The 57,671-nt window shown below is 57.2% G+C and carries 47 protein-coding genes, 1 pseudogene and 2 riboswitches (2 of these 50 only partly in view); of the genes and pseudogenes, 11 read left to right on the top strand and 37 right to left on the bottom strand.

Annotation, left to right across the window (positions count from 1 at the left end; translation table 11 throughout):
- Positions 1 to 1,937, bottom strand: the 5' portion of a protein-coding gene (gene metE / locus G482_RS17135; RefSeq protein ID WP_051258726.1) for a 5-methyltetrahydropteroyltriglutamate--homocysteine S-methyltransferase. The gene continues 460 nt to the left of window position 1, outside the view; only the first 1,937 of its 2,397 coding nucleotides appear in the window; the start codon lies at positions 1,935 to 1,937; the stop codon falls past the left edge of the window.
- A 110-nt stretch (positions 1,938 to 2,047) separates the two neighbouring features.
- Here metE and G482_RS0103585 point away from each other — a divergent pair, with 110 nt between their 5' ends.
- Positions 2,048 to 2,968 carry a LysR family transcriptional regulator gene (locus tag G482_RS0103585; protein WP_028448883.1) on the top strand — a complete coding sequence of 307 codons (921 nt, stop codon included), beginning with the start codon at positions 2,048 to 2,050 and terminating at the stop codon, positions 2,966 to 2,968.
- Positions 2,969 to 3,112: 144 nt separating this feature from the next.
- Here G482_RS0103585 and G482_RS20255 read toward each other — a convergent pair whose 3' ends face one another.
- From G482_RS20255 to G482_RS0103565, 4 genes are all read right to left on the bottom strand, one after another.
- The gene (locus tag G482_RS20255; protein ID WP_156129025.1) at positions 3,113 to 3,283 is read right to left on the bottom strand and encodes a hypothetical protein; all 171 of its coding nucleotides are present in this window, start codon (positions 3,281 to 3,283) and stop codon (positions 3,113 to 3,115) included.
- 60 nt (positions 3,284 to 3,343) lie between these two features.
- Positions 3,344 to 4,015 (bottom strand): DUF502 domain-containing protein, encoded by a 672-nt coding sequence (locus G482_RS0103575; RefSeq protein ID WP_028448882.1) that lies wholly within the window; start codon positions 4,013 to 4,015, stop codon positions 3,344 to 3,346.
- A gap of 72 nt (positions 4,016 to 4,087) precedes the next feature.
- Complete coding sequence (locus G482_RS0103570) at positions 4,088 to 4,705, bottom strand: CDP-alcohol phosphatidyltransferase family protein (RefSeq protein ID WP_028448881.1); 618 nt, start codon at positions 4,703 to 4,705, stop codon at positions 4,088 to 4,090.
- A 36-nt stretch (positions 4,706 to 4,741) separates the two neighbouring features.
- A complete protein-coding gene (locus G482_RS0103565; protein ID WP_028448880.1) occupies positions 4,742 to 5,281 on the bottom strand; it encodes a gamma carbonic anhydrase family protein in 540 nt (179 codons plus the stop codon).
- A gap of 93 nt (positions 5,282 to 5,374) precedes the next feature.
- Here G482_RS0103565 and G482_RS0103560 point away from each other — a divergent pair, with 93 nt between their 5' ends.
- Positions 5,375 to 7,447, top strand: a complete 2,073-nt coding sequence (locus tag G482_RS0103560) for a M3 family metallopeptidase (protein ID WP_028448879.1) — start codon at positions 5,375 to 5,377, stop codon at positions 7,445 to 7,447.
- A 77-nt stretch (positions 7,448 to 7,524) separates the two neighbouring features.
- On the opposite strand, the gene G482_RS0103555 is transcribed toward G482_RS0103560, so the two are convergent.
- From G482_RS0103555 to G482_RS0103525, 7 genes are all read right to left on the bottom strand, one after another.
- A complete protein-coding gene (locus tag G482_RS0103555; protein WP_028448878.1) occupies positions 7,525 to 8,379 on the bottom strand; it encodes an HDOD domain-containing protein in 855 nt (284 codons plus the stop codon).
- Positions 8,380 to 8,572: 193 nt separating this feature from the next.
- Entirely contained in the window at positions 8,573 to 9,163 is a 591-nt protein-coding gene (locus G482_RS0103550; protein ID WP_028448877.1) for an IMPACT family protein, read from the bottom strand.
- Positions 9,164 to 9,273: 110 nt separating this feature from the next.
- Entirely contained in the window at positions 9,274 to 9,468 is a 195-nt protein-coding gene (locus G482_RS0103545) for a hypothetical protein (protein ID WP_028448876.1), read from the bottom strand.
- Positions 9,469 to 9,780: 312 nt separating this feature from the next.
- Positions 9,781 to 12,645 carry an aminomethyl-transferring glycine dehydrogenase gene (gcvP, locus tag G482_RS0103540; protein ID WP_028448875.1) on the bottom strand — a complete coding sequence of 955 codons (2,865 nt, stop codon included), beginning with the start codon at positions 12,643 to 12,645 and terminating at the stop codon, positions 9,781 to 9,783.
- Between the two features lie 223 nt (positions 12,646 to 12,868).
- Positions 12,869 to 13,255: a glycine cleavage system protein GcvH gene (gene gcvH / locus G482_RS0103535; protein WP_028448874.1), complete on the bottom strand. Its 387-nt coding sequence runs from the start codon at positions 13,253 to 13,255 to the stop codon at positions 12,869 to 12,871.
- 112 nt (positions 13,256 to 13,367) lie between these two features.
- Positions 13,368 to 14,474, bottom strand: coding sequence for a glycine cleavage system aminomethyltransferase GcvT (gcvT, locus tag G482_RS0103530; protein WP_028448873.1), 1,107 nt, complete (start codon positions 14,472 to 14,474; stop codon positions 13,368 to 13,370).
- Positions 14,475 to 14,528: 54 nt separating this feature from the next.
- A riboswitch (glycine riboswitch) is annotated at positions 14,529 to 14,645 on the bottom strand.
- Between the two features lie 11 nt (positions 14,646 to 14,656).
- A riboswitch (glycine riboswitch) is annotated at positions 14,657 to 14,754 on the bottom strand.
- Positions 14,755 to 14,837: 83 nt separating this feature from the next.
- Positions 14,838 to 15,296 carry a GNAT family N-acetyltransferase gene (locus G482_RS0103525; RefSeq protein ID WP_028448872.1) on the bottom strand — a complete coding sequence of 153 codons (459 nt, stop codon included), beginning with the start codon at positions 15,294 to 15,296 and terminating at the stop codon, positions 14,838 to 14,840.
- An 84-nt stretch (positions 15,297 to 15,380) separates the two neighbouring features.
- Between G482_RS0103525 and G482_RS0103520 the strand changes: the two genes are divergently transcribed.
- Together G482_RS0103520 and G482_RS0103515 are read left to right on the top strand one after the other, a co-directional pair.
- Complete coding sequence (locus tag G482_RS0103520) at positions 15,381 to 16,238, top strand: hypothetical protein (RefSeq protein ID WP_028448871.1); 858 nt, start codon at positions 15,381 to 15,383, stop codon at positions 16,236 to 16,238.
- Positions 16,239 to 16,309: 71 nt separating this feature from the next.
- Positions 16,310 to 17,434, top strand: coding sequence for a response regulator (locus G482_RS0103515; RefSeq protein WP_034618670.1), 1,125 nt, complete (start codon positions 16,310 to 16,312; stop codon positions 17,432 to 17,434).
- Positions 17,435 to 17,508: 74 nt separating this feature from the next.
- Here the strand turns inward: G482_RS0103515 and G482_RS0103510 are convergent, their stop codons facing one another.
- From G482_RS0103510 to G482_RS17125, 6 genes are all read right to left on the bottom strand, one after another.
- Positions 17,509 to 18,804, bottom strand: a complete 1,296-nt coding sequence (locus G482_RS0103510; protein WP_084414442.1) for a DUF445 domain-containing protein — start codon at positions 18,802 to 18,804, stop codon at positions 17,509 to 17,511.
- Between the two features lie 266 nt (positions 18,805 to 19,070).
- Complete coding sequence (gene dbpA, locus G482_RS0103505; RefSeq protein ID WP_028448868.1) at positions 19,071 to 20,465, bottom strand: ATP-dependent RNA helicase DbpA; 1,395 nt, start codon at positions 20,463 to 20,465, stop codon at positions 19,071 to 19,073.
- A gap of 129 nt (positions 20,466 to 20,594) precedes the next feature.
- Positions 20,595 to 20,939, bottom strand: a complete 345-nt coding sequence (locus G482_RS0103500; protein WP_211227554.1) for an AzlD domain-containing protein — start codon at positions 20,937 to 20,939, stop codon at positions 20,595 to 20,597.
- The gene (locus tag G482_RS17130) at positions 20,939 to 21,682 is read right to left on the bottom strand and encodes an AzlC family ABC transporter permease (protein ID WP_245575234.1); all 744 of its coding nucleotides are present in this window, start codon (positions 21,680 to 21,682) and stop codon (positions 20,939 to 20,941) included. Before G482_RS17130 ends, G482_RS0103500 begins: the two co-directional genes overlap by 1 nt.
- Positions 21,683 to 21,748: 66 nt before the next feature.
- Positions 21,749 to 22,747, bottom strand: a complete 999-nt coding sequence (locus G482_RS0103490; RefSeq protein WP_028448866.1) for a nucleoid-associated protein — start codon at positions 22,745 to 22,747, stop codon at positions 21,749 to 21,751.
- 179 nt (positions 22,748 to 22,926) lie between these two features.
- Entirely contained in the window at positions 22,927 to 23,430 is a 504-nt protein-coding gene (locus G482_RS17125) for a hypothetical protein (protein ID WP_051258685.1), read from the bottom strand.
- Between G482_RS17125 and G482_RS17120 the strand changes: the two genes are divergently transcribed.
- Positions 23,413 to 24,030, top strand: coding sequence for an acyl carrier protein phosphodiesterase (locus G482_RS17120; RefSeq protein WP_051258684.1), 618 nt, complete (start codon positions 23,413 to 23,415; stop codon positions 24,028 to 24,030). The genes G482_RS17125 and G482_RS17120 overlap by 18 nt on opposite strands.
- Here the strand turns inward: G482_RS17120 and G482_RS0103475 are convergent.
- The 6 genes from G482_RS0103475 to G482_RS0103450 form a co-directional block, all read right to left on the bottom strand.
- Entirely contained in the window at positions 23,994 to 24,923 is a 930-nt protein-coding gene (locus G482_RS0103475; RefSeq protein ID WP_028448865.1) for a GGDEF domain-containing response regulator, read from the bottom strand. The two genes, G482_RS17120 and G482_RS0103475, sit on opposite strands and share 37 nt — an antisense overlap.
- A 3-nt stretch (positions 24,924 to 24,926) precedes the next feature.
- The gene (locus tag G482_RS0103470; RefSeq protein ID WP_034618669.1) at positions 24,927 to 26,453 is read right to left on the bottom strand and encodes an HD domain-containing phosphohydrolase; all 1,527 of its coding nucleotides are present in this window, start codon (positions 26,451 to 26,453) and stop codon (positions 24,927 to 24,929) included.
- An 82-nt stretch (positions 26,454 to 26,535) separates the two neighbouring features.
- Positions 26,536 to 26,979 carry a GNAT family N-acetyltransferase gene (locus G482_RS19385; RefSeq protein WP_051258683.1) on the bottom strand — a complete coding sequence of 148 codons (444 nt, stop codon included), beginning with the start codon at positions 26,977 to 26,979 and terminating at the stop codon, positions 26,536 to 26,538.
- Positions 26,979 to 28,451, bottom strand: coding sequence for a metalloprotease TldD (gene tldD, locus G482_RS0103460; protein WP_373277554.1), 1,473 nt, complete (start codon positions 28,449 to 28,451; stop codon positions 26,979 to 26,981). Before tldD ends, G482_RS19385 begins: the two co-directional genes overlap by 1 nt.
- A 55-nt stretch (positions 28,452 to 28,506) precedes the next feature.
- Positions 28,507 to 29,331: a carbon-nitrogen hydrolase family protein gene (locus tag G482_RS0103455; RefSeq protein ID WP_028448862.1), complete on the bottom strand. Its 825-nt coding sequence runs from the start codon at positions 29,329 to 29,331 to the stop codon at positions 28,507 to 28,509.
- A 30-nt stretch (positions 29,332 to 29,361) separates the two neighbouring features.
- Positions 29,362 to 33,291, bottom strand: coding sequence for a YhdP family protein (locus G482_RS0103450; RefSeq protein ID WP_028448861.1), 3,930 nt, complete (start codon positions 33,289 to 33,291; stop codon positions 29,362 to 29,364).
- 109 nt (positions 33,292 to 33,400) lie between these two features.
- On the opposite strand from G482_RS0103450, the gene glnE reads away from it, so the two are divergent.
- Positions 33,401 to 36,130 carry a bifunctional [glutamate--ammonia ligase]-adenylyl-L-tyrosine phosphorylase/[glutamate--ammonia-ligase] adenylyltransferase gene (glnE, locus tag G482_RS0103445; RefSeq protein ID WP_084414440.1) on the top strand — a complete coding sequence of 910 codons (2,730 nt, stop codon included), beginning with the start codon at positions 33,401 to 33,403 and terminating at the stop codon, positions 36,128 to 36,130.
- Between the two features lie 69 nt (positions 36,131 to 36,199).
- Here glnE and G482_RS0103440 read toward each other — a convergent pair whose 3' ends face one another.
- Positions 36,200 to 36,688 carry a hypothetical protein gene (locus tag G482_RS0103440; protein ID WP_028448859.1) on the bottom strand — a complete coding sequence of 163 codons (489 nt, stop codon included), beginning with the start codon at positions 36,686 to 36,688 and terminating at the stop codon, positions 36,200 to 36,202.
- A 101-nt stretch (positions 36,689 to 36,789) separates the two neighbouring features.
- Between G482_RS0103440 and G482_RS17110 the strand changes: the two genes are divergently transcribed.
- A complete protein-coding gene (locus G482_RS17110; RefSeq protein ID WP_084414439.1) occupies positions 36,790 to 37,608 on the top strand; it encodes a pseudouridine synthase in 819 nt (272 codons plus the stop codon).
- Between the two features lie 78 nt (positions 37,609 to 37,686).
- On the opposite strand, the gene G482_RS0103430 is transcribed toward G482_RS17110, so the two are convergent.
- From G482_RS0103430 to G482_RS0103405, 6 genes are all read right to left on the bottom strand, one after another.
- Positions 37,687 to 38,775, bottom strand: coding sequence for an ABC transporter ATP-binding protein (locus tag G482_RS0103430; RefSeq protein ID WP_028448858.1), 1,089 nt, complete (start codon positions 38,773 to 38,775; stop codon positions 37,687 to 37,689).
- Positions 38,776 to 38,860: 85 nt separating this feature from the next.
- Positions 38,861 to 39,715, bottom strand: coding sequence for a carbohydrate ABC transporter permease (locus G482_RS0103425; RefSeq protein ID WP_028448857.1), 855 nt, complete (start codon positions 39,713 to 39,715; stop codon positions 38,861 to 38,863).
- Positions 39,708 to 40,601: a carbohydrate ABC transporter permease gene (locus G482_RS0103420; protein ID WP_028448856.1), complete on the bottom strand. Its 894-nt coding sequence runs from the start codon at positions 40,599 to 40,601 to the stop codon at positions 39,708 to 39,710. Before G482_RS0103420 ends, G482_RS0103425 begins: the two co-directional genes overlap by 8 nt.
- Positions 40,602 to 40,713: 112 nt before the next feature.
- Positions 40,714 to 41,958, bottom strand: a complete 1,245-nt coding sequence (locus tag G482_RS0103415) for an ABC transporter substrate-binding protein (protein ID WP_028448855.1) — start codon at positions 41,956 to 41,958, stop codon at positions 40,714 to 40,716.
- A gap of 283 nt (positions 41,959 to 42,241) precedes the next feature.
- A complete protein-coding gene (locus tag G482_RS0103410) occupies positions 42,242 to 42,868 on the bottom strand; it encodes a response regulator transcription factor (RefSeq protein ID WP_028448854.1) in 627 nt (208 codons plus the stop codon).
- A gap of 3 nt (positions 42,869 to 42,871) precedes the next feature.
- Positions 42,872 to 45,184, bottom strand: coding sequence for a PAS domain-containing sensor histidine kinase (locus G482_RS0103405; RefSeq protein WP_028448853.1), 2,313 nt, complete (start codon positions 45,182 to 45,184; stop codon positions 42,872 to 42,874).
- A gap of 383 nt (positions 45,185 to 45,567) precedes the next feature.
- Here G482_RS0103405 and trhO point away from each other — a divergent pair, with 383 nt between their 5' ends.
- Positions 45,568 to 46,557, top strand: a complete 990-nt coding sequence (gene trhO / locus G482_RS0103400) for an oxygen-dependent tRNA uridine(34) hydroxylase TrhO (RefSeq protein ID WP_028448852.1) — start codon at positions 45,568 to 45,570, stop codon at positions 46,555 to 46,557.
- A gap of 62 nt (positions 46,558 to 46,619) precedes the next feature.
- Here the strand turns inward: trhO and G482_RS0103395 are convergent, their stop codons facing one another.
- A complete protein-coding gene (locus G482_RS0103395) occupies positions 46,620 to 48,248 on the bottom strand; it encodes a methyl-accepting chemotaxis protein (protein WP_028448851.1) in 1,629 nt (542 codons plus the stop codon).
- A gap of 135 nt (positions 48,249 to 48,383) precedes the next feature.
- On the opposite strand from G482_RS0103395, the gene G482_RS19990 reads away from it, so the two are divergent.
- Positions 48,384 to 48,557, top strand: coding sequence for a DUF1289 domain-containing protein (locus G482_RS19990; RefSeq protein ID WP_081986590.1), 174 nt, complete (start codon positions 48,384 to 48,386; stop codon positions 48,555 to 48,557).
- A 124-nt stretch (positions 48,558 to 48,681) separates the two neighbouring features.
- Here the strand turns inward: G482_RS19990 and G482_RS0103385 are convergent, their stop codons facing one another.
- The 3 genes and pseudogenes from G482_RS0103385 to G482_RS0103375 all read right to left on the bottom strand — a co-directional run bounded on the left by G482_RS0103385 (position 48,682) and on the right by G482_RS0103375 (position 54,378).
- The gene (locus G482_RS0103385) at positions 48,682 to 50,061 is read right to left on the bottom strand and encodes an efflux transporter outer membrane subunit (protein WP_028448850.1); all 1,380 of its coding nucleotides are present in this window, start codon (positions 50,059 to 50,061) and stop codon (positions 48,682 to 48,684) included.
- A pseudogene (locus G482_RS17100) lies at positions 50,061 to 53,140 on the bottom strand (efflux RND transporter permease subunit). Before G482_RS17100 ends, G482_RS0103385 begins: the two are co-directional and overlap by 1 nt.
- A gap of 68 nt (positions 53,141 to 53,208) precedes the next feature.
- Positions 53,209 to 54,378 carry an efflux RND transporter periplasmic adaptor subunit gene (locus G482_RS0103375; protein WP_028448849.1) on the bottom strand — a complete coding sequence of 390 codons (1,170 nt, stop codon included), beginning with the start codon at positions 54,376 to 54,378 and terminating at the stop codon, positions 53,209 to 53,211.
- 169 nt (positions 54,379 to 54,547) lie between these two features.
- Here G482_RS0103375 and G482_RS0103370 point away from each other — a divergent pair, with 169 nt between their 5' ends.
- Entirely contained in the window at positions 54,548 to 55,180 is a 633-nt protein-coding gene (locus G482_RS0103370) for a TetR/AcrR family transcriptional regulator (RefSeq protein WP_084414437.1), read from the top strand.
- Between the two features lie 58 nt (positions 55,181 to 55,238).
- Here the strand turns inward: G482_RS0103370 and ettA are convergent, their stop codons facing one another.
- The gene (gene ettA / locus G482_RS0103365) at positions 55,239 to 56,906 is read right to left on the bottom strand and encodes an energy-dependent translational throttle protein EttA (RefSeq protein WP_028448847.1); all 1,668 of its coding nucleotides are present in this window, start codon (positions 56,904 to 56,906) and stop codon (positions 55,239 to 55,241) included.
- 129 nt (positions 56,907 to 57,035) lie between these two features.
- Positions 57,036 to 57,377 (bottom strand): hypothetical protein, encoded by a 342-nt coding sequence (locus tag G482_RS0103360; protein ID WP_028448846.1) that lies wholly within the window; start codon positions 57,375 to 57,377, stop codon positions 57,036 to 57,038.
- A 188-nt stretch (positions 57,378 to 57,565) separates the two neighbouring features.
- Between G482_RS0103360 and G482_RS0103355 the strand changes: the two genes are divergently transcribed.
- Positions 57,566 to 57,671, top strand: the 5' portion of a protein-coding gene (locus G482_RS0103355; RefSeq protein WP_028448845.1) for a flagellin N-terminal helical domain-containing protein. It continues 698 nt past the right edge of the window; only the first 106 of its 804 coding nucleotides appear in the window; it begins with the start codon at positions 57,566 to 57,568; its stop codon lies beyond the right edge, outside the window.

Raw genomic sequence — 57,671 nt, 5'->3', positions numbered from 1 at the left:
GCCGAAATACGGAAAGCCCGCCCGGCCCAAGCCAGATAGTCAGCCCAATCGCGCTGATGCAGCGGCAAGCCTTCACGGAAAGCCGGCTCATCAATCTGGATAATCCCAATCCCGGCGTTTTCCAGATCTTGCACCTCATCCCGAATCGCCAGCGCGATTTGCGCGCAGGTAGTGGCCCGTGGCTGATCATCGCGCACAAACGACCATTGCAAGATCGTCACCGGCCCGGTGAGCATGCCTTTCATCGGCTGTTGGGTCAGGCTTTGCGCATAGCTGGACCACGCCACGGTCATCGGCTGTGGCCGTGACACATCGCCAAAAATGATCGGCGGTTTCACGCAGCGGCTACCGTAACTTTGCACCCAGCCAAAGCGGGTAAAGGCAAAGCCCGCCAGCTGTTCGCCAAAATACTCCACCATATCGTTACGCTCGGCTTCGCCATGCACCGGTACGTCCAGCCCCAGCTCGGCCTGTTTGGCCACCACCAGGCGAATTTCATCGCGCATCGCGGCTTCATAATCAGCGGCCGCCAACTCGCCGCGTTTAAACGCGGCCCGCGCCGCCCGGATGGCCGTGGTTTGCGGGAAAGAGCCAATCGTGGTGGTGGGCAACAGCGGCAAATTAAAGCGCGCCCGCTGCGCTTGCTGCCGCACCGCAAACGGCGCCGCGCGCTGATCAATCTCGGCCGGCAAACTGGCCAAGCGCTCGCTCACCGACGGATTATGGATGCGTGGCGATTGCCGGCGCGCCGCTTGCGCCGCCGCATTCGCTTCCAGCGCTGCCCGCACTGCGGGCTGATTAATGCCGCCATTAAGCGCTGTTTGTAGTACCTGCAGTTCGTGCAGCTTTTGCCGCGCAAAAGCCAGCCACGATTTAAGCTCAGCATCTAAGTCGTCTTCTTGTGCCAGATCCACCGGCACATGCAAGAGCGAGCAGCTCGGCGCCAGCCATAAACGCGCGCCCAGCTGCGCCTGTAGTGGAGTCAGCCAAGCCAGCGTGGCGGCCAGATCATTCGCCCAGATATTACGGCCATCAATCACCCCCAGCGACAGCGCCTTATCTTGCGGCCAATTGGCGGCAAAAGTCTGGATTTGTGCTGGCGCACGCACCCCATCCAGATGCAGTGCCGCGATCGGTAGTTGCGCCAACAGCGCCTGATGCGCACTCACATCGGCAAAATACGTCGCCAGCACAATCGCCAGCCCTTGCCCGGCCAAGGCCTGATAGGTAGGGGCAAACGCGGCCAGCCAGCTTGCCGGTAGATCCAGCCCCAAGATCGGCTCATCCAACTGAATTTGCTTCACGCCCAAACTCGCCAGCCGATTTAGCACCCGGGTATAGCCCTCAACGCAGCGCGCTAGAAGGTCTAGCTTGTCATACCCCTCTTGCTTGCATTTAGACAACCATAAGAAGGTCAGCGGGCCGGGCAACACGGCCTTCACCGCGTGGCCCTGCGTCAGCGCGTCTTCCACTTCATGGAAAAACCAATCCACCCCACCGGCAAAGGCCGTGCTGCTGCTGAGTTCAGGTACCAGATAGTGGTAATTGGTATCGAAATACTTGGTCATCTCCAGCGCAAACTGGTCGGTATTGCCGCGCGCCAGTTCAAAATACTGGCTAAGGGTCAGCGTTTTGGCATTAAAACCAAAGCGCGCCGGCAAGGCGCCGAGCAAGGCGGCGGTATTTAAAATCTGGTCGTACCAGGCAAAATCGCCCACGGTCACCCAGTTCAGGCCCGCCTCGGCCTGCCAGCGCCAGTGCTGGCGGCGCAGCTGCTGCCCCACCTGTGTCAGCTCAGCTTCGCTGCTCTCGCCGCGCCAGAAACGCTCCAACGCAAATTTCAGCTCGCGCTGCGCGCCTATCCGTGGAAAACCCAGAATATGGCTGCTAACGGCATTTGGGGTGGCGCTGGCATTTGATGTATTAGTATTGCTCATCACTTTTTCCTGATTAATGAATGTGATTTGCATACTACGCCGCCGCACGCTATGATTACAGCTCATTATTTTTGTATTAAGTATGAATTTAGCTAATCAATGGAGCCGCCATGCAATCGCTGCTGGAGTTACGCCATCTGAAAACCATTCTGGCGATTGCCGAAGCCGGCAGCCTCACCCGTGCGGCCGAGCGCCTACATCTGACCCAATCGGCGCTGTCGCATCAGGTGCGCCTGCTAGAAGATCACTACGGCTTGCCCCTGTTTACCCGCAAATCCAGCCCGCTCAAACTCACGGCGGCGGGCGAAAAACTGGCACAACTGGCCACCCATGTTTTGCCGCAGGTCGCCAGCACCGAGCGCGATATTGCCCGCCTGCGCGAAGGCCAGGCCGGCCAGCTGCGTATCGCGGTGGAATGCCACACTTGTTTTGATTGGCTGATGCCCGCCATGGATCAGTTTCGCCAGCATTGGCCCGAGGTCGAGCTCGATATCGTCTCGGGCTTTCATGCCGACCCGGTGCAGCTTTTGTTTGAAGATCGCGCCGATCTGGCGATTGTGTCGGAAGTGGAAAGCCAGCCGGAACTCGCGCATTTGCCGCTGTTTAGCTACGACATGGTGGCGCTGCTGGCCAATGATCACCCGCTGGTGCACAAGCCCTATTTAGAGGCCGCCGACTTTGCCGAGGAAACACTGATCACCTATCCGGTGCCGGATGAAATGCTGGATTTGCTGCGCAAAGTACTCAAACCCGCTGGCATCAATCCCAAACGCCGCCCCACTGAGCTGACGGTAGCGATGCTGCAGCTAGTGGCCAGCCGGCGCGGCGTGGCGGCTTTACCGCGCTGGAGTGTGCAGGGCTATCTGGAGCGCGGCTATGTGCAGGCCAAGCCGATTACGGCACAAGGCCTCACCAGCGAGCTCTATGCCGTATTGCATAGTGAACGCGCCAGCGCGGCCTATCTGACGGATTTTGTCGATACCATGCGCACGGTGAGCGTGCAGAATCTACCTGATGTAGTGCTGCTGTGAACTCTGTTGAGGGTAACGGCGGCCAGCCCGGCCATTTCAGCCACCAACAGTAGTTAAGACCCAGCACCAAAAACAAAGCCCCGCAATGCGGGGCTTTGTTTTAAGCTAGGGTGGCCAGCGCGCGAGAGCGGCTAGGCCTTAGGCTTATGATTTGATCAGAATCTCGTTGTAACGCACAGTCACCGCCGCTTCGAGCTCTTCACCGCTTGGCATCCGGCGCTGGCTCACCAGCAGGTTTTGCAACACTTTTTCCGCTTCGCGCAGCAAATAGCGCTTGCGTTGACGGGTGCTCAGACGTTTCATTTTGGCGTTCATGCACATACTCCTGATGGAAAATCCTGGCCATTATACGCCGGCTGGCGCTGGCCGCGGCGCTTAGCCGACGATAACCGGTGCGCCGCTGGGCATTTTGCTCAAATTGGGCGGCGGGGTAATACCCATCGAGACATAAATACTGGTGAGTTTATCTACCCCGATATTGGCCGGACGGATCCAGTCTTTGGGCACATACAAGAGCCCACCACCAATCGGCACCGGCGCCGTCGGCACCAGCACCACCTGATACACGCGCCCTTCGATCTCCACCGGATCGGGGTTGGGCATCAGCGCCAGCACGGCCACGCCATCGCCACCAAACAGACACCACACCGGGCTCATGGCGGCGATATCGGCATCTTGCTTTTGATCCAAAAGCCCAACAAAACGATCGGCCAGATTATACAAACTGCCAATCACCGGAATCCGCCGCACCGTGCGATCCACCAGCGCGGCCAGCGGCTTTTTAAGCCGCGACTGCACCACAATCCCCAGGCAATAAATCGCCATCAGCAGCAAACAGGTGCCAGTGAGGTATTGCAGTACCGGGTTTTTGACAAAACTCTGGCCAAAATAGGCAAATAACTGACCCACCAGACTTTTCGGCCCGATATAGGTATTGAGCAGATTAATCGCCCAGGCCAGCAGCGAAATCGTCACGGCGAGCGGCAACAAAGCCAAGAGACCCGCCAGCCAGGTGCCCAGCACGCTTTGCATACTACGTTTGATCAAACCACACTCCTTTGGGGTATTGGGCTAGACGAATTGAAACAATTAGCCTCGCGCACTATACCAGCCAGGGTATTACAGTTTTGGGATTTTAATCCGGCTAATCATCAGCGAGCCGGATGCGGCAAACAGCAGCGTGAGCCAATGCAGGTGAAAGCCAAACAGCGTGATCGAGCCCAGCCATAAATTCGGCCCCAGCGCGCCTTGCGTAGCCACCCAGGTAAGCACTAACACCAGCACCAGCGAGGTGGGAATGGGCGTGCCTTCAAAGTATTTCACCTTGTCGCCACCTTCCGACAAAGCCTCGGCGGTGACATTGTAACGCGCCAGCCGTGACACCCCGCAAGCCACAAAAAACACCAAAATCACCCGGTCATACAGCCCCTGCATGCCGCAGGCATAGCCCATCACCGCCGGCGCCACGCCGAAGGAAATCACATCGGCCAGCGAATCGAGCTCGCGTCCCAGGGCCGAAGATTTTTGCCGCCAGCGGGCAATGCGCCCATCCAGCACATCAAACACGAGGGCGCAAATCAGCAGCGCAGTGGCGAAATACACATGCAGCACATCGCCCAGCTGCAAATACGACATCACCGCAAACAGCGCGCCGGTGCCGCAAATGGCATTGCCGAGGGTAAACCAGTCGGCAAGATGGAATTCGCGAATCATCGCGAAAGGTTTGGGTTTATTCATGTTCTTTCCAGAGCCAGCCTCGCGGTCAGCCACACTTCAGGCGGCAACCGCAGCGCGGTATTTGGCCATCAGCTTCACATAGTGCGCGGCCGAATAATTAAAATGCGCCAGCTCTTCTTCAGTGAGCGCGCGGACTTCCTTGGCCGGGCGGCCCATATACAGATAGCCGGATTTGAGCACCTTGCCCGGCGGCACCAGTGAGCCTGCGCCAATCATCACGCGATCTTCGATCACCACCCGATCAAGTACGATGGTGCCCATGCCGATCAGGCATTCATTGCCAATGGTGCAGCCATGCAGCATCACGCCATGACCAATGGTCACGCGTTCGCCAATGATCAGCGGCGCACCTTCCGGGTCATCCGGGCGTTTGTGCGTCACATGCAGCACGCTGCAATCTTGCACATTGCTATCACGGCCGATGCGAATATGGTTGACATCGCCGCGCACCACCGCGCCCGGCCACACCGAAACGTTGTCGCCCAATACAGTGTCGCCAATCACGCTGGCCTGTGGGTGCACCCAGGCGCCAGCGCCCAGTTGCGGAGTGATGCCATCAAAAGTTTCGACTGCCATGGTTTATCCTTTAGCCGGGCCGGCGCGCTTGAATTGCCGTCGCCACACCCCATCTACTGAGCATTAATGTCAGCATTCTACCTGAGCGACCCCATGACGACGAATACCGCTGCGCAAGCCACCGCCAATCCGCTGCTGGATTTTACTACCCTCCCCCGGTATGACGCCATCAAGCCCGAGCATGTTACGCCTGCGCTGGATACCCTACTGGAAAATGCCAGCGCAGCCATCAAGGCGGCCGAGGCCATTACCGAGCCCAGCTGGGATGCGCTAGCGGTACTGGAAGAACCTCTGGAGCAGTTGGGCCGCGCCTGGGGCGTGGTGGGGCATCTGGAATCGGTGGTAAATACCCCTGAGCTACGCGAGGCCTACAACAGCAATATTCCGCGCATTGCCAATTTCTTTACCGAGCTGGGGCAAAATGAACAGCTATTTGCGCTGTATAAAGGCGTAAAGGCGCGTGAATACCAGACCTTAAACCCAACCCGGCAAGTGGTCATCGATGACGCCATTCGCGGCTTTGTGCTGTCGGGGGCTGAATTACCAGCGGCGCAAAAACAGCGCTTTAAAGAAATCGAAGAAAAGCTCTCTGAGCTCACCACCCGCTTCTCGCAAAATGTGCTGGATGCTACCGATGACTTTGCGCTCTACCTCAGCCGCGAAGAGCTGGCCGGCCTGCCCGATGACAATCTGGCCGCCGCCGCCCAGCAAGCCCACGCCGATGGGTATGAAGGCCAGTACAAAATCACCCTCAAGGCGCCCAGCTATATTCCGGTGATGCAGTATGTGCAAAACCGCGCTCTGCGCGAGCAACTGTACAAAGCCTACGTCACCCGCGCGGCCGAATTTGGCAAGCCCGAATGGGATAATGGTGTGCTGATTCCGGAAATCCTGGCGCTGCGCCAAGAAAGCGCCCAGCTTTTGGGCCACGCCAATTTTGGCGAAACCTCGCTGATCACCAAAATGGCCGATAGCCCCGAGCAAGTACTGGGTTTCCTGCGCGACCTGGGCGAGCGCGCCAAACCGTATATGCTGGCCGATCGCGCCGAGCTGGAAGCCTTTGCCAAGGCCGAATTTGGTATTGAAAAGCTCGAAGCGTGGGATGTTGCTTTGGTATCCGAGCGCCTGCGCGAGCAGAAATACTCGTTTAGCGAGCAGGAAGTGAAGCAATACTTCACCGAGCCAACGGTGCTGGAAGGCTTGTTCAGCCTAATTTCACGCTTGTATGGCCTGCAATTTGTGCCGGCTGAGGCTGCGGTGTGGCATCCGGATGTACGCTACTACGAGCTGAAAAACACTGATGGCTCATTAGTCGGTGGGTTGTATATGGATCTGCACGCCCGCGAAGGCAAACAAGGCGGCGCGTGGATGAATGATGTGCGCGGCCGCAAATTGCGCGCCGATGGCAGCGTGCAAACGCCGGTGGCCCTGATCGTGTGTAATTTCGCCAGCGGCGTAGATGGTAAAGACGCGATGCTGCCGCACGATGATGTGATTACCCTTTTCCACGAAATGGGCCACGCACTGCACCACTTGCTGACTGAAGTGGATGAGCTGGAAGTATCGGGCATTAGCGGCGTGGAGTGGGATGCGGTCGAGCTACCGAGCCAGTTTATGGAGAATTTCTGCTGGGAATGGCAGGTATTGCCAGCGCTCACCCGCCATATCGAGACGTCTGAAGCATTACCCCGTGCCCTATTCGATAAAATGCTGGCGGCGAAAAACTTCCACAGTGGCTCGGGCCTGCAGCGCCAGCTGTATTTCTCGATTTTTGATATGGCCCTGCATCAGCAAACGGCGGGGATTTCGGCTGGGGATTTAAGCGCCTTTGCGCAGCAAGTGCAGCAGGAACTGGCGCTGCCTTTGCCACCGGAATACAACCGCTTCCCGCAATCGTTTAGCCATATTTTTGCCGGTGGCTATGCCGCAGGGTATTACAGCTATAAATGGGCCGAAGTGCTCAGCGCCGATGCTTATGCTGCCTTTGAAGAAGCCGCGGCCAGCAGTGGTGGCAGTGTGGTCGACCCGGCCGTTGGCGCACGCTTCCGCCGTGAGATTCTGGCGGTGGGCGGCTCACGTCCGGCGGCCGATTCATTCGCGGCTTTTCGCGGTCGCGCACCAAGCATTGATGCCCTGCTGCGCCACAATGGCTTGGTAGGCGCGTAAAGCCCAGCCTGCCAGCTGTTTCGCTGCTCATACAGCAAAAAGCCCCGCCAAGCGGGGCTTTTTTTATATTCTGCAGCTTAGGCTGAGAGCAGTTTTTGCTGCAGCTCTTCCTGAAACGCATCCAGATCAGTCTCGGTCATGCCCAAGTGCGCCAGCGCCGCAGCAAAATGCCCGTCACCCACTTCCTGATCGGCCTCGGCGTAGTAATCCAGCAAGAGCCGCTCGGTAATCTGCACGATGGCGATCAAGGTCAGCGCCCCTGCGGGCAGTGTGCTTTCCGGCAATTTGTACAGTTCGGGCTCATGGTGGTAGCGGATCGCTTTGCCGATTAAGGCTGGCAGCCCCCAATTGCGAATGAGCAAAGCCCCCACCACCGGGTGCGTACAGGGGAAATAATCGGTTTCGGCATCAATCTGCAGTTGCTTGACCTCACGACAATTGATCAGCACCTGCGGGTATTCTGAATAGCGCTGCGCCATCAAAGGCTGGCCGACGTCATGAAACAGCGCATACAGATAGGCGGCATCTAGCGCTACCCCACTGTGCTGCCGCGCCAATAAGCCTGCAGCCTGAGCGAGTAATACCGTGCGCGTCCAGAAAGCTTCGGTATAGGGGTTGCCCAGCTGCATGGTGGCTTTCAGCGCCGCCGTCATCACAATGCAGTGAATGTTGCGTGTGCCTAAGCGCTCCAAAGCCGACAAGACATTGCTGGTGGGTTTGCTGGCGGAAAACAGCGGTGAATTGGCCATTTTCAACACCTTGGCCAAGAGCCCGGCATCGGCGGCAATCAGCCGTGCTAACTTGCGTAAATCGGGATCATCGCGCTGGGCTTCCAGCATGGCTTCTTGCACCACGGCCGAGCAGGAAGGAATATCGACCGAGGCTAAAACTTGCTCGATATCTTCAGGGGAAAGTTCATGAGGGTGGCCCATCTGGCACTCCGGCAGGCACACCGGGCAAAGCCGGCAACACTCCACTATAGAAGCACTTCCCCCTGCTTTGCCAAGCCAAATCCAACCCCAAGCCAACAATCGGGCTACATCAGCTGTCAGCTCTTGCAGTGTCCGACCAGTGGTCAGTCAGCGGCAATAATATTTGCCAGCCAAAGACAGACGCTGCCCAAGTTTACTCCGCGCGCAACCAGCCCAGCTGGCCGTGGCAACTCTCGTTCAGCTGGGCCACCAGTGCTACCTCGTTACTGGCCACGATACTGAAGCAAAATTCCACCAAACTGCCGTGCTGCACCTCCATACTGGCAGGGGTATAAGCCGCTAACACTCGACGTACATGGCCTTCCAATGCATACGGCACAGTGCAGCGCAGGCTACACATTTTTTGCTGCGCCACTTTTTCGGCCAGCAGCAGCGCCTGCGCCACCGAATCGGTGTAAGCTCGCACAAGGCCACCGGCGCCCAGTTTAACGCCACCAAAATAGCGCACCACCGTGGCCAGCACGCCTTCTAGCTCTTGATGGCGTAATACTTCCAGCATGGGCCGGCCGGCCGTGCCCGAGGGCTCGCCATCATCCACTGCTGCCGACTGCCCGCCGGCCAGCAAGGCCCAGCACACATGCGCGGCATCAGGATGTTCGGCCTTTAATTGGGCCACAATCGCCTGCGCCGCGGCACGGTCAGCCACCGGCTGCACCGCAGCCAGAAAGCGGCTTTTTTTGATCACCAGTTCATAGTGGGCGGGCTGAGCCAGCGTGTAGGGCATGCAAAAACCTAAAGGGCTAATTCTAAGGGGCAAAAGAAAACACCCCTTGCGGGGCGTTCGGGATCATACCTTGGGCGGTGAAACCGCCGCAATTGCAGTGTTCAGTTCGGTTACCAGGGGCGTGGGCGAGGCTGACGATTAGCCGCGCGCTGCTCTTCAGCTTCGGCAACGGTTAATAAGCGTAGCGCCAACTCGGGCTCGCGTGGCATTGCCGCCATGCTGTGCAGCGCAGACCATTCAGCTTCGCCGCTGGCCGGGCATTCGCGTTCCCAGCTGCCTGCAGACATATCCAGAACATTTAACATGATGTGGCCCTCCCGATCATTACTGTATTGAAGACCCTTACAACTTGATCCTTACAATCAGAATATCGGCCTGCCAGGGGCAAATTTCAATCCCTTTATACTGTTTTGCGCAAAAAAAAGCTGAACGGTCACTCCGCGCCGTTCAGCGTCTTGGTCCAGTGACACTGCTCGCCGCACCAATCGGCGCTGAACATGCCAATCACCCAACAGTGCCTGTAGCACTATATGCCCAACGGCAATCGACTGGCCGTCGGTATTTATGCGCAAAAAAAGGGAAGCAGATCGCTTCCCTTTTGATAGTGACGCGGGGGCTTAGCTGTAATTATCCATGCTCGGGCAAGAACAAATCAGGTTACGGTCGCCGTACACGTCATCAATCCGGTTCACCGATGGCCAGAACTTGTTATCCAGCACGTACGGCAATGGGAAGAACGCCGTGTCGCGGCTGTAGGCGCGGTTCCACTCGCCGCTGATATCACCTTTGCTGTGCGGTGCGTTTTTCAGCGGATTGTCTTCCAGCGTCCACTCGCCCGCTTCCACTTTGGCGATTTCATTGCGAATCGACACCATCGCCGCGATAAAGCGGTCGAGTTCAGGTTTAGCTTCTGATTCAGTTGGCTCAATCATCAGCGTACCGGACACTGGGAAGCTCATCGTCGGCGCGTGGAAACCATAGTCCATCAGGCGTTTAGCGATATCGACTTCGGTAATGCCGCTCGCGGCTTTCAACGGACGAATGTCGATAATACACTCGTGCGCCACGCGACCATTGGCACCGCTGTACAGCACTGGATAATGCGCGCCGAGTTTCTTCGCTACGTAGTTAGCATTCAGCAAGGCGATTTCAGTCGCACGTTTCATGCCCGCTGCGCCCATCATCGTGATATACATCCACGAAATCGGCAGAATTGACGCCGAGCCAAATTGCGCAGCAGAAACCGCACCTTGGCCTTGCGCTACGCTCGCGTCACCCACGGTGATTGGCGCCACGGCGTGGTTAGCCATAAACGGAGCCAAGTGCGCCGCCAAGCCGATTGGGCCCATACCTGGGCCGCCGCCGCCGTGTGGGATGCAGAAGGTTTTGTGCAGATTCATGTGGCTTACATCCGCGCCGATGTCGGCCGGACGCGTTAAGCCCACTTGCGCGTTCAAGTTCGCGCCGTCCATATACACCTGACCACCAAACTGATGCACCGTTGCGCAAATTTCTTTCACTGCCGCTTCAAATACACCGTGCGTCGATGGGTAAGTCAGCATCAGCGCCGCGAGGTTGTCTTTGTGCAACTCAGCTTTGGCCTTCAAATCGGCAACATCGACGTTACCGCTTTCGTCGCAATCAACCACCACCACCTGCATATTCATCATCTGCGCAGTCGCGGGGTTGGTGCCGTGCGCTGATTTTGGAATCAGGCAGATATTGCGATGCGCATCGCCACGGCTCTCATGGTAACGGCTAATCGCCAGCAAACCAGCGTATTCGCCCTGCGCGCCAGAGTTAGGCTGCATACAAATCGCAGCAAAACCCGTGATGGCCTTCAATTGATCCGCCAAGGTATCAACCAAGATTTGGTAGCCTTGCGTTTGCTCGGCTGGCGCGAACGGGTGGATATTGCCAAACTCGGGCCAAGTCACCGGAATCATTTCGCTGGTGGCGTTCAATTTCATCGTGCAGCTGCCCAATGAAATCATTGAGTGATTCAGCGCCAAGTCACGGTTTTCAAGGCGTTTCAGGTAACGCAGCATTTCGTGTTCGGTGTGATAGCTATTGAACACCGGATGCGTCAGGTAGGACGAAGTACGAACTAATTCAGCCGGAATCGCATCGCTGGCTGCAGCGTCGAGCACAGCCAGATCTATATCCTTACCGGTAAAGAGTTTCAGCAAAGTGGCCAGATCGTCAGCCGACGCCGCTTCATGGAAAGCCACGCCCAATACGCTGTCAGAGACTTGGCGCAGGTTATAGCCCGCATCTTGCGCAGCTTGGTAAACCGCAGCAGCGTTACTTAATTCAACTTGTACTGTATCAAAGAAGGCGCTGTGCACCACTTTGCCGCCATTCTGAATCACACCCGCAGCAAACAGCGCCGCCAAGCGATGTACGCGTTGCGCGATGCGTTTTACGCCCGCTGGGCCGTGGTATACGGCGTACATGCCGGCCATATTGGCGAGCAAGACTTGCGAGGTACAAATATTCGAGTTGGCTTTTTCACGCCGGATATGTTGCTCGCGCGTTTGCAGCGCCATTCTTAAAGCTGTCTTCCCTTTGGCGTCGATCGACACACCAATAATGCGACCCGGTGCCGAGCGTTTCATCTCGTCTTTAAACGCGAAATACGCCGCGTGTGGGCCACCAAAGCCCATCGGCACGCCAAAGCGTTGCGTGTTACCCACCGCCACGTCGGCACCCAATTCTGCTGGCGACTTCAATACCGCCAAGGACAGTAAATCGGCTGCCACAATCGCTACGCCGCCTTTGGCTTTCAGCGCTGCAATCGGGCCAGACAAATCAGTCACCACACCATCAGCGCCCGGATATTGGAACAACGCGCCGAAGTAATCACCATTACCCACATCGCTAGCTGCGCCAACCACAACTTCAAAACCGAAGTATTTCGCGCGAGTGCGCACCACGTCTAGCGTCTGAGGCAATACCTGTGCATCCACAAAGAACACATCAGTCTTGGCTTTCGATACGCGACGCGCCATCGCCATCGCTTCAGCCGCCGCAGTCGCTTCGTCGAGCAAGGAAGCGTTCGCCAATTCCAAACCAGTAAAGTCGATCACCATTTGCTGGTAGTTCAGCAAGGCTTCCAAGCGGCCTTGCGCAATTTCAGCTTGGTAAGGCGTGTACGCGGTGTACCAGCCTGGGTTTTCGAGCACATTGCGCAAAATCACGCCCGGCGTCAGATTGGGGTAGTAGCCCAAGCCGATGAAGGATTTTTTGATGATGTTTTTGCTGGCGATGGCTTTGAGTTTGGCCAGCGCTTCGTGCTCGGGCATTGCATCAGGCAGGTTCAGCGCTTGGTTAAAACGGATATCAGCCGGAATCGTTTGGCCAACCAGATCATCCAATGATGTTGCGCCGATTTCGGAGAGCATCGCAGCTTGGTCGGCGCTGTTGGGGCCGATGTGGCGAGCGACAAATTCATCGCGATTAAACAAAGTAGAAAGCGTCATGAGGTACCTTCAGGGTCAAGGCGTAGCAAAGCGCAGCTATTAAGCCGCGCTTTGCGATAAATTATTCTTTTAAATCAGTGCAATACAAGCTAAAACACAAACTCGAGCGAGAAGCCCAATGGCAAGGCAAGTTATCCGCGAAAAACCGGAATTGACATCAGGTCAATGAGGATTTTGAGCGGGTGGCTTAACGCCGCCAGCGGGGTTCGCAGCAGGATTTGTTTTAGGCGCCGATTTCTTTGCTGTATTGCTCTGCCGTCAGCAAGCCTTCCAGATCCGCCACATTGGCTGGCTTCACGCGGAAGAACCACGCCGCGCCGTATGGATCGCTGTTGGCCAGCTCAGGTGCAGCTTCCAGCTCGACATTCACTTCCAGCACTTCGCCGGCGATTGGTGCGTAAACATCTGAAGCGGCTTTTACCGATTCCACCACGCCTGCGGTAGCGTCGGCGTCCAGTTGCGCGCCCACGGCCGGCAGCTCAACAAACACCACATCGCCCAGCAACTCCTGAGCGTGGTCGGTAATGCCGATGGTGACGGTGCCATCGGCTTCCAAGCGCAGCCATTCGTGGCTGTTTACGTATTTCAGTTCTGTAGGTACCTTGTTCATGACGCAATCCTCTATGGGTATATGATTAGAAGTTATATTTTAATTAGCCCGCAGGGCAATACCCTGCGGTGTATAGCGAATACAGTGGCCAATTGGCCTTGCCCGTGCCAGCTTAGGCAAAGACCTTTTTGCCGTTGCGCACAAACGGCATTTTCACCACGCGCACATCGGTCAAAGTGCCGCGCAAATCCACCTGCGCACTGTCGCCAGTGGCGGCGGGTACGCGAGCAATGGCCACCGAATGCTTGAGCGTGGGCGAGAAAGTACCGCTGGTAATTACGCCTTCGCCAATGCCAGCGACCACCACTTTCTGGCCTTCGCGCAATACGCCACGGCCTTCGAGCACGAGGCCCACTTGTTTCATGGCAACGCCTGCCGCGCGTTCAGCTTCCAGCGCAGCGCGGCCAATGAAGTTGCGATCCGCCGGTTCCCACGAAATCGTCCAGCCCATGCCGGCTTGCAGTGGCGTAATGGTTTCATCCATGTCATGGCCGTACAAATTCATGCCCGCTTCCAGACGAAGCGTATCGCGTGCGCCCAAGCCGATGGGCGCCACGCCCGCGCCGAGCAGCGCTTTCCAGAATAGTGGCGCTTCATCCGCTGGCAACATGATTTCCAGCCCGTCTTCCCCCGTATATCCAGTGCGAGCGATAAACCAGCCCTCTTCAACCGAGCCAAACGGGAAACCCTGGAATACTTTCAGGCCTTTAATCGTGCTTTCCCACTCTTCGTGCAGCACTTTGCAGGCTTTTTCGATGGCGTTTGGGCCTTGGACGGCGATCATGGCCAGCTCGCGGCGAACGGTCAGCACTACATCGCGGCCTTCAGCTTGCTTTAGCATCCAGGCGATGTCTTTATCGGCCGTACCAGCGTTCACCACCATGCGGTAGCCATAATAGGTGCGGTAAACGATCAGATCGTCGATAACGGTGCCTGCGGGCGTGAGCATGCCCGAATACAGCGCTTTGCCGTCAAAAGCGAGCTTTTCCACGTCGTTGGCGATCAGGGTGCGCAGCCAGTCTTTGGCCTCAGTACCGGTAATGTCGAGCACGCACATGTGCGAGACGTCAAACATGCCGGCGTCGGTGCGAACGATTTCGTGTTCTTTAAGTTGCGAGCCGTAGTGGATCGGCATCGCCCAGCCGGCGAAATCAACAATCTTTGCGCCAGCGGCCAGATGGGATTCGTAGAGCGGCGTGGTCTTGGGGGTTGCGGTCATCGTGGACTCCATAGGGTATACCCTCATAGGCCGCTACTTTATTAATGTAGCGGGCAACACCCCTCTGTCCTGTCACCTGAGATTTTCCGGTCAGCACTGCTGGCCGTTGAGCCCTTCGGTGGTTGCCGCGGGCATCGACCATGCCGGGCAACACTCTCCAGAGTATTTGAGCTCAGCTGAGCTCGGTGCAAGCAGTCCTTCTACCTGAGCGATTCGCGGGTGCCATTGCGCCTTCGGTGGTATTTGTTTACAGACAAATACACTCTCCTGCTTAACGGGCTGGATTATCGGGGGAAGTAGCAGGCTTGGCAAGCCGCAAACGCGAAAAATCGGCCACAACAAGATAAGCGCAAAGCGCGGTAGCTAGCCCTGCAATGGCATCGTAAGCTGCTTGGTCAAAATGGCCTGATTTTCTTCCTGAAAACCGATTTTCCGGTAGAAGTGATAGGCCGGCACGGCGCGAGCCGTGTTGAGAAAAGTCCAACCATAACCCTGCGCCAGCAAGCGCTGCTCATATTCAGCAAATAATCGCTGACCTAAGCCCTGCCCTTGCAACTGGCCAGCAATGCAAAACTCTTTAATAAAAAAATGCCAGCCCTCAATCCAGCACTCGCCCCAGCCAAAGGCCAGGCCTACCGGCTCATCATCGGCCCGCATACCCAAGCCATAAAAACGTGGGAACTGGCTAAACGCAGCAAAGCGCTCTAGCACGGCCTCAATCTGCCAACCATCACACCACGGCGCGGCATTAAACACCCGCAAATACAGCTCGGCATACGGCGCCAGATTGGTGGAATTTAAGTCTTCAAACTTTAGTTGCATCGCCCCTCATTTGCCGGCACCGGGCTTTAGCGCCACAATGCCCTACTTACACAAACCCACAGTGTATCGAAACCTAGGCTAAAAATGCTGCCGATCACGCTACGCCGCCCACTCAAGCTATGGCCACACTTACGGCCAGCCCTGCTCCCCGCCCTGTTGGTCGGGCTACTTGGCCTCGCGCTGCTTTGGCATGGGCCGATACAGCAATTGCCCGATTATCATCATTTTGCCGATCGGCGTAGCTGGCTGGGCCTACCCAATGCCGCCGATGTACTCTCCAACCTTGGCTTTGCGCTGGTTGCGCTTTGGGGCGGCTGGCGACTGAGCCGCGCCAATCCGGCCCACCCGGCCTTGCGGGCTTATGCACTGTTTTTTCTGGCGCTGCTGCTCACCGCCGTGGGTTCGGGTTGGTATCACCTGGCCCCAGACAACACCCGGCTGGTGTTTGATCGCATCCCGATTGCACTGGCCTGCGTGGCCCTGCTCGCCGCGATCTGGCAAGACCAATACGGGCGAGCTGGGCGCGGTGGGCTGCAAACGCTGGCCTGCTTGCTACTGGCGCTACTGGCCTACCTGAGCGTGTGGTGGTGGCAAAGCACCGATGTACCGCTGCTGGCGCCAGCCGCCGGCGCACTGTTAGCGCCAACACCAGCCCAGCCGGCGGGGCTGGGCGATCTGCGACCGTATTTGCTGCTGCAGATTTTGCCGCTCATCCTCATCCCGCTTGTGCAGTGGCAGGCCGGTAGCCCCGCCCGCCAGCGCCGCGCGTTTGCCTTGGCCATCGCGCTGTATGTCGCGGCCAAGGCGGCAGAGCTACAAGATCATCAGCTCTTTCACCAGCTGCAATGGCTTAGCGGCCATACGCTCAAACACTTGCTCGCTAGTCTCGCGGCGCTGGTGATTTGCTGGCAAATGCCGCTGGCCGAGCCGCGGCAAAATTAGCCGCATTTGGGCAGTAAAACTCATTCTCCTTTTGCTATGCTGCAAACAGCTTAGCCCTAAGGATGCCCCGCATGAGTGTGAGCCCGGCCAAGAAAGTACTGATTGTTGATGATGATGCGATCCAGCGAGTCTTGCTGAGCAATCTACTCAACCCCCACTATCAAGTATTTGCGGCGCCCGATGGCCGTGCCGGCTTAGCGCTGGCCAATGCTGAATTGCCTGCCGCGGTGATCTCTGATGTGTGCATGCCCGAGCTGGGCGGGTATGAGCTCTGCCAGCAACTAAGTAGCAGCGCCGCCACCGCGCATATTCCGGTGCTGCTGATTTCTGCCGAAGAAAACATGACCGAGCTACTGCGCGTTTATGATGCCGGCGGGCAGGGTTTTATCACCAAACCGATCCACCCCGGAGAGCTACTGACTCAACTGGCGCATATTTTACAGCTGGCCGAGCAACGGGCCGCGCTCGAACAGCAACTCAACTACGCCACCAGCGCAGCTTTTACAGCCATGAGCAGCATGAGCGAAACCGGTACGCTGATGCAGGCGGTTACGGGTTTACCCGGTAAGCATAACGAGCAAGAAGTATTGAGCCATTTATTGGCCATGCTGGCCGAATTTGGCCTGAGTGGTGTCGTGGCCATTCACACCGCACACAGCCAGCTGTGCCAAAATCAGGCTGGCGAAGCCAGCCCGGTTGAGAAAGCCATCTTGCAGCAAATGCGCAGTATGGAACGCATTATGCAGTTTAAGCAGCGGCTATCGATTCACTTCCCCAATGTCAGCCTCTTGGTCACTAATTTGCCGATCAATGAGCCCGATCGCGCCGGCCGCTTGCGGGATCACCTGGCCATCATGCTCGAAGCGGCGCAGTGCAAGCTCGATGCATTTAGTATGAAGATGGATGTGGAAGAACAAGGCAAACTCATCGCCACCGCCCGCGAGCTAGTGCAAACTCTTTATCAAATTCAGCAGCAACAACGCTGCAGCAGTGAAGAAAAAGTCGCCGTGATCAGCCATAGCCTGATGGAACTTGAGCATTCACTTACCTCGTTCGGCCTCACCGATCAGCAAGAAGAGAATCTGCTGCGGATTGTCCGTGAATCCTGGGACAACCTCTCCAACCTCTACCAGCAAGAGCGTACGCTGCAGGAAAAGCTCTCCGGGCTGGCAGATAAGCTCAATCAGATTTTATAAGCGCTAACGCCGCCGAATAGGCCCAGCGCCACGGGCTGTGATCACGGCACTGGGCACAGTGCTAAACCCAGCATCTAGCCCAGCAACTGATGCAAGCCATACAGCGTCAGCCCAATCAGCCCCCCCACCAGCGTGCCATTCAGGCGTACAAACTGCAGATCCACGCCCACATTCACCTCCAGCCGCTCGACCATCACTTCGTCATCCCACGCTTTTAGCTGCTCAGCAATAAATACCCCGATTTGCCGGCGATAGCGTTTCACTAGCTGGCCGGCGGCGACGCGGGCGTGGCGATTTAGCCAGTCGGATAGGCTGGCGTCTTGCGCCAAGCGTTGGGCCAGATGCGTGAGGCCTGCGGCGAGTTTTTGCCGCAGCAGCGAATCGGGCGTATTGAGCCCTTCGGCCAGCCAGGCCACCACGCGCAGCCAGATCTGATCAAGCGTGGCCAACAGCGTGGGGTCAGCCAGCAGGCGTTGCTGCGCGGCGCGCAGGCGCGCTTGTAGCTCGGTATCGGTGCGCAATTGCTCGATTAGCTCAGCCAAGGTCTGATCGACATGCTGGCGTAGCGGATGCTGCGGCGCATCGCGCATGGCCTGCACTTCGCGCGCGGCAGCATGTACGAGTTTGCGCGCCAGGTAGCGCCCCCCAGCTTCATCCAGTGACAGCCATTTTAGGTAATCCAGCTCCGTGGCAATCAAATGCGCCAGGTGGTTTTGCAGCCGCTGCTGCGTGGTGGGGTGATTAAGCTGGTCATCAAGGTGGGACAGCACCGCATCCACCAATTGCTGGTGCGTACCGCTCTGGCGGATATAGCGCAAGATTTCGGTGGTGGGCGGCAATAAATCCAGCTTACCCAGCTGATGATGCAAAAGCTCGCGCAGCCGCGCCTGCATCGCGGGCTCAGTCAGGCTTTGCAAAATATAGTGCAGCAGATTGGCAAGCTGTTCGGCGCTGGCCGCCGCGTGTTCGCTTTGCTGTAGCCACTGGGCGAGCCGGGCGGCGGGGTTAAATTCGCTCACCTTGGCCATGATGCGCTCGGTGGAGAGAAAGTGCGCCTCAATAAATTCGCCCAGGCTATCGGCAATGCGGTGTTTGTTTTTCGGGATAATGGCCGTGTGCGGGATCGGCAGATTCAGCGGCTGGCGAAATAAAGCCGTGACCGCAAACCAATCGGCCAAGCCCCCCACCAACGCCGCTTCGGCAAAGGCCTCGATATAGCCAAGCCAGCCCCAGTGCGGATACAGGCTGCGCAGCCAGATCATCCACAGCAGCAGCGCGGCCATCAGTACCAAAAGACCGGTGGCGCGGCGTTTCATAGTGGCGAGGCGTTGGGTTTTACTGGCCAGCGCCATTGTGGCGGGAGTGGGCATGCGGCGACCTACGGCACAACAAGAAACCTTCAGTGTACGCTGCAGGCTGCGGCTTGTCTTGCGATGGGCTTACGTACAGATACCCCATCCAGTATTGCCCCACAAAGCACGCCAATAAATGGCCACCTGACAATACCCCTAGGCAAATCGACACGCCCTACCATGCACATGGCGCGCCCACCCGCGCCTAGCGCAGCCATTCAGCCAGCCCCTCTGTCGCTGTAGCCACCGGCTGCGCGAAATCTTGCGCTCGGCAGGCTGGCGCTTTACACCAAGCGCACTTTCACCGGCTTGCCTTTCAATTTGCCCTGCCCATTGCCTAAACGTTTGAGCACCGACTGCACATGGCGGCGCTCGATGGCCACATAGGTTTGAAATTCAAACAGATCAATCTTGCCAATCGCGTCGCCCGGCAAGCCACCATCGCCGGTTAAGGCCCCGACTACATCGCCGGGGCGCACTTTCTGTTTGCGGCCTACATCAAAACACAAGGTTGCCATGCGCGCGGGCAGCGCAAATTCGCCGTCGATAGTCAGGTCTTCAATACGGCCCGCCGGAATATCGGCATCCAGATATTCAGCCACCTGCCGCTGGCGCTTGGCCTGACTCGGGCTCACCAAACTCACGGCATAGCCTTTTTTGCCGGCGCGGCCAGTGCGGCCGATGCGGTGCACATACACTTCCGGGTCGTGCGGCAATTCGTAATTCACCACCAGCGCCAGGTCTTTAATATCCAGCCCGCGCGCGGCCATATCGGTGGCCACCAGAATCGGGCAGCTACCATTGGCAAATTGCACCAGCATCAGATCACGATCGCGCTGTTCCAGCTCGCCATGCAGGGCAATCGCGGCAAAGCCGTCTTCCACCAGCGATTCGGCCAGCGCCATACAATCGGCGCGGGTATTACAAAACACCACGCTGGAAGCCGGCTGATAATGGGCAAAAATGCGTTTCAGTAAATCAGGCTTGTCGGCGTTGTCTTTCACCGCATAGGCGGCCTGCACGATATACGACTGATCGTGCAGCGCTTCCACGGTCACTTCCACCGGGCTGCGCTGAATGCTGGCCGAAAGTTTGCGAATACCCTCGGGGTAAGTCGCGGAAAACAGCAGCGTTTGCCGCCATTTGGGCAAAAATGAAATCACATCGGCCACTTCGCCGCCAAAGCCCATATCCAGCATGCGGTCGGCTTCATCCAGCACCAGAGTGCTGACGTGCTTCACGCTCAGGGTTTCTTTATGCAAATGATCTTGAATCCGCCCTGGCGTGCCCACCACCACGTGCGTACCATGGGCTAGCGAAGCGGCCTGTGGTGCCAGCGGCGTGCCGCCACACAGCGTAGTGATTTTCAGATTGGGTAAATGCCGGCCAAGGCGGCGCAAATCTTTACTGACCTGATCGGCCAGCTCACGGGTGGGGCACAAAATCAGTGCTTGCGGCTTAAATAGCGTGAGATTGAGCTTATGCAGCAGCCCGATCCCAAATGCCGCCGTTTTGCCGCTGCCGGTTTTGGCTTTGGCGATCAGATCGCGCCCTTCCAGCACCAGCGGCAAGCTAGCCGCCTGAATCGGGGTCATGCTGGTGAAGCCCAGTGAGGCCAGATTATCCTGGCATTCGGCCGAGAGTACATCGAGGGAGGAAAAAGGGATCGCTTTAGCCATAGGGTACCGCCTTGCAAAAAACACCGGTGGGTTGCACCAATGCAAACGGCCTTGGTTATGGAAAAACCAAAGCCGTTGGGTAATAGATTGATTGGGCGGGATTTTACCTGAAAAACCGGCCCAGCGGGATCAGGCGCCCCAGAGCGCGCGCAAGAGATAAAACACCAGCATGCCCACCGCAATGGCCGCCATCAGCCGGCGGGTGCGCGCCATAATCAGCGCCGTAGCCAGCATGCCCCACAGTGCGGGGTTGGCCAGCGTCCAGCGCCAGCCGGTTGGCCCGTGGAGCACTTCGGGCAAGACGATGGCCGTAAGCACCGCCACTGGTACAAAAGCCAGCGCCTGCTGCACTCTCGCTGGTAGGCGCGCCGCCATGCCGGGGATAAACCCCAGCACGCGCAAGCCATAAGTCACCACCGCCATGCCAAGCAGCATCAGGACAATTTCTGGAATACTCATTGCCAGTATACTCATCAAATGCCTTCCTTATCTGGCTTTGCAGGCAATACCCCAGCAGGCGCCGCACCACCCCGATTCGCCACCAGCATACCGGCCCAAATCCCGGCCAGCACCGCCAGCAGCAAACCCAGCTTATAAGGTAATGATAAGGTCAGCAGCGAAGTCAGCCCCGCAGCCACGCAAGCGGCGATTTGTGCGCGATTAATCAACAGCGGCACCACAATGCCGGTGAAAGTGGCCACCATGGCAAATTCCAGCCCCCAGCTCGCCAAGCCCGGCACACTCTGCCCGAGCAGCACCCCGGCTATGGTGGAAAGCAGCCAGCTGCCGCCATTGCACAGCCCCGAGCCCAGCATAAACGCTCCCAAAGGCTGCACTTGCTGCTGGCGCGCCAATTGCATGGCCGCAAAGGTTTCATCGGTGAGGAAATACGCCAACCCGGCGCGCTGCCAGAAAGGCAAATGCGCCAGCTCGGCATGCAGGCTGGCGCTGTAGAGCGCATGGCGCAAGTTCACAATCAGCGTGGTGAAGACAATCAGCGGCCAGCCCGCGCCGCTGGCGAGCAAACTCACTGCCAGAAACTGCGCCGAGCCGGCATACACCACTAGCGACATCGCCACCGCCGCCCAGCCGGGCAAGCCGGCGCTAATGGCCAGCGCACCAAAAATCAGCCCGAACGGCGCCACACCCATTTGCATCGGCAAGGTGGCCTGAAAACCGGCGCGCAAGGCGGCACTTACAGAATGGGGGGCCGGCAATTAATACCCACCCAGCGTAAAAGCCGGCAGGCTATATGAAATAATAATCAGCAAGCAATACCCCATTTATTGCGCCAATAGCGCTTGCTTGAGCTCTTCCGGCACATTCGACAGCACCAGCGTATCGCTGTATTTATCGTAAATCACCGCCCCGCTGCGCAGGCTGGCGCGATCAAATTCCACTTTCCATTGCGGCGCATTGGCCTTAAAGCGCATCAGCGGTTTGATCGCCCGCCGATCAGGCACGAAACCATCATTAATGCCCAGCTCTTCGTTTTCTAGCGCAGCCTGCAGCTGAGCTGGCGCGGTGGGGAAAACCTGTTCGGCAACCGTCGCCAGCGCTACTTCACCCTGCCCTTCGCCCAAGGCATCCAGATAGCTGTGCGCGCGCTGAAAGAGCTCATCGCGCTCATCGCCGGCAATGGCTTGCTCATTGGCAAAGGCTTCCAGCCCTTTCACGAGTTTCTGGGTTTCTTTGAGCGGGATTTTGACATCAAGGCAGCCTAGAAACTGCTTGAAATAGCCAGCCACATCACCGCGCCCACGCAAAAAGCTCACATAGCGCTCGCCGCCCGCCTGCCAGCTACCGAGGTCAATCCGCCCTGCCACACGCAGATGCTGCATATCCAGGTGAATACTATCAACCACCTGCAGCTCATCATTCACCGCCGTACCAATCACTTCGCTCAGCAGTGCAATAAAAATAAAGCGCATCGCTGCGTTATTCACCTGCGCCACCAGCACATAACCGCCACTAGCCAGTGGCTCGGCCTCCATGCGGGTTTGCAGCTCGGCCATCAGCTCACGAGAAAAACCGGTGAAATCGAGGCTGTGTTCCTGACTAAAGCGGCGCACCAGTTGCGGCATCACCAACGTTTCATCATCGGCAAACTGGCCAAAGCCTTTGCCATTGCGCGTGCCGTATTGCTCGCACAATTGATCCACCAGCCGTTGCGCAGCGGGTGTAATCGCCAATGCAGCCGGCGCCAGCGCCACCCGCGCCGGGCCATTGGGCTCTTTGTGCAGTTGATGAATAATCAGGTGTTCAATGGTATTGAGCGACATGGCAGCCCACCGCAATGCAAAAGCACTATTGTCCATGCTTTAGCGCGCGGCGACCAGTCGGCGGTGGTGGTCGTCGTTCAACGAGCGGCGGCAAGCCGACCATGGCCGAAGTCGCAGAGCGGGCGGCTTGATTGCAGGGCCAGCAAGCGGACTACTGCGGTTTGGGCGATCGCACGAGGCTAGCGCGCTGGGGCCGCTTGGCGCGCCCGTTGCCACAGTGCAGCGCAGTCGCGAATATGGGCTTCCCCAAGCATGCGCATGGCGGTGTAGCTTAAGCCGGCTGCGACTACAGGGCCCAATAGCGGCACCCATTTGGCCGCCTGCTTGCTCACCAGTCGCACGCCAGCACGTTTGAGCGCCAGCATAATCAGCGCTTTGCTGGCATAGCGGCCGATCAGCGGATTGCCCAGTTGCCGTGCCAGCTGCAACAGCCATTGCTGCTCACTGGCACTAAATTGCTCGACTTGTGTGGCGGCCAGCCCAAATTCACGATTGATGGCTTCCACCATTTTGGCCAGAATGGCCATATCGGCGGCGACATCCAGCCCCGGCACCGGCACCGCAGCGAGCGCCCCCGACAACAGCGCCTGCGATTGAATCAAGGCGCGGGCGCGGGCCATGGTGGCGGCCAATTCGTCCTCAGTAGGCAGGACCAACAAGGATTCATGAATTATCTCGCTCATTTACATCTGGCTCCGGATGAGGCGCAAGCGCGCGTCGGCAATTTACTGGGTGATTTTATCAAACCGGCCAACGCCGGGCATTTACCACCGGCGCTGCAGGCCGGCTTACGCCTGCATTTGCAGATCGACCAATACACCGATCAGCATCCTTTGATCCGCACGGCGCGGCCTTGGTTCCACCCCAGCCGGCAGCGTTTTGCCGGGATTTTGCTGGATATTTTCTTTGATCATTTTCTGGCCCGCGATTGGAGGCAATGGCATCCGCAACCGCTGACGACGTTTACTGAGCAAGTGTACGCCGAGCTGTTTAGCCACTGGGATTATCTGCCCCCGCGACTGCAACATAATCTACCCGCCATGCAGCAGGAAGACTGGCTGGGGGGCTATCGCGAGCTGGCACGCATTGAGCGGGTGCTGGCCGGCTTTGCCCGATTTCGCCTCAGCCGCCCGACGCCGTTTGCAGCGGGGTTTCTGGATTTGCAGGCCAATTATGCTGAGTTTGGCGCGCTTTTTCAGGCGTTTTACCCGCAATTGCAGGCGCATGTGGCGCAGCTGCTAGCGCCTCAGGCCGAATGCGGAAATTCGCCCAAGCAAGCCTGATTGCGCCCCTTTTCCTTGGCCAGATATAGCGCGGCATCGGCCGCAGCTACCAGCCATTTGGGCGAAGCATCCAGCCGCGGGGTAATGGCACACACGCCCACACTTACCGTCACCGTGGGCATGCCGTCTTCGCGATCCGGGTGGGCGATCGCCACCCCGGCCACCTGATCACTCAACCATTGCCCGACCGACAGTGCATCGGCAGGGCCTATGGCCGGCAGAATAATCGCAAACTCTTCTCCGCCGTAGCGGGAAACAATTTCACCGGGCCGGCGCACACTACGCGATAAGCACTGCGCTACCGATTTGAGGCAATCATCGCCCGCCTGATGCCCCAGCTTGTCGTTAAAGCGTTTGAAATGATCGACATCGACCATAGCCAGCGCCAAGGGCATTTGCAAGCGTAAATGCCGCCGCCATTCCTGCAGCAACACTTCATTAAAGTGCCGGCGATTAAACACCCCGGTCAGGGCATCCAGATTCACCAGCGATTGCAGATAGCGGGTTTGCTGATTGAGCAGCAGATGGGTTTTCACCCGCGCTTTGACCACATCTTCGTTAAACGGCTTACTGACAAAATCTACCGCGCCGGCACGCAGCGCTTTGATTTCGTATTCGTCACCACGGTGGGCGGTGATGATCATGATGGCACTATCGAAATTGGGCTGATGGCGCAGCGCCCGGCAGACTTCGTAACCATTCATGCCCGGCATTTCCACATCGAGCAGAATCAGATTGGGGTGCAATTGCTGCGCCAGCAGCAGGCCCTGCTCGCCATCACTGGCACAATGCACTTCGGCAAGGCCTTCAACCATGGCGGTGAGCATTTTCTGATTGAGCGGGCTGTCATCCACAATCAAAATGACGCCGGCCTGAGCGCGCCGCAACACCATGCTTTACTCCGGGTCGGGCAGCTGCTGGCGAATCGCCACAAATTCGGGATAGGCGGCCAGCGCCACATCCACTAAATGCGGATCAAAATGCTTGCCGCGTTCAGCCTGCAGCAAGGCGATAATGTCTGCATCCGGCCACGGCTCTTTGTAAGAGCGGCGCGAAGCCAGCGCATCAATCACATCAACTACCGCCATAATGCGCGCCTCGAGCGGAATCGCCGCGCCAGCCAAGCCGCGTGGGTAACCGCTGCCATCCCATTTTTCGTGGTGATCGCGAGCAATAATCGCCCCCATTTTGGCAATCACCCGCTTGGTGTTTTTCAACAGCTGATAGCCGTGATCCGCATGGGTTTTCATGATTTCCCATTCCTGCGCATCGAGCTTGCCGTGCTTATGCAAAATGGTTTCCGGGATCGCGATCTTGCCAATATCGTGTAGCGGCGAGGCATAGCGGATGGTTTCGCAGTAGTCTTGCGGCATATCGAGTTTATGCGCCAAGAGCTCGCACATCAGCGCCACGCGCCGCACATGCATGCCGGTTTCTTTCGAGCGTTGTTCAATCGCATCGCCGATGACGAGCAACAACTCTTTTTGCGTTTCCTGGATATTTTCTTTGGTGTAGAGCGATTCGAAAATCAGCGCCACATTGCTGGCAAACATTTGCAGCAAGCGTTGCTGCAATTCATCCAGCGGCTGGCAAAGGCTGGCATACAGCACATTGGTGGCATCAGTGCCGACTTCAAAATTAGCCAGAAACGCATAATCAGGCAGCTGATTCTGGCCGCCATCGCACATAAAATTGACCAACTCGCGCACATGATCGGGTAGCGAGGGGCCATTAAGATCGTCGGCGATATGGATATTCTCACCCGTGGCGGCCAGCACCGTATTGACCTTATCACCATATAAATCAGTTGATTGCGAAACCAGATACACTTCGCTGGTTTGAATATTCAGTAGATCCAGTAATTGCTGCAGTACGGCCGAGCCAAACTGATGCAGGGTGCGGCTGCGTAATACGGCTTGCGAGGAGGAAATGACTTTTTCCATCCCTTGCTGGGTATTGCTAATGGTGATGATGTCGCGATAAGAGCGGATCGCCGCGTAGATACAGGTTTTGAGCTTGATATTGGTGAGCTCGGTTTTGGCTTTGTAGTCGTTGATGTCGTATTCCTGAATCACGACTTCTTCCGGGTGCTGATTGGGCTGGCCGGTGCGCAGGATAATCCGCAAGGAGCGGTTATTCATTTCCGAGCGGATTTTCTCCACCAGCAGCAAGCCGGCTTCGGGCGACTCCATCACCACATCGATAAACGCCACCGCCACATCCGGATGCTGGCTCAGTAACTCATAGCCGCTGATCCCGCTATCGGCATATAGCAATTCTAGCGGACGGCCATCGACCTTCACCCGAGCCAGAGAGAGCCGGGTCACTTCGAAAATATCGCGTTCATCGTCGATGACGGCCACTTTCCAAGGGGGGAGTTTTTCTTCCCCTTGTCGTGGGGCATCGTCCAGCAGGAAGTCCATTGCGCGCTGTATCTGAAGTTTTCTAACACTTCAGCATAGTCGCCTACGCGCAAAAAGCCATGCAGTGGCGGCCAAAGGCGCGCTAGCTGCGCTGCATGGGCTGATAGCTGATTCCATTCTCGCTGGTTTGCTGGGCGGCGATCGGCATAAAGCCATAGCGCATATAGGCCATCACGCTGTTAGGGCTGGCATTTACACTGCGCAATGGGCAGACCGCGTCAGCGGCGCGAATCAGCGCGCGCCCTACCCCGCGGCTTTGCAACTCGGGTAGCACAAACAGCAAGGTGATATGCCCATCACCCCGCACTTGAATCAGGCCGATGATCGTATCCTGCACCAAGGCCACCCAGGTGGCGGCGCCGGCCGCATCGCGGGCGCGGATTTCCGGGGCGCTGCAAATGGCAGCGATGGCCGCTGCGCCTTGCGCGCTCTGGTATTGCACCGCTAGGTGCTGAAACGAGGCCCAGGCCACCGTGGCGGCGGTGTCGTATTCATCAGCCTGAATCGGGCGGACTGTCAGCGCCATTAGCCGGCAGTCCCACCGACAGTCAGCCCGCCATCGATGCGCAGCGTCGGTTGGCCCACGCCCACCGGCACGCTCTGGCCGTCTTTCCCGCAGGTGCCGACGCCCGGATCTAGCGCCATATCGTTGCCGATCATCGACACGCGGGTAAGTACATCTGGGCCATTACCGATCAGAGTGGCACCTTTGACCGGATACAGCAGCTGGCCGTTTTCTACATACCAAGCTTCAGCCGCCGAGAATACAAATTTGCCGCTGGTGATATCCACCTGGCCGCCACCAAAATTCACCGCATATAGCCCGCGCTCCATCGAGGCGATAATCTCGGCCGGCTCGCACTCGCCGTTGGTCATCAGGGTATTGGTCATGCGCGGCATCGGCAAGTGGGCGTAGCTTTCGCGCCGGCCATTGCCGGTAATGGCGGTATTCATCAGCCGGGCATTCAGGCTGTCTTGAATATAGCCTTGCAAGATACCGTCTTCGATCAGCACTGTGCGCTGGGTTGGATTGCCTTCATCGTCGATATTCAGCGAGCCACGGCGATCTACCAGCGTGCCATCATCCACCACCGTCACACCCGGCGCCGCCACGCGCTGACCAATCCGGCCAGCAAAGGCCGAGCTGCCTTTACGGTTAAAGTCGCCTTCTAGCCCGTGGCCAATTGCTTCGTGTAGCAAAATACCCGGCCAGCCATTACCCAGCACCACGGTCATTTCGCCGGCTGGCGCTGGGCGGGCATCCAGATTGAGTACGGCCTGATCGACGGCTTTTTTGGCGTAATCCAGCAGCACGGCATCAGTGAAATAAGCGTAATCAAACCGCCCGCCGCCGCCCGCGCTGCCCTGCTCACGCTGGCCGTTATGCTCCACAATCACATTGATCGACAAGCGACACAGCGGGCGCACATCGGCCGCGCGATGGCCATCATGCCGCGCGACATAAATCACTTCGAATTCACTCGCCAGGCTGGCCATCACCTGCACCACCCGTGGATCAAGGCTACGCGCGATTTGCTCCACTTTTTCCAGCAGGGCGACTTTGGCCACTTCATCCAGGCTAGCGAGCGGGTCTTTAGGGGTATAGAGCTGCAAGCCTTTTTGCTGATAGGGCTGCGCGGCAATACCCTGCCCACCTTGCCGGCCAATCGCCCGCGTGGCCAGCGCCGACTGAGTGAGCGCCGGCAGGCTGATGTCATCGGAATAGGCAAACGCGGTTTTCTCGCCACTGACGGCCCGCACACCCACGCCCTGATCAATATTAAAGCTGCCGGATTTTACAATCCCTTCATCCAGGCTCCAGGCTTCGGAGCGGCTGTATTGGAAATACAAGTCGGCATAATCCACCTCGTGTTGCATGATTTGCCCCAACACCTGCTGCAAAGCAGCTTCATCCAGCGCAGCCGGGGCCAGCAGCTGGCGCTCGGCAAGGGCAAACGGGTCGAGGTGGGCGGCATCAAACGAAGCGGGCATGGTCATCCTTTACAACAGTTAGTTTTAGCGCACGCCGATCCGGCGCGGCGCAAAGTGAACATTAAAGCACACGATGGCGCAGGGCCGGCAAAATTGTCCGTACCCGGGCGGCTTGGCTGGCTTTCAATTCAGCCAGCACCACCCCTTCGCCCGTGGGCAGCACATCCAGCACCATCCCCCACGGGTCGATCAACATGCTGTGGCCAAACGTGCTGCGTCCGCTGGGGTGGGTGCCGCCCTGGCCACTGGCCACAACAAAACACTGGTTTTCAATCGCCCGCGCACGCAGCAGGATTTCCCAGTGCGCACGGCCCGTGGTGGCGGTAAAGGCTGCGGGCACCACCCAGATATCCACCTCACCAGCCTGGCGAAATAGCTCGGGAAAACGCAGGTCATAACATACCGCCAGCCCAAGACGGCCAAAGGGCGTGGGCACAGTCACCACGCTGGCGCCAGGGCGAATGGTGTCGGCCTCCTGGAAACATTCGCTGCCGTTTTGAAAGCCAAACAGGTGAATTTTGTCGTAGCGCGCCACGCATTCACCCGCCGGGTTGTACACCAGACAGCTATTCATCACCCGCGCGGGCTCTTCGCTGCGCAGCGGCACCGTACCACCCACCAGCCAAATGCCGTACTGCTGAGCCATGCGGGCCAGAAATTGCTGAATCGGGCCGCTGCCGTGCACCAAGGGCTGTGGCTGGTAGTCTTCCTGGACGGCCAACTTGTCGGTGTCGCGCTCGCCCATGATGGCGAAATATTCTGGCAGGGCCACACATTGCGCGCCGGCCTGCGCCGCCTGAGCGATCAACGCCCCCGCCCGAGCAAGATTGGCCGCGACATCCGGGCCGGAGATCATCTGAATACTGGCAAATCGGCAGCTTTGCATACCCCTACTCCGTATTGCTTGATACATCAATCAATCTAATGCTTTTTGCAAGATACCCGAGGCGATATCTTTGGGCTTGGCTGGCTGTACGCCGACCTTGCGGATTTTCGGCTCGCTCATACTGCCCTCGATCTGAAATTCATACGCCACCAGCTCGCCCAGCGGATTATCCAAGGCCGATTGCACCGCCAGCGTAGCCAGGCCCGCCAGTGGGTTCACCACCGTCACCCCCAACGCGACCGCACCACTGATACTCGGCACAATCCGCACCCGTAAATTCTGGGTATTGGCGATAAAATTGGCATCGCCAGTAAAGCGAATCTTGGCCGCTGGGCTGTCGATATGCAGATTATTGGTGCGCGCTACGCCTTGCTCGATCAGTGCGTCGCCTCGAATCCGATCAAACTCTAAGCCATTACTAAACACATCACTAAAGTCGAGTTTCAGCCGGCGCGGCAAGGCCTGCAGGCTGAGCACCGATAAAAAGCGCCCCACGCCGGGGTCTAATTTCAAAAACTGCCCTGCGCCGACATTCAGCGCCAGCTTGCCATTCACACTACTCCAGCGGGGCGCCCACGGCGCGCCCTGCCATTGCCCTTCGCCCTGCAATTGCAGCGGCGCATCTTTCAGTGCCTCAGGATAGCCCAGGCGCTTGAGTAATTTGCCGGTGTTTTCCGATTCGATCCGAAGGCTCGCCTGGGTTTTCTCCACGCTGCCTTGCTGTAACCACGCGCCCGAGAGCTGCACTTCGCCATCAGCGTTGCGCAGGCTCAGCTCATTAAAATCAATGCCATTGGCTTGCGGTTTGCTATTGATTTTGAGCGCGCCAAATTCAACCCCATTCACGCGAAAATCACTCGCGGTAAGCTGCAAAGCGGGAAAGCGCTGCCAGGTGGGCAACAGACTTTCTTCCACCGCCGGCGCCACCGTGAGCGCGGCCGGGCGCAGCCGCTCGGCAGTCGGTACGGTTTTGAGCGGCAACCAGAGTTTACTGAGCTTGGCCTGCACCAAATGTTGCGCCAATTGCCAGTTCACCTCGCCGCTCATTTGCTGGCTTTGCAGATGGGCTTGCACGGCTTTGGGCTGCAACTGCGCGTTCAGGCGCACGTCGGTGAGGCGCTGGCCCCAAATATCCAGCTCATCAAAGCCCACATTTTGCAGCAAGATCGGCGGCAAATTACTCGCACCCGAGCTGGGGCCCTCACTCACGCCGGCCAGCGCCAACCAATGCTCGGCCGAGAAATTGGGCCAGCTGCCGGCAATCTGGAGGCCTTTGGCCTGCTCATTCAGCTGCGCCTTGGCCGCTGGGCTGCGGGCATGGCCTAAATTCAGCTGCCCGCGCAGCTGGCTGGCTTCGTCGCCGATTAGCAGCGCCGCATTCAGCGCCTGATCGTAGCTAAATTCCAACCGCGATTGGCCCTGCTGATCGGCCAGCCGTAATTTAAACGGCCGCCGCTGGCCTTGGGCTTTGGTGAGGGGCGCGGGCAGGCTGATGGCTGCGCCAGCTAGATCCGAATTCAAATTCAACTCGAAATGCGCCGGGCTGACGGCCAGTTGCGCCTGAAACGGCACCATGCCTTTTAAGCCCGCCGCCAGTGCCGGCGCGTATTCCTGCATCGCACGTTGCACATCGGCGTCGCCTTTAAGCTGCAGCTGCAGATCGCCATTGCTGGCATTCGCGCCACTTAATTGCACCTGCCCACCCAGCGCCCGCGCGCTGGATGGCAATACTTTTAATTCATGCTCGGTAAAGTGCACTTCGCCACGCGCTTGCTCCAGCACCGGAATGCCGGCGCCGAAATCCAGCCGGTTGCCAGCAAAGCGGTATTGCCCATCCACCTGGGTGCCATCGATGTTCTCCACCGGAATATCCAGCCGCAAGCTCAGCTCACCATGGCCTTGCGCCTGCAGGCGATCCAGAAATCCATTCATAGCCTGCCGTACCGGGCTTTTGGCCACAAACTCAAGATAATCGGCTGTTTTACCGTTCACCTTGCCGGTGATCAGCACATGCGGGTCGTGATCCAGCTGCGGAATATCAACCTTCACCTCGTGCAACTGGGTGCCAGTGATGTTGCCCTGCTGCGCCCGCACTTGCAGCGCGGTGCCCTGAATTTCCACCTGCCCCTGAATACCGGTGATATCCGGCCAGTCTGCCCCGTAATTGAGTGTGACATCGCGCGCATCGGTCAGCACCCGAAACACGCCACGCTGGGCGGCCGGCGTGTTGGCAGGATACGGAAAATCAGCCACTTCACCGCGCCAGACAAACTGCGCATTGCGCGCCTCACCACCCTTGAGCGAATCTTTCAGCCAGTGCAGCACATCATCGCCGATCTCCCGCGGCAAGTAGGCATGCACCCGGTTGGCAGCCAGCCGCGCTATCGTGGCTTGCAAATCCACCTGCCCAAGCCCTTGCCCCGACCAGCGATAGCTGGCTTTGGTATCTAGCGCCAGATCGCGATTGCTGGCTTTCAGCCCCTGCAATTGCAGCTGCCAGCCCTGACCTGCGCGTTGCCACTGCCACTCGCTGGCCAAGCGATCAAATTGCAGCCCCTCGCTAAACTCGGCAGGATAGCTGATTTGCACGCCATCCCCACCTAGTATGAGGCGGCAACTATCAGGCTTGAATTCGGCATCTAGATTGAGGTTTTGCCAGGCCAATGCGCCCGGCAACTGGCTGGCGCTGAGATTGCTGGCCGCAAGCTCACCCTGCAGGCTGCGCCAGTTCGGTAGCGGCGCGCCGGCGCGCCATGGCCAATGCCCGGGCCAGGCCAGTTGCAGCTGGCTCAGCTCGCCCCCCAGCTTGGCATTGCGCCAGCTCGCCAGCTGCGCCGGCAGATAAGCTGCATAGGCATTCAAACCGGCCAATTGCCATGCGCTCGCGCGTAAACTCTGGCCATCGGCATCACGCTGCCAGTTTAACTGACAGCCCTGACATAACACGCCACTGGTGCCCACAATTCGCTGGCCACGCAGAGTAAAGCTTTGCTTTGCACCTTGCTGCTGCCAGCTAAATTGCCCAGCAAATTGCGGCAAACTAAAAGTGGGCCAATGCGCAAAACGGATTTGCCAGTCACTCAACTGCAGGTCAGCATCCAGCCCGGCCAAAGCGCCTTCATCCAGTTCAAATTCCAGCTTCAGCGCGCCTTTGCCACTAGCAAATTGCGCCTGTGGACTCAGAGGCGCCAACCAAGGGGCCAAGCGAGCCAGATCAGCCTTGGGGAGATTTAAGGCCACGGTGCCAGACCAATCGGCCAGATCACCCACATCATCGCCACTGAGGCGTGCTTGCAATTCCAGCGGGGTATCCAGCAATTGCTCGGGGCGCAAGCGCAACAACCAACGATGACGACCAAACCAGTTGTGCATGGTGAGCTGCAGATCGCGGGTGTGTAATGCCGGCCACAGCCCACGCGCATCGCGCAGCTGCAAGCGCCCCTGCCGGATTTCCACCTCGCCCTGCGCGATGAGCCAATTCAGTAATTGATGGTCGCCTGAATCGCTGTGATTTTGCGGCAAGGTAATGCCGCCAATCTGCCACTGCCCATTGGCCAGCCGGGTGATCACCAAATCAGGTGAGAGCAAAGTGAGCGAGCTGAAATGCAATTGCCCCAAGGCCAGCCGCCACCATGATAAGGCGCCCTGCATGCGGGCAAATTCCAGCGCTACCTCGCCGCGGCTATTGCGGGCCGTAAAATGCTCCAGCGTGAGCTGCGGGCGTATCCCTTGCCAGCCGCCGCTTAAGCGGCCAATCTGGATCGGCAAGCCGGTACTTTGACTCAGGCGGGTTTCCAGCCAGGGTTTATAACTATTCAGCCGCGGAATTAGCCAAGTTTGCCAGCCCAGCGCCAGCAGCGCGAGCAAGAGCAGCACGCTGAGCAAACAGCGTTTTAGCCAGCGCAGATGCCAGGCAGAAAAGCGGGCCCCCAGCGTTTTGAGCCGGGTCAAAAAAACCATGGACATCCTGAATCCGCAGCGGACACCGTACCCGCGCCGCAGCCGGCTGTGATACGGTAATGGGAGAAATAAAAAGGCCTGCCATTTTAACCTGAAAACCGGTGCCCCGATGACTGAACCCGCCACTGAAGCTGTCTTTGCTGCCGAATCTGAAACACCCACGCTGGCGCATCCGCTGTTGCAGCGCCCATTGGCGCATAGCCGCTATTTGCAACGGCTGCTCAATTGCCACCCCGAGCAGCTTGCCCCACTCATCACAGAGCACGCAGCGCCATTTGATCGGGCGGCGATGCAAGCTTGGCTTGCCTGCCAGCAGTGGGATAGCGATGAATCGCTAGGCCTGATATTGCGCCGCTTGCGTCAGGCGGTGATGGCGCGGCTAATTGTGCGTGAACTCAATCAGTTATCCGATCTCACCGAGGCGATGCACACGGTCAGCGACTTGGCCGAAGTAGCCGTCGAAACCGCAGTCAGTTGGGTCAGCCAGCCAAGCGAGCGCTATGGCCAGCCGATCGGCGAAGAGACCGGCACGGTGCAGGAACTGATCGTGGTAGGCATGGGCAAGCTCGGGGGACGGGAGCTCAATGTATCCTCAGATATCGACCTGATTTTCATCTACCCGGAAGACGGCGAAACCAGTGGCCCGCGGCAGATTAGCAATCACGAGTATTTTGTGGGGCTCGGCAAGCGCATTATCAAACTGATTGGCGAGCAGGACGCCAATGGCTTTGTATTTAGGGTGGATATGCGTTTGCGCCCGTTTGGCGATTCCGGGCCGCTGGTGAGCAGCTTTGCCGCGCTGGAAAACTATCTGCTCACCCAAGGCCGCGAGTGGGAGCGCTACGCCTGGATCAAAGGCCGCGCCCTTACCGGCGACGCTGAGGGCCTGATGCAGCTGGTGACACCGTTTGTGTATCGCAAATACCTCGATTACGGCGCTTACCAATCAATGCGTGAGCTGCATAGCCAGATCCGCCGCGAGGTTGAGCGCAAAGACCGGCTCGACAATGTGAAACTCGGCCCCGGGGGTATCCGCGAAATCGAGTTTATTGGTCAGGTGTTCCAGCTAATACGGGGGGGGCGTAATAAGACTTTGCGCTCTCGTGCCGCCCAAGGCATTTTGCGCGCGCTGCAAGAACAGCACCATTTACCACAGGAAGTCGAGCAAGCCCTGCAAGCAGCGTATGTTTTTTTGCGCGATGTTGAGCACCGGATTATGTATCTGGATGACGCACAAACCCAGATGCTCCCCACCGCGGCCGAAGATCAAGCCCAACTCGCCAGCAGCATGGGCTTTGCCGACTGGGGCAGCTTTAAAACCGCCCTCGATGCTCATCGGGCGATTGTTAGCCAGCATTTCGGGGCGATTTTTCAAGCCAGTGATGCCGATACCCCCGGGGGGGATCGCGACAGCGAAACCATTGATGCTTTTGCTGATGACAATACCCCCCGCTATACGCAATTAGGCTATCAGCAAGCTGCCGAGCTACAGCGCCGGCTGAGCGCCATGCAAGAGAGTGGCAAATACCGGCAAATGCCCGAGCGCAGCCGCCGCCGTCTGGAAGCCATTTTGCCAGCCTTAATTACCACCGCCGCCGCGTGCAGCAACCCCGATGCCACCGTGATGCGGGTACTGGATTTACTGGAGGCGGTCAGCCGGCGTGAATCCTATCTAGCGCTCCTGGCCGAGCACCCGCATGCGCTCAAACGCTTGGTGGATCTTTACAGCGCCAGCCCGTGGGTATCCGGCTATCTCACCCGGCACCCGCTATTGCTGGATGAGCTATTAGATGCCCGCCTACTGGAGCAAGCCCCCGATTGGCCGGCACTAGGCCAGCAACTGCGCCGTGAGATGCAAGACCTGAGCGACGACACCGAAGCACGCATGGATGCGCTGCGGCATTTTCAGCACACGCAGATTTTCCGGCTGGTGTGCCAAGATTTGGCCGGCCTGCTGCCACTGGAAAAGCTCTCCGATCATTTATCCGATCTGGCAGATTTAATACTGGCCGTGACGCTGGAAGAGGCCTGGCGTGACCTGCCGAATAAACACCAAACCGCCCCGAGCTTTGCCATCATTGGCTACGGCAAATTAGGCGGTAAAGAGCTGGGCTATGCTTCGGATCTGGATGTGGTTTTTTTGTACGACGACGAGCATCCTTCCGCCGCCGAAATCTACGCGCGGCTGGCCAAACGGATTGTCAATTGGCTCAGCACCCTCACCTCCGCCGGCATGCTGTACGACATTGATTTGCGCCTGCGCCCCAATGGCACGTCTGGCTTGCTAGTGTCCACCGTGGCGGCTTTTGCCGATTATCAGCGCCAATCGGCCTGGGTGTGGGAGCATCAAGCCTTAACACGTGCCCGCTTTAGCGCCGGCGCCACGTCGATAGGCGACGCTTTTGAAGCCATCCGGCAAGCCATCTTGGGGCAAAACCGAGATCTTGCCGCACTGCAACAGGAAGTGGTGGGCATGCGCGGCAAAATGCTGGAAACCCATCCCGCCAAGGGGCAGGATGTGAAGCATTTGCGCGGCGGCATTGTTGATGTGGAGTTCATCGTGCAATACCTGATTCTGGCCTATGCCCAGCGCCAGCCGGCTTTGCTGGCCAATAGCGGCAATATCGCCTTGCTGCAGGTAGCCGCCACCCAAGGCTTACTCCCCGCCGAGCCAGCGGCGGCCGCGCAAGTGGCCTACCGGGAATTGCGCCGCTTACAGCATCAGCACCGCCTGAACGGCACCGAGCTGCCAGCGCAGCGGATCGCGGCTTTGGCCGAGCCCATGAGCGCGGTTCGCACACTTTGGCAGTATTTGTTTGGCCAACCGCTTGAAGGCTGAGGTGGCCAAGGTAATAAAAAACGGCGCTACTCGCGCCGTTTTTTATTTTTGATCTCAATTGAAAAGCGTTTATTTGGCAAACTCGCCAAAATGCACAGCCGCTTTACCGCTTGGCATATAAGTCGCTAACCAGTCGGTTTCCTGCTTAACGTGATCCATCAGCAGCACCACGTGGCGTGGATCGATGTCATTGGCGAACCAGAATTCCTTCCGCCACACAGCATTACTCAGCTCAAAAAACTCGCCGCCGGGTGTGGTTTCATCCAGAGAAGGCGCCCGCTGGCTGTAATCGCAACACGCCAAGATCTCGCTCAGCGGGCTTAAAGCGTGCACGACCTCAATCACAAAGGCCGACATGGTGGGCGACATCTGCTGCAAGTTGGCATAAGCCGCGGTTTTTTGCTCTAGCACGCGGAATTCTTCCCGACAGCAGCAAGGGCAGATAAAATCTTGCGCACTCTCGATCAATTCGATGAGATGCTCCTTACCTTCCTGAGCATCCGGCGCCGAAAAACCGTGACCACATTTATAGACAACTTCGGTTTTCACAGAAAGCATGCATAAAACCAACAAATCTCAACAAATTGAGCATACCATTTTTTACTGAATTAACACTGACCTTTCAGTTCTTTTAATCTACCGCCGGTCGTTTCTGCCACATGCTAGACATTTTGTATCGTGATCCCGAGCTGATCGCCATTCACAAACCCAGTAATTTGCTGGTGCACCGCTCAGAGCTGGATTATCACGAGACCGAATTCGCCCTGCAGCAATTGCGCAATCAGCTGGGCCAGCATGTGTATCCTATCCATCGCTTGGATAAAGCCACTTCGGGCACGCTACTGTTTGCGCTTAATCCGGAAATGGCACGACTGATGGGCGAGGCCTTTGCCACGCGGCAGGTGCAAAAATCTTACCTTGCCGTAGTCCGTGGTTGGCCGCCGGCCAGTGGCGAGATTGATCACCCACTGAGTATTCGCGCCGATGAGCTGCCCCCTGAGCTCGCGGCGGGTGCCAGCAAAGCCCCGCAAGCCGCCCAAACGGCGTTTCAAACCTTGGCACAATTCGAGCTGCCCTGGGCGGTGGATAAATACCCCAGCAGCCGCTATGCCCTCGTGGCCTTGCAGCCCCATACCGGGCGAAAACATCAACTGCGCCGGCATATGAAGCACTTACAGCACCCCATGATTGGCGATAGCACTTACGGTAAAGGCCGTCACAATCGGGCTTTCGCCGAGGCATTTGAAGTCGATCGGCTGTTGCTGGCTTGCACCGGGCTGGCCTTCACTCATCCGCGCAGCGGGCAAGGCTTGGTGATTCACTGCCCGCTCGCAGCGGATTTTAGTCATGTTCTGGTGCAGCTGGCTGCGCTGCCGATGCAGCCGCAGCCTGATCTCCTCTCACTGCTGGCGCAGCAGGGGATTGATTTTCTTTCTCCCCAAGCCAGTACCCCCCGTAAGCAGCGCATCTACGTCTAAGCCATAAAAAAAGCCCGTGCAAGCACGGGCCCAAGGATGATGAGCAGGCAGCACGGGCTACCCGCTCAGGCAAATTAACTAGGCAATACGCAGTTCGGTTTCAGGATCGAACAAGACCGCTTTTTTTACATCCAGCACCAGCGGCAGCGTTGTGCCCGGGCCGCTAGCAGCACGTGGGTGCACGCGGGCGATCATCTCCACCCCGTTGACCTCGCTATAAATCATCGTATCCGGCCCCGTCGGCTCAGTGATTTTTACTTTGCAGACCAGTGCATCCGGGGTGTTTTCTACATCCCATTGCTCGGGTCGCACACCCAGAATCACCTTCTGCCCAACCCGCTCTTTCAGCCCGGCTCGATCTTGCAGAGCGATGAATTTGGGTGCCTCAACACCTTGCAAGGTCACACCCACCTGGCCATTTTGCTCAACCAGATGGCAAGGCAGGAAGTTCATTGAGGGCGAACCAATAAAGCCGGCCACAAACAGATTGGCGGGGCGCTCGTAAATATCCTCGGGGCTGCCAAACTGCTGAATCACACCGTCTTTCATCACCGCAATTTTGTCACCCAGCGTCATCGCCTCGATCTGATCGTGCGTCACATACACAATGGTGGTTTTGAGCCGCTGATGCAGTTGCTTGATTTCCACTCGCATTTCGACCCGCAGCTTGGCATCCAGATTCGAAAGCGGCTCATCAAACAAAAACAACTTCGGGTTACGCGCCAACGCTCGGCCCATCGCCACCCGCTGCCGCTGCCCGCCTGACAAGGCCGAGGGTTTACGATCAAGCAAGTGATCGATTTGCAGCATTTTGGCCACGCGGGCAATCACTTCGTTTTGCTCGGCCTTTGGCACACCGCGCGTTTCCATACCGAAGGCGATGTTTTGCCGCACATTCATGGTGGGATACAGCGCATAGCTCTGGAACACCATGGCGATATCGCGATCTTTGGGCGCGACTTCGTTAACTATACGATCAGCGATACAAACCTCACCACTGGTCGGGCTTTCGAGGCCAGCGATGATATTCATCAGCGTCGATTTGCCGCAGCCCGAGGGGCCAACCAGAATCAGAAATTCGCCCGCTTCGATATCGATATTGATCCCTTTCAGGATGTGGGTATCACCAAAGCTTTTGGTGACATTCTTGATGGCTAAAGCGCCCATAATTGTTTCTCCATCTGCTTGCACAGATACACCCATGGCGTATCTGGCTAAACTCAATATTTATTAAGGTTTATAGCCAGATACCCTAGCCTTTTACCGCACCTGCAGTCAGACCGCGCACGAAGTACTTACCTGCCAGCACATACACCACAATCGTTGGCAGCGCGGCAATCAGGGCGGCGGCCATATCAACGTTGTATTCCTTCACACTGGTGGAGGTATTGGCCAGATTGTTCAGCCCCACGGTGATTGGTTGTGCATCACCCGAGGCAAACACCACCCCGAACAGGAAGTCATTCCAAATCTGAGTAAATTGCCAGATCAAGGTCACCATGATGATCGGCGTGCTCATCGGCAGGATAATCCGCCAGAAAATCCGCCAGAAACCGGCCCCATCCAAGCGCGCCGCTTTGATCAGCTCATCCGGAATGCCGACGTAGTAGTTGCGGAAAAACAGAGTCGTTGAGGCAGTACCGCACACCACATGCACAAACACGAGCCCAGCCGTGGTATTGGCCAGCCCGAACAGCCCCAAGGTTTGCGCCATGGGCAACAGCAAGACCTGAAACGGCATGAACACACCAAACAAAATCAGGGCAAACACCACCTCCGAGCCGCGGAAACGCCATTTGGACAACACATAACCATTAATCGCCCCCAGCATGGTGGAGATCGCCACCGCCGGAATCACCATCTGCACCGAATTCCAAAAGTAGCCCGAGAGCCCATTACAGCTCACGCCGGTACATGCAGTACTCCAGGCCTTGCTCCAGGCGTCAAAGGTAATGCCAGCCGGCAGGGATAAGAGATTGCCGGCGCGGATTTCCTCGATGGATTTCACCGAGGTTGTCAGCATCACATACAGCGGCAACAGGTAATACAGGGCAGCAAATACCAGGGCTGCGTACAGCGCGGCGCGCCAGAATCGAGTCTCAGCCATGTTGATCTTTCCTTAATTCAGAGTACAGGTACGGCACCACAATCGCGGCCACAGTGGCCAGCATCATCATCGCGCTGGCGGCGCCCAGACCGGTCTGCCCACGGGTAAAGGCCATTGAATACATAAACGTCGCCGGAAGATCGGAAGAAAAGCCAGGGCCACCACCCGTCAAAGCCATCACCAGGTCAAAACTCTTGATGGCAATGTGCGACAAGATCATGAGCGTAGAGAACACCACCGGGCGCAGGGCCGGCAGAATGATCTTCCAGTAAATGCGCGGAAGGCTAGCACCGTCGATTTGCGCCGCTTTGATAATCGAATCATCCACGCCACGCAGGCCAGCCAGAAACAGCGCCATCACAAAACCGGACGATTGCCACAAACCGGCGATCACCACGGTGTAAATCGACATATCGGAATTCACCAGCCAATCAAAGGTAAAGCTGGTAAAGCCCCAATCGTGCATCAGTTTTTCTAGGCCCAAGCCAGGGTTGAGCATCCATTTCCAGGCGGTGCCCGTTACCACAAATGACAGTGCCATGGGGTAGAGATAAATAGTGCGGATAGCACCTTCGCCGCGTACTTTCTGATCGAGCAAAATCGCCAGCGTAATCCCGATGGCCATCGCGCCACCGATAAACAGCACGGCAAAAATGCCCAGATTGCGCACGGCCACCCACCAGCGCTCGTTTTCAAACAAGGCTTGGTATTGCACGAGGCCTGCCCACTCGTAATTGGGCAGCAAGCGCGATTCAGTAAACGACAGATAACCATTCCACGCGATGAAGCCATACAGGAACACCAGCGTGAGGAAGAACGACGGTGCAAGCACCAGACGCGGTAGCCAGCGCTCGGCAAAGCCGTAATGAGCATTTGGCGTAGCCATAGGGAACTCCTCAAAGAGCAGCCGGACAGAACGCCGGCTCAGGCGGGCCCGGCGGTCGCTGCCTAAGGACAGCGACCGACAGGTGTCAGAACAAACAACTAAAAGCTAAGGCTTATTTGGTTTTCGCAGCTTGGGTCAGTTTGGCGGCGGCGTCTTTTGCACTCATGCCGTCGTTATTCCAGAACTGGGTTACTGCGTCATACACCGCGCCCTGCGTAGCCGATTTCATCGCCATGCCGTGTGCCCATGATGGCACCAGCGAGCCTTTACCAGCCGAAGCTTTAAAGTCAGTCGCTGATTTTTGGCCACATTCGTCAAACTTGGCCATTGGCGCATCGGTGCGCGCTGGGATCGAGCCTTTGTTCAGGTTAAAGATTTCCTGGAAGGCGGGGCTCATCAGCGTCGAGGCCAAATCTTGCTGGCCTTTTTCCGCATCTTTGTTTTTCAGCTTGAACATCGCAAAGCTGTCGATATTGAAGGTGAAGGCGTTCGCGGTGCCAGGAGCGGCCACACACAGGAAGTCTTTACCAGGTACTTTGCCCGCAGCAAGGAATTCGCCTTTGGCCCAGTCACCCATAAACTGCATGGCGGCTTTGCCATTGATCACCATGCTGGTGGCCAGATTCCACTCGCGGCCGGCGGCGTTTTTATCGGTGAATGGTTTGAGTTTTTTGTAGGTTTCCAGCACTTTCACCATGGTTGGGCCAGACAGGGTGGCTGGGTCCAGCTGAACAAAGGCTTTCTTGTAGAAATCAACGCCACCTACACCAAGGGCAACTGATTCAAACACGGTGCTGTCTTGCCAAGGTTGGCCACCATAGGCCAATGGCTGGATGCCGGCTTTTTGCAGCGCGGCTGCGGTGACGAAGAATTCATCCCAAGTGGTGGGTACTTTGGCATTGGCTTTTTTCAAAAGCTCTGGGTTCACCCACAACCAGTTCACGCGGTGCACATTCACTGGGGCCGCAACATACTGGCCTTTGTATTTCATGACGTTGGACACGACGGGTGGCAGGACTTTATCCCAGCCTTCTTTTTTGGCCACGCTATCAATCGAAGCCAGTACACCTTCATCACCCCATTCCTGAATAGATGGGCCTTTGATCTGGGCGGCAGCTGGCGGGTTGCCCGACACCACACGGGTTTTCAGCGCGGTCATGGCGTTTTCACCACCACCACCGGCCACGGCAAAGTCTTTCCATTTATTGCCTTTGCCTTCCATCATTTTTTTCAACTCGGCTGCGGCTTTCGCTTCACCGCCGGAAGTCCAGTAGTGCAGCACTTCCACTTCCGCGGCTTGGGCGGCAAAGGCCACGCTCATGCTGGCGGCTACGATACCCCATTTCAGGTTGCGCATCTTCGAATCTCCAATCAGGTTATGTGTGTATGCCGAGCTTGTTTCCTGCCCGGTTGTAGCCAGAATACGCAGACTACACCCCGTAAGAAATCAGGTAATTTACCGTCAGGCTGACGCCCTAAGGTATCCACCTGATGCCAAGCTGAATACCTAGTACCCGAAACTGACAACGCAGCGGCGCTAGTGCTTTGATTTAAGATGAAAAAGCCTGCTAAAGTGGCGGGCATTTTGCGGGTATCTGCCTACGTGCCTTATATGGATTAACTTAACCAGACATACCCCATTATTGGGTCAACAGATCATCCAGCGGGATTTCTTTCAGCATGGCTGCCAGCTCCATGGCCGAATGCACTTTCATCTTGATAAAAATCCGCGCCCGATGCACCTCAACGGTTTTGGTGCTGATATCGAGGCGATCGGCGATCTGTTTATTGAGCTTACCCAGCATGATTTCTTTCAGTACATCGCGCTCGCGCGGCGTGAGCTCAGCCACCAGTTCGCTCACCTTCTGCTGATGCGCTTGGGCGCCGCGGCGCAGCGTATCTTGCTCCACACAGTTGCGCACCCGCTCCAAAAGCTCACGCTGATCGCAGGGCTTTTGTAGAAAATCAGTCGCACCATCTTTGAGTGCCGCCACCGCCATCGGGATATCGCCATGGCCGGTCAGGAAAATCACGGGTGGCAGATAGTTGCCTTGCTTCAGCTCGGTAAACAACTCCAAGCCACTCATGCCATCCATGCGCACATCGACAATCAGGCAGGCAAAACGGCTGGCGTCGCCTTCATCGAGAAAGTCTTCGGCCGACGGGTAATTCAGCGCCGTCCAGCCTTCGGTTTCCAGTAACAAGCTTAAAGAATCGCGTACGGCTTCATCGTCATCAATAATCGCGATCATCGGGATAGCGGCCATGCTTTACTCCAGCGTTAGGTCGGTTGGTTTGATTGTAGGCAGGCGAAAGCACATTTGCGTACCGCCCGCCGGATTAGCTTCGGCCCATAAATGGCCTTTGTGTTGCTCGATCACCGAGCGGCAAATGTTCAGCCCCATGCCCATGCCTTCGCGCTTGGTGGTGTAAAAAGGCTGAAACAGCTGATTCATATCGGCAATCCCGCAGCCGCGGTCGATTACTCGCACTTCTAATAATTCATCCCGCACTGTGGCCTGCAGGCGCAAGAGCCGCTCGCTGACCGGGGTGTCCTGCATGGCCTCCAGACCGTTTTTCAGCAGATTGAGAATCACCTGTTCCAGCATAACCGGATCGCCCAGCACCAGCGGGCACGGCTGCGGTAGCTCGACCTCCAGTCTGGATTTCAATTGCTGGGTCAGCGGCGCCAAGAGCGGCAATACCACATCCACCAGCTCGGTCAGCTGGCAAGGCTGTGGCTCGGATTTGCGCTTGGTAACCAGCTGGCGAATCCCGCGAATAATCTGCCCCGCCCGGCGTGCTTGCTCGGTCATTTTGACCAAGGTTTCCTGCACTTTGCCAATCGGTGGCTCGGGCTTATACAGCATGGTTTCGCAAGCGGCGCTGTAGCTGGAAATCGCGGCCAGCGGCTGATTAAGCTCATGCGCGAGGCTGGACGCCAGCTCACCCATATTCACCAGCCGCGCCGTGTGTTGCATCCGCTCATTTTGCTCGCGGGCGGCGTCTTCGGCTTCTTTGCGCGCGGTGATGTCGGTGCAGATTTCCAGCATGGCGCGGCGGCCGCCCAGCCAATCCACTTCCCGCCGTGCAATCTGATACACCCGCCCAGTATGCACATCCAGCTCTTCAATATCATGCTCGGTAGGGCAATACCCCTGCGCCCTTGGCCAAACCGCCCAGCAAAACTGCGCACCATTATCTTGTTGCAGCAAATGTTCAATCGCAAAACAATTTTGATGCCAGCGATTGCGATACAGCACTTCGCCGCTCTCAAGCTCGCTGACACACACTGCCACCGGCAAGCTTTCTAGCACCGTGCGCAGTTGCTGGCGCGATTGGCGCAAGGCCTCGCGATCCCGCTTGAGCTCGGTAATATCATTAATCGACGCCATCCAGCCGCGCTGCTCGCCCTTGCCGTCAATCAAGCGGGAGGAATACAGCCGCACATCAAAGCGCTCGCCATTTTTGCGCATATAGCGCAGCTCAAAGCCATTGGCCGGACTTTGCCCCGCCAAAATCGCCCGATGTGCGGCATCGCACTGGGCCAGCGCTTCGGGCGCCCAAAACGGGAACGGCGACTTCTGCCCTTGTAGCTCGTCCACACTCCAGCCCACCATGCGTGAAAAGGCCAGGTTGGCATATAAAATCCGCCCGGATTTATCCATAGCCCGCAAGCCCGTTACCAGCGAGTCTTCCATCGCGGAGCGAAAAGAAATTTCATCCTGCAACGCCAATTCGGCCAATTGCCGATCGCGCATGCGCAAACGCAGCAAATGTAGCGCCCACACCAGCAAAGCCAGCAACAGCGCCACCAGCACCAGCCAGCCCCAGTTATCCAGGCTAGGGGGCGGGTACAGCGGTTTGGCGATCAGGCGCACGCCTGAGCCGAGATTGCCAAAGGCCATCTCGCGTACTTCCGGGCCTTCGAGCTTGCGGTGAAATTCGCTGGGCGCCAACACGCGATTTTGCGAATCGACCAGCTGCAATTCATAGCGCTGCACCAGCCACCAGGGAATGCGCTGCTGCAACATCCGCTCCAAGCTATACGTCATCACCAGCGCACCATCAAAGCTGGCAAAGCGGAAAATCGGCACGATCTGCTGCATCAGCGGTTCTTCACGCTGAATCACATTGGTAAACAGCGGATAGCCCAGCGTGGCCACGCCATCAAAGGCTTCGCGAAATTTGGCATCGCTCCAGGCCGGCAGTACATCCGGGCGGCGGCTGTAAATCGGCATCCCGCCGATATAGCGCCCCTGCGCATCCACCCATTCCATGGCGAGGATTTCCGGATTATTTTTCATAATCGCTTCGCTGCGCACGCGAAAGTCTTCCAGATCAATTGAATCGGAAGCGAGCGAATACGCCAGGCTTTCCAGCGCATTCTGATTGCTTTGCAGACGCACGCGCAGCTCTTGCTCTTGCCAGAGCAGATCTTGGGCATAAGCGGCTTCGCGGCGGTTTTGCTCGGTTTGGCGGTTTTGCACCACGTAAAACGCCAACACACCCAGCAGCAAAAACACCAGTGCGTACGCCAGCCACCACGGCCAGTGGCGATGCCAGCGCTGCAACACAGCCATTAATAATCGTTTCGGGGCGGACATTCGGCGCAGGATAAGCGGCAAAAAGAAAACATAGCCATACCTTAATACCCGCAGCCGCCAGATGCCAGCAAGGCGCTGCGGGGCCGACATTTCAGCCACGGCGTGGCTTACAAGCCGGGGTTAGCTCCATCATGGCGCGCGCGGGGCGGCAGGCGGCTTGTCGCACGTGGGCAACAGACTTGCCGCAATAGCGGATGAAGTTAGTACCTTCTCACCTGAAAATTGGCAAAACCACTGTTAAAACAAGGTCTTTTTGCATTCAGATCAGACTCGCCAAGCGGCCAGAAGTCCGTATAATGGCGGCCTGTTTTGAATTCATACGGTTTGGCCGCTTTGGCCCGATCTGGGAGTACTGCTTGATGTCGCAAGTTGTTGTCTGTGCCATGTATAAATTTGTTGCCCTACCCGGCTTTGCCGCACTGCGCCAGCCTTTGCTGGATGAAATGCTGCAGCTGGGGATTCGCGGCACCTTGCTGCTGGCCAGCGAAGGCATTAATGGCACGGTCGCTGGCACGCAAGCGGGCATCGAGGCGCTACTGGCCTGGCTGGATCGCCAGCCGGGGCTGGAGTCGATTGGCTACAAACTCTCATATCACGATGCGATGCCATTCCAGCGCACCAAGGTGAAACTGAAAAAAGAAATCGTCACCATGGGGGTGGAAGGGATCGACCCGCGCAAAGTGGTGGGCACTTATGTAAAACCCAAAGACTGGAATGCGCTGATTAGCGACCCTGAAGTGCTGCTGATCGACACTCGCAATGATTACGAAGTGCAAATCGGTACATTCAAAGGCGCAATCAACCCCAAAACCGAGACTTTCCGCGAGTTTCCCGACTATGTGCAAAGCCAGCTCGATCCGGCCAAGCATAAAAAAGTTGCGATGTTCTGCACCGGTGGTATCCGCTGCGAAAAATCCACCGCCTACCTGAAAGAGCAAGGCTTTGACGAGGTGTATCACCTGGAAGGCGGGATTTTGAAATATCTCGAAGAAGTCCCCGCCGAGCAAACGATGTGGGAAGGCGAGTGTTTTGTATTTGATGACCGCGTGGCGGTAAATCATCAACTGCAAAAAGGCAGCTACGCCCAATGCCACGCTTGCCGTATGCCGCTCTCCAACGAAGAGCTGGCCAGCGAGCAGTATATCCCTGGGGCCTGCTGCCCACATTGCTTTGGCAAGCATACCCCTGCCCAGCAACAGCGTTTCCGCGAGCGCCACAAACAAATGCAGCTAGCGCAAGCCCGTGGCGAAGCGCATATCGGCAATGATGCCCAGCTCACCGCACAGGCGCATCGCGAAGCCAAAGAGCGTAAAAAAGCCGCCGACCGCGCCAAACAGCACAAAGAATAAGCTTAAGCCCAATAAAAAACCGCAGCCTGGCTGCGGTTTTTTATTGGGACTTGGCTAGGGGCTTAACTCAGAACCCCGCCCTGATAGCGAAAGAAATTCACTTCCACCCGCAGCTTTTGCGTCATTTCACCCAGCATGCTGGCCGATTCGCTCATACTAGCCACGGCGGCGGTGTTTTCATCCGTCATTTGCGCCACTTTTTCGACCTGTTGCGCGATCAGCTGGGTGCTGGTTTTTTGCTCGGTCAGGGCTTCGGCAATATTGCGTATCGCGCCATCTTCGCGCACCACATCATCGTGAATCGCCGCAATAGCCGAGCCGGCCTGGCCGGCAATCTCGGCGCAATCGTGCGCGCGCTGGGCGGTGGCGGTAATCGTGCTCACCGCCTCTTTGCTGGTGCTGTCGATGCGGCTCACCATTTGCTGAATATCAATCGTGGCCGCCGCAGTGCGCTCGGCCAGTTTGCGCACTTCATCGGCCACCACCGCAAAGCCGCGCCCCTGCTCACCGGCGCGCGCGGCTTCAATCGCGGCATTCAGGGCCAGCAGATTGGTTTGCTCGGCCACTTCTTTAATCACACTGACCACACTGCTGATCTTGTCGGCATCGGCGCCCAGCAGCGCGACTTTATCCGCTGCTTGCGCCACTTCCTGATCGATACTGATGATTTCGGTGACCGTTTGCTGGATTTGCGTGCTGCCGGCGCTAGCCGAGCGCAAGGTATGCTGGCCCATGGCGCGCGCATCGTCAGCATGATCGGCCACCTGCCCGATGGCCACCGTCATCTGCTCGACCGCCGCCGCCATCGCGCTGGTTGATTCTGCGCCCATCTGCGTGGCCTTGGTCACCTGCCCGCTGCTATTGGCAAGATTTTCGGTTTCGCGGGTGACGGTATCAATCGCTTTGGCCACATTGCCGACCAGCGATTGCATTTTGCTGGCCAGCTGATTGTAGGCGGTGGCGATGCTATCGATTTCATCGGCCCCGCTGACCGTTGCACGCAGGGTGAGATCCTGCCGCTCGGTGGCTTCATTCAGGCGATCGCGCAGGGCATTTATTTTGCGGGTCATGCCACTGATCACCCAGGCCGCAAACAGCGCGCCAAACAGCAGCGCCGCCACAATAAAGCCCACCGTGAGATTACGCGTGGTGGCGTAGTTGCGCTGCGCTAGCTCGAAGTTGTTTTTCGCCTCGGTCAGCTGCAAATCGACCAAGTGCGAGATCTGCCCAGAGACCGGATCAATCGCCGGATACAGGCTTTGGCGCGCAAACTGATCCAGCGCGGCGGCATCTTTGCGACTTAAAATCTGCTCCAGCCGATCGATTTCACGATCCGCTGTCTGCATCGCGGCAACGGTTTTTTTCACCAGCTCGGTTTCATCGCCGGTCATCTCGGTGGCGCTATACGATTGCCATTGCTGCTGAATCTTGGCTTGCGCCGCGCCGATATGTTTAAGCGCTTCGTCAGGACTAATAGTTTGATGATTGGCTTTATGCGTAGTATCGACAATATCAACGGCGTATTGGTCGGCCACGATTTTAAGTTGGGATAAAGGCATCACGCGGTCGTGATACGTTGTGGCAAAGGCTGCGTTGGTTTTCTCCAGCCCCTGCAACGCCAGAGAGCCCATCAGCGCCATTAACACCAACAGCCCAGCGCTGAGCACCAGCAGCTTTTGTTTGATCGTCATCCTGCTTCTCCGCAACGCAACAATACTTGTGTTGTAAACAATATCTTCAGCTTCCGGCAAGAAATTAGCTTAGGCCATGGATTGCCAGCGTGCCGGTTTTACGGTTCAATGCGCGCCATTGTTGAGGAAAACCGTATGAGCACACCGTCACCCTGTATCAATATCTGCCAGCTCGATGCGAGCGGCGCCTATTGCGTAGGTTGCCTGCGCACGCTGGAAGAGCTGCGCCAATGGGGTAAAGCCAGCGAAGAAGAAAAGCAAGCCATCTTGGCGCGCATTGAAGACTTGCAAGCCGCCAGCTTTGACTAAGGTATAAGCCTACAAGGCTTATAAAGCATAGCCCACAGGCCAATACCCCAATATCAGTCATGGATTAGTCCATAAAAAACCGGATCAACTGATCCGGTTTTTTACTTTTACTTCAGGGAAAGGCTTAATACAGCGCTGTAGCTTTGTAGAGTTTCACGCGGTTTTGCACCTGTTGCAGGCGAATCGCGATCAGCTGCTGCTCGGCCGCATACAAGGCACGCTGGCTTTCCAGTACATCCAGATACGCCCCCACGCCACGCTGATAGCGCGCCTCGGCAATCTGCAGCGCGCGCTGGGCAATCTGCACCTGCTCGCGCTGGCTTTGCCATTGCAGCTCATCGGTGCGCGCGCGCGTTAGGCCATCATTCACCTCGCGAAACGCGGTCTGAATCGCCTGCTCGTACTGCGCTAGGGCGATATCGCGATCGGCTTTGGCAATGTCCAGATTGGCCTGATTGCGGCCGCCATCAAAGATCGGCAAATTCAGCTGCGGGGCAAACAACCACACGCCCGAGCCAGACTGAAAGAGTTGCGAGAGCCGATCCGAGCTAAAGCCAGCGTTAGCAGTCAGCGTAATACTCGGGAAAAACGCCGCCCGCGCCGCGCCAATATTGGCATTGGCCGCTTGCAAGGCGTATTCGGCCTGCTGCACATCCGGGCGGCGCAGCAGCACGGCTGACGGCAGCTCTGCCGGCATCGGCGTGGCAGCGAGCGTGTTTTGCCATTCATCTGGCAACGCCTGTAGCGGCAGCGCACCACCCACCAATTGCTGCAGCGCTTGCCAGTCTTGTTGCACCAGCGCCTGATAGCGCGCCTGATCATTGCGTGCAGCAGCCAGTGCGCCGCGCGATTGCTGCACATCCAGCTCGCCAATCACCCCGACGGCAAAGCGTTTTTCAATCAGTGCATTGGCCGTATTGCGGCTCTGCAAGGTGGCTTCCACCTGGCGCAGCGTGGCCTGATCGGCGGCCAGCGTGTAATAGGCATTGGCCACTTCGGCAATCAGCGTCAGGCGCAGGCTTTGCTGCCCAGCTTGGCTGGCCAGATATTGCGCCAGCGCCGCGTTATTCAGGCTTTTGACCCGGCCGAAAAAATCCAGCTCATAGCTGCTTAAGCCAATTTTGGCGCTGTATTGGCGGCTGATGCCGCCATCACCCGAGGTGGGCCCTTGCGCGCTGCTGCCCGCCGTTAGCCCCAGCGTTGGCCAGCGATTAGCGTCGCTAATCTGATACTGGGCGCGCACTTTTTCTACATTCAGCGCCGCGATGCGGTAATCGCGGTTATTCAGCAGCGCCGCCCGAATCAGGCCTTGCAGCTGCGGTTCAACAAATAATTGCTCCCAGTGGGTATAGGCTTCAGGGGCTTTTATTTCTTGCCCTGTAGCCGTATACCCGCCAGTAAGTTGCTCAGCCACCGGGCTAGCCGGGCGCTGATAATCCGGCGCCAGGCTGGCGCAACCGCCCAGCGCAGCTGCGAGCAGTAGCGATAATATCGTCCGCGTCATTAACGTGGCTCCTTATTCGGTTCGGCCGCACGATAACGGCTGGCCGAGAAATAACGGCTGATCAGCACAAAGAACACCGGCACAAAGAAAATACCCAGCACGGTGGCGGTGAGCATGCCGCCCAATACCCCGGTACCAATCGCATTTTGCGCGCCCGAGCCCGCCCCACCGGCCAGTGCCAACGGCAACACGCCAAAGCCAAAGGCCAGTGAGGTCATCACAATCGGCCGCAAGCGCATATGTACGGCTTTTAGCGTGGCGGCCATCAGCTCCATGCCATCGTCCACCAGCTCTTTGGCAAACTCGACGATCAGAATGGCGTTTTTCGCCGACAAACCAATTGTGGTCAGCAAGCCCACCTGGAAATACACGTCATTGCTCAAGCCTCGGCCCATTGTCGCGGCCAGCGCACCAATCACGCCCAAAGGCACCACCAGCATCACCGAGAACGGAATCGACCAGCTTTCATACAGCGCCGCCAAGCACAAGAACACAATCAGCAGTGACAAGGCATACAGCGCTGGCGCCTGCGCCCCCGCTTCGCGCTCTTCCAGCGACAAGCCGCTCCATTCATAGCCAATGCCCGGTGGCAATTTGGCGATCATGGCTTCCATGGCTTTCATCGCATCGCCCGAGCTCTTACCCGGCGCCGCCTGGCCCTGGATATTCATCGAAGGCACGCTGTTGTAGCGGGTTAAGCGGGGTGAGCCGTAATCCCAACTGCTGCTGGCAAAAGCCGAGAAGGGCACCATCTGGCCGCTGGCGTTTTTCACATACCAGCGATTCAGATCTTCGGGCTGCATCCGGAACGGTGCATCCGCTTGCAGATACACTTTTTTCACCCGGCCGCGATCAACAAAATCGTTGATGTAGGCCGAGCCCCACGCAGCGGCCAAGGTCTGGTTGATGTCGGCAATCGACAAGCCCAGTGCGCTGGCTTTTTCCTGATCGATATCGAGCCGCAGCTGGGCCGAATCCGGCTGGCCATTCGGGCGAACACCCACCACATTCGGGTCTTTGGCCGCCATACCCAGCAGCATATTGCGCGCTTCGGTCAGCTTTTCGTGCCCAACACCGCCACGATCTTGCAGCTGCAGATCAAAGCCGGAGGCATTGCCCAGCTCCATCACTGCCGGTGGCGCAAAGGCAAACACCATCGCTTCCTTGATCTGGGCAAAGGCGCCATAGGCACGTCCCATCACCGCTTGCACATGCTGTTGCGGGCCATGCCGCTCGGACCAGTCTTTGAGCATCACAAAGCCAATCCCGGCATTTTGGCCACTACCGCCAAAACTGAAACCGGCCACCGTAAAGATCGAAGCGACGTTGTCTTTCTCATCCACGAGGAAATGCTTTTCGACTTTTTCCAGCACCGAAACGGTTTGCTCTTGGGTCGAGCCCGCGGGCAACATCACCTGGGTAAACAAGATGCCCTGATCTTCATCCGGCAGGAAAGACGTTGGCAGGCGCATAAACATCGCCACCATCACGCCCACCAGCACCAGATACACCACCATATAGCGGCCAGATTTCACCAACCAGCGGCTCACCACATTCTGGTAGCGGGCGTTCAGCGCTTCAAACTGGCGATTAAACCAGCCAAAGAAGCCATGCGTGCCATGCTGGCCGCCTTTGGGCAGCGGCTTGAGCAAAGTCGCGCACAAGGCCGGGCTCAGCGTGAGGGCAACCAAGACCGACAGGGCCATGGCCGACACCACAGTGATCGAGAACTGGCGATAAATCACCCCGGTCGAGCCCCCAAAGAAGGCCATTGGGATAAATACGGCAGGAGCACCAGCGCAATCCCCACCAGTGCGCCGGTGATTTGCGACATCGATTTGCGCGTGGCTTCTTTGGGGGTAAGTCCTTCTTCGCTCATCACCCGCTCGACGTTTTCGACCACCACGATGGCGTCATCCACCAAGAGACCAATCGCCAAGACCATCCCGAACATGGTGAGGGTGTTGATCGAAAAGCCAAACACCGCCATCACCCCGAATGTACCCAACAGCACCACAGGTACGGCAATGGTAGGAATCAGCGTGGCGCGGAAATTCTGCAAGAAGAGATACATCACGCAGAACACCAAGATCACCGCTTCTACCAGTGTTTTGACGACTTCTTCGATCGATAGCTTCACGAAAGGAGTAGTGTCATACGGCACCACCACATCCATGCCGGCGGGGAAATACGGCTGCATTTCAGCCATTTTGGCGCGCACGAGTTTAGCGGTTTCCAGCGCATTGGCGCCGGTGGCCAAGTTAATCCCGATCCCGGCTGCCGGTTTACCGTTATAGCGGCTATCCACGTCGTAGCTTTCAGCACCGCGCTCAACGCGGGCGACGTCACTTAAGCGAATTTGCCCACCATCGGCTTTCACCCGCAGCAAAATGCGGCCAAACTGCTCGGGCGACTCCAAGCGGCTTTGCGCGATGATCGCCGCATTCAGCCGCTGACCCGGTACTGAAGGCATGCCCCCCAGCTGCCCTGCCGACACCTGCGCGTTTTGCGCTTTGATGGCATTGATCACGTCTTGAGTAGTCAGCTTGTAATTGGCCAGCTTGGTCGGGTCGATCCAGATCCGCATGGCGTATTGCGCACCAAACAGCTGCACATTACCCACGCCATTAATCCGGCTGATTGGGTCGACAATATTGGCTGCGGCGTAGTCGGCCAGATCGGTTTTGGTCATATTGCCGTCTTTGGACACAAACCCCACCACCATCAGAAAGCTCGATGATGATTTGGTGACCGTCACGCCCTGCTGCTGCACTTCTTGCGGCAATTGGGTGAGCGCCAGCTGCAGCTTATTTTGCACCTGCACTTGGGCAATATCCGGATCGGCATCGGCCTCAAAACTGAGGGTAATGCTCACCGAGCCAGATTCATCGCTGCTTGAGCTGATATACCTTAGCTTGTCGATCCCCTTCATCTTTTGCTCGATCACCTGCGTCACCGAGTCTTCCACCGTTTGCGCTGCCGCTCCCGGATAGAATGCCGAAATGGTAATGGCCGGAGGAGCCACCGGCGGATATTGCTCCACCGCCAGCCCGCGAATAGCCAGTATCCCGCCCAGCATGATCATCAATGCGATCACCCAGGCGAAAATAGGCCGATCAATAAAAAAACGCGCCATCCTGCTCTCCTTTACTGCTGCGCCGCTGCGCTAGCCTTGGCTGCGCTTTTGGCCAATTCGGCTTTTACAACTGCGCCGGCTTGGACTTTTTGCAGCCCTTCGATGATGACTTGTTCGGTGCCTTTCAGGCCTTCGGTAATCAGCCACTGATCACCCACGGCCCGTGCGGTTTTTACCGGCACGGCTTGGACTTTGCTCTGGGCATCCACCACCATCACCATCGCGCCACCGTTCGGCATGCGCACCACGGCTTGTTGTGGCACCAGTACAGCGTTTTTCACATTGGCCGCGGTGAGTTTGGCGCGCACAAACATGCCTGGCAGCAGGGTTTTCTCTGGGTTGGGCACCAGTACCCGCAAGGTGACCCCGCCGGTTTCTGGATCTACCGTGGCGTCGGCAAATTGCAGCGTGCCGGGGTGCGCGTATTCGCGGCCATCTTCGGTCAGCAACTTCACAGGCAGGCCCTGTTTATCAGGTTGCGCCCCCGCAAATTGTGCCTTCAAGCGCAGCAGCTCGGCGCTGGATTGGCTAATGTCGACATAAATCGGATCCAGCTGCTGGACGGTGGTGAGTGCGCTGGCCTGACCCACAGCCAGCAAAGCGCCTTCGGTCGCGGCCGATTTGCCAATCCGTCCGCTAATCGGCGAGGTAATCGCGCTGTAGTTCAGATTGATACGCGCCGCTTGTTGCGCAGCTTTCGCCGCTGCCACGTCGGCCCGCGCTTGCAGATAGGCAGCTTGCGCATCGTCGTTGTCTTGTTTGCTCACGCCATTAATCGCCACCAGCTCTTGGTAGCGCTCGGCTTTGAGCTTGGAGCTAGCCAAATTGGCTTCCGCCTTGACCAAGGTAGCGCTGGCGCTATCAAAGCTGGCTTTGTAGCTGGCGTCGTCAAGTTGATACAGCACTTGCCCGGCTTTAACTTCACCGCCTTCGGTAAAGAGGCGTTTTTGAATAATCCCGCCTACTTGCGGGCGGATTTCCGCCACGCGGTATGGCACGGTACGGCCAGGCAGTTCGTGTTCAACTTGCACATCGCGGGCGGCGAGTTGCACGGTAGTGACTGGGATAGGGCCTTGGGCACCGGCGCCGCCTTGGTCACCCTGCTGGCCGCAAGCACTGAGGGCCGCCGCCAGTAGCGTCATGGTCAGCAGGTGCGGCAATTTATTCAGCTGTTTATGCATGGATATGGATTCTCATGTTCAGTGGCAATCAACGAAGCCAACCAGAAAACCGCTGGCCAGCTCGGCAGAATTGGGCATAAACTAGAATGATCATTCTAGAATGAACGATCATTCTAGTTTTCTAGCGAAAAAATGACAAGTCAGTATAATTCCCGCCCGATACGGCTTGATGAAACATGGAATCTGTGAACAAATGACCCCGCAAGCGCTTGATGATGCAGGCTTTGATAAAGCCGAGCTGCGCCGCCAGCAGGTGCTGGATGCCGCCGCCAGCTGCTTTCGCCACGCCGGCTTTCATGCCGCCAGCATGTCGGCCATTGCCAAAGCCGCGGGCATGAGCGTTGGCCACATCTATCATTACTTCGCCAACAAAGAAGCGATTATCGAGGCCATCATCGAGCAGGAGCAGCATCGGCAATTGGAAATTATCAATATGCTGCTCGCCGCCCCCAATACCATGCAGGCGCTGATCGATCATGCCGATCAGGCATTGGCCGACAGCCTAGATCTTAAAAACTCGGCGCTTAATTTTGAAATGATTGCCGAAGCATCGCGCAACCCGAAAGTCGCCGAGATGATGCAACGCTCCAATCGGGTGCTGCATGAATGTGGCCGGCTGATTATCAGCAAAGGCCGGGTGGGCTTGCCGCCGATTAGCGATGAAGACATTAATGCGCGCTGCGATTTGATTATTTCACTGTTCGAAGGCCTCAGCGTACGTTCGATTAGTAATCCCAACATCAATACCGCGGCGGTATTGCCGCTACTACAGAGCGCCATCCAGCAACTGGTGCGTAGCTAAGCATGCGGATAGTTGTGGACTGACATAAAAAAGCCACCCGTAGGTGGCTTTTTTACGCTTAGCGAGTGATGGGCTTGTAGCGAATCCGTTTCGGTTTCGCGCCCTCTTCACCCAAGCGTTTTTTCTTATCGGCTTCGTACTCTTGGTAGTTACCGTCAAAGAAAGTCCATTGTGATTCACCTTCGGCCGCCAGAATGTGCGTGGCGATCCGGTCGAGGAACCAGCGATCATGGGAAATCACAAACGCCGTACCGGCAAACTCCAGCAAGGCGTCTTCCAATGCGCGCAGGGTTTCGACATCAAGGTCATTTGATGGCTCGTCCAGCAGCAGGACATTGCCGCCTTTCAGCAGCGTTTTGGCCAAATGCAAACGACCACGCTCACCACCCGATAGATTACCCACCAGCTTTTGCTGATCGCCACCTTTAAAGTTAAAGCGGCCCAGATAAGCCCGGCTGCTCATCTCGAATTTGCCGACCTGAATCACATCATGGCCAGCAGCGACGTCATCAAACACCGTCTTGTTGCTATCGAGGCCTTCGCGACTTTGCTCTACAAACGCCATTTGTACGGTTTGGCCGATTTCCACTTCACCGCTATCGGGCTGCTCTTTACCAGCCAGCATTTTAAACAGCGTAGATTTACCGGCACCATTCGGGCCGATAATGCCGACGATCGCACCGGCAGGCACATTAAAGCTCAGATTATCGATCAGCAGACGATCGCCAAAGCCTTTGGATACATTTTTAAACTCAATCACTTTATCGCCCAAACGCTCAGCAACTGGAATAAAGATTTCTTGCGTTTCATTGCGCTTTTGGTGTTCGTAGCTGCTCAGCTCTTCAAAGCGGGCAATCCGCGCTTTGGATTTAGCCTGACGGCCTTTTGGATTTTGGCGCACCCACTCCAGCTCTTTATTCAGCGCTTTTTGGCGGGCAGATTCTTGCGACTCTTCCAGTTTCAGCCGAGCTTCTTTTTGCTCCAGCCAAGAGGAGTAATTGCCTTTCCAAGGAATACCGTGGCCGCGATCCAGCTCCAGAATCCACTCGGCAGCGTTATCGAGGAAGTAGCGATCGTGCGTTACCGCCACCACGGTACCCGGGAAGCGCACCAGAAACTGCTCCAGCCACTCTACCGACTCGGCATCCAAGTGGTTGGTTGGCTCGTCCAGCAACAACATATCAGGCTTAGACAGCAATAATTTGCACAGGGCAACACGGCGCTTTTCACCACCGGATAGATTACCCACCATGGCATCCCATTCGGGCAAGCGCAGCGCATCGGCGGCGATTTCCAGTTGCAGCTCGGTGTTTTCACCTGAGCTTGCAGCAATGATGGCTTCGAGGCGGGCTTGCTCTTCGGCCAGCTTATCGAAGTCGGCATCCGGATCGGCATACGCGGCGTACACTTCTTCCAGCTTGGCTTTGGCTTCAAAGACCTCACCCAAACCACTTTCAACTTCTTGGCGCACGGTATTGTTTGGGTTTAGCTCAGGCTCTTGAGCCAGATAGCCGATTTTGACGCCAGGCAGATGCTGCACTTCACCGTCGTATTCTTTCTCAACGCCGGCCATGATCTTCAGCACGGTCGATTTACCGGCACCATTCAAACCCAGCAGACCGATTTTGGCGCCGGGGAAGAACGAGAGCGAAATATCTTTGATGATTTGCCGTTTCGGCGGCACGATCTTGCTCACGCGGAGCATCGACATCACGTATTGAGCCATGGGTGTTCCTTTGCAAATGATTGCGCGGAGTGTAGCAAAAATCCGCCCTGCCCGGCCAGCCACACAAGATACCCTGCCACCGTATCTGCTCACCTAGCTCAATACAATTAAATTACAACAATATACCCATCATGCCGACAGTGGTGCCGGCCAGACACCGGCAGCTGCTTTACCGCTAGCTGCCAGTACTGGCTGGCCAAACTCGCTTTCTTGCGCGGCACAAGCTAGGCGATGCTTGATACGGCCAATGTGCGTCACCAGCCCCTGCCCATCGGCCGTGACATACAAGCCCAGCTGCTGACTGGCTACCGCGCGCAGCGCGATCGGCAAGCGCGCAATCATGCCAGCTGAAAGCAGGCGTGCCGCGCCGGGAAAGGCGGGCTGCGCTAAGTATTCAATCAGCGCGATGGGCGCGCCAACTTGTTTTAATTCGGTAAACGCTGCACTGCTAAGGCGGAAACGGAAAGCCATGCCAGACACCTCATATAGAACGTACGTTCACAATAAGACATCATCGCAAGCCGCGCAAGCACAAAGTGAACGAATGTTCTATTTGCAATACGCCGGTACAACACACCGCTAATCCGGCTAAGTGGCATGAACTACTCGGGCAGCGTACAGTCAGAAGAGAGCAGTACATGCATGTGCGGAGGTGCAAAATGGCCTTAAATATCAACACCAATGTCAGCAGCCTGACCGCGTTGCGCAGCGGCAACAACGTGCAGGAAACGCAAAACCGCACATTGGCCAGTATCGCCAGTGGTA

Source organism: Chitinibacter tainanensis DSM 15459, assembly GCF_000429785.1.
Taxonomy (GTDB): domain Bacteria; phylum Pseudomonadota; class Gammaproteobacteria; order Burkholderiales; family Chitinibacteraceae; genus Chitinibacter; species Chitinibacter tainanensis.
This window is presented reverse-complemented; position numbering and strand designations above follow the sequence as displayed.

What these genes read in the sequence shown, in the direction of transcription:
- glnE (WP_084414440.1), top strand. Translation starts at nt 33,401, where the DNA reads ATGACTGAACCCGCCACTGAAGCTGTCTTTGCTGCCGAATCTGAAACA.
- G482_RS19990 (WP_081986590.1), top strand. Translation starts at nt 48,384, where the DNA reads ATGAGCACACCGTCACCCTGTATCAATATCTGCCAGCTCGATGCGAGC.
- G482_RS0103360 (WP_028448846.1), bottom strand. Translation starts at nt 57,377, where the DNA reads ATGGCTTTCCGTTTCCGCCTTAGCAGTGCAGCGTTTACCGAATTAAAA.
- G482_RS0103570 (WP_028448881.1), bottom strand. Translation starts at nt 4,705, where the DNA reads ATGAATAAACCCAAACCTTTCGCGATGATTCGCGAATTCCATCTTGCC.
- G482_RS0103545 (WP_028448876.1), bottom strand. Translation starts at nt 9,468, where the DNA reads ATGTTAAATGTTCTGGATATGTCTGCAGGCAGCTGGGAACGCGAATGC.
- G482_RS20255 (WP_156129025.1), bottom strand. Translation starts at nt 3,283, where the DNA reads ATGAACGCCAAAATGAAACGTCTGAGCACCCGTCAACGCAAGCGCTAT.
- G482_RS0103405 (WP_028448853.1), bottom strand. Translation starts at nt 45,184, where the DNA reads ATGGCTGTGTTGCAGCGCTGGCATCGCCACTGGCCGTGGTGGCTGGCG.
- G482_RS0103550 (WP_028448877.1), bottom strand. Translation starts at nt 9,163, where the DNA reads ATGCCCTACACGCTGGCTCAGCCCGCCCACTATGAACTGGTGATCAAA.
- G482_RS0103560 (WP_028448879.1), top strand. Translation starts at nt 5,375, where the DNA reads ATGACGACGAATACCGCTGCGCAAGCCACCGCCAATCCGCTGCTGGAT.
- G482_RS0103375 (WP_028448849.1), bottom strand. Translation starts at nt 54,378, where the DNA reads ATGCATAAACAGCTGAATAAATTGCCGCACCTGCTGACCATGACGCTA.
- gcvP (WP_028448875.1), bottom strand. Translation starts at nt 12,645, where the DNA reads ATGACGCTTTCTACTTTGTTTAATCGCGATGAATTTGTCGCTCGCCAC.
- G482_RS0103475 (WP_028448865.1), bottom strand. Translation starts at nt 24,923, where the DNA reads ATGGTGTTGCGGCGCGCTCAGGCCGGCGTCATTTTGATTGTGGATGAC.
- ettA (WP_028448847.1), bottom strand. Translation starts at nt 56,906, where the DNA reads ATGGCTCAATACGTGATGTCGATGCTCCGCGTGAGCAAGATCGTGCCG.
- G482_RS0103455 (WP_028448862.1), bottom strand. Translation starts at nt 29,331, where the DNA reads ATGCAAAGCTGCCGATTTGCCAGTATTCAGATGATCTCCGGCCCGGAT.
- G482_RS0103430 (WP_028448858.1), bottom strand. Translation starts at nt 38,775, where the DNA reads ATGGGCGCTTTAGCCATCAAGAATGTCACCAAAAGCTTTGGTGATACC.
- G482_RS0103420 (WP_028448856.1), bottom strand. Translation starts at nt 40,601, where the DNA reads ATGGCTACGCCAAATGCTCATTACGGCTTTGCCGAGCGCTGGCTACCG.
- G482_RS0103415 (WP_028448855.1), bottom strand. Translation starts at nt 41,958, where the DNA reads ATGCGCAACCTGAAATGGGGTATCGTAGCCGCCAGCATGAGCGTGGCC.
- G482_RS0103395 (WP_028448851.1), bottom strand. Translation starts at nt 48,248, where the DNA reads ATGACGATCAAACAAAAGCTGCTGGTGCTCAGCGCTGGGCTGTTGGTG.
- G482_RS0103450 (WP_028448861.1), bottom strand. Translation starts at nt 33,291, where the DNA reads ATGGTTTTTTTGACCCGGCTCAAAACGCTGGGGGCCCGCTTTTCTGCC.
- G482_RS0103510 (WP_084414442.1), bottom strand. Translation starts at nt 18,804, where the DNA reads ATGCCCACTCCCGCCACAATGGCGCTGGCCAGTAAAACCCAACGCCTC.
- G482_RS0103370 (WP_084414437.1), top strand. Translation starts at nt 54,548, where the DNA reads ATGAAACATGGAATCTGTGAACAAATGACCCCGCAAGCGCTTGATGAT.
- G482_RS0103565 (WP_028448880.1), bottom strand. Translation starts at nt 5,281, where the DNA reads ATGGCAGTCGAAACTTTTGATGGCATCACTCCGCAACTGGGCGCTGGC.
- G482_RS0103440 (WP_028448859.1), bottom strand. Translation starts at nt 36,688, where the DNA reads ATGCTTTCTGTGAAAACCGAAGTTGTCTATAAATGTGGTCACGGTTTT.
- G482_RS0103585 (WP_028448883.1), top strand. Translation starts at nt 2,048, where the DNA reads ATGCAATCGCTGCTGGAGTTACGCCATCTGAAAACCATTCTGGCGATT.
- G482_RS0103525 (WP_028448872.1), bottom strand. Translation starts at nt 15,296, where the DNA reads ATGCAACTAAAGTTTGAAGACTTAAATTCCACCAATCTGGCGCCGTAT.
- gcvH (WP_028448874.1), bottom strand. Translation starts at nt 13,255, where the DNA reads ATGAACAAGGTACCTACAGAACTGAAATACGTAAACAGCCACGAATGG.
- G482_RS17110 (WP_084414439.1), top strand. Translation starts at nt 36,790, where the DNA reads ATGCTAGACATTTTGTATCGTGATCCCGAGCTGATCGCCATTCACAAA.
- gcvT (WP_028448873.1), bottom strand. Translation starts at nt 14,474, where the DNA reads ATGACCGCAACCCCCAAGACCACGCCGCTCTACGAATCCCATCTGGCC.
- G482_RS0103500 (WP_211227554.1), bottom strand. Translation starts at nt 20,939, where the DNA reads ATGAGTATACTGGCAATGAGTATTCCAGAAATTGTCCTGATGCTGCTT.
- tldD (WP_373277554.1), bottom strand. Translation starts at nt 28,451, where the DNA reads ATGACCATGCCCGCTTCGTTTGATGCCGCCCACCTCGACCCGTTTGCC.
- G482_RS0103490 (WP_028448866.1), bottom strand. Translation starts at nt 22,747, where the DNA reads ATGTCGCTCAATACCATTGAACACCTGATTATTCATCAACTGCACAAA.
- G482_RS0103425 (WP_028448857.1), bottom strand. Translation starts at nt 39,715, where the DNA reads ATGGCTGAGACTCGATTCTGGCGCGCCGCGCTGTACGCAGCCCTGGTA.
- trhO (WP_028448852.1), top strand. Translation starts at nt 45,568, where the DNA reads ATGTCGCAAGTTGTTGTCTGTGCCATGTATAAATTTGTTGCCCTACCC.
- G482_RS0103515 (WP_034618670.1), top strand. Translation starts at nt 16,310, where the DNA reads ATGAGTGTGAGCCCGGCCAAGAAAGTACTGATTGTTGATGATGATGCG.
- G482_RS0103410 (WP_028448854.1), bottom strand. Translation starts at nt 42,868, where the DNA reads ATGGCCGCTATCCCGATGATCGCGATTATTGATGACGATGAAGCCGTA.
- G482_RS19385 (WP_051258683.1), bottom strand. Translation starts at nt 26,979, where the DNA reads ATGGCGCTGACAGTCCGCCCGATTCAGGCTGATGAATACGACACCGCC.
- G482_RS0103520 (WP_028448871.1), top strand. Translation starts at nt 15,381, where the DNA reads ATGCTGCCGATCACGCTACGCCGCCCACTCAAGCTATGGCCACACTTA.
- G482_RS0103555 (WP_028448878.1), bottom strand. Translation starts at nt 8,379, where the DNA reads ATGGGCCACCCTCATGAACTTTCCCCTGAAGATATCGAGCAAGTTTTA.
- dbpA (WP_028448868.1), bottom strand. Translation starts at nt 20,465, where the DNA reads ATGGCTAAAGCGATCCCTTTTTCCTCCCTCGATGTACTCTCGGCCGAA.
- G482_RS17120 (WP_051258684.1), top strand. Translation starts at nt 23,413, where the DNA reads ATGAATTATCTCGCTCATTTACATCTGGCTCCGGATGAGGCGCAAGCG.
- G482_RS0103385 (WP_028448850.1), bottom strand. Translation starts at nt 50,061, where the DNA reads ATGACGCGGACGATATTATCGCTACTGCTCGCAGCTGCGCTGGGCGGT.
- G482_RS17125 (WP_051258685.1), bottom strand. Translation starts at nt 23,430, where the DNA reads ATGAGCGAGATAATTCATGAATCCTTGTTGGTCCTGCCTACTGAGGAC.
- G482_RS0103470 (WP_034618669.1), bottom strand. Translation starts at nt 26,453, where the DNA reads ATGGACTTCCTGCTGGACGATGCCCCACGACAAGGGGAAGAAAAACTC.